Source organism: Streptomyces sp. NPDC015032 (genome assembly GCF_043080425.1).
Taxonomy (GTDB): Bacteria; Actinomycetota; Actinomycetes; order Streptomycetales; family Streptomycetaceae; genus Streptomyces.
On record NZ_JBIBVN010000017.1, the window covers coordinates 1 to 57671 of the forward strand.

50 protein-coding genes and 2 pseudogenes (1 of these 52 running past the window's edge) are annotated in these 57671 nt (G+C 70.8%); 33 read left to right on the plus strand and 19 right to left on the minus strand.

All coding sequences use genetic code 11. The annotated features are described in order from the left end of the window. Positions 1–123: 123 nt before the first annotated feature. Positions 124–741, minus strand: a complete 618-nt coding sequence (locus ACF08M_RS23120; RefSeq protein ID WP_392187156.1) for a TetR/AcrR family transcriptional regulator — start codon at positions 739–741, stop codon at positions 124–126. Positions 742–1136: 395 nt separating this feature from the next. Here ACF08M_RS23120 and uraD point away from each other — a divergent pair, with 395 nt between their 5' ends. The 4 genes from uraD to ACF08M_RS23140 all read left to right on the plus strand — a co-directional run bounded on the left by uraD (position 1137) and on the right by ACF08M_RS23140 (position 4575). Then, positions 1137–1643, plus strand: a complete 507-nt coding sequence (uraD, locus tag ACF08M_RS23125; RefSeq protein ID WP_392187157.1) for a 2-oxo-4-hydroxy-4-carboxy-5-ureidoimidazoline decarboxylase — start codon at positions 1137–1139, stop codon at positions 1641–1643. Positions 1644–1663: 20 nt separating this feature from the next. Next, on the plus strand, positions 1664–2056 hold the full coding sequence (gene uraH, locus ACF08M_RS23130) for a hydroxyisourate hydrolase (RefSeq protein WP_392187158.1): 393 nt from the start codon (positions 1664–1666) through the stop codon (positions 2054–2056). A gap of 6 nt (positions 2057–2062) precedes the next feature. Next, a complete protein-coding gene (gene pucL / locus ACF08M_RS23135) occupies positions 2063–3019 on the plus strand; it encodes a factor-independent urate hydroxylase (RefSeq protein WP_392187159.1) in 957 nt (318 codons plus the stop codon). 158 nt (positions 3020–3177) lie between these two features. Further along, positions 3178–4575 (plus strand): 8-oxoguanine deaminase, encoded by a 1398-nt coding sequence (locus ACF08M_RS23140; protein ID WP_392187160.1) that lies wholly within the window; start codon positions 3178–3180, stop codon positions 4573–4575. A 156-nt stretch (positions 4576–4731) separates the two neighbouring features. On the opposite strand, the gene ACF08M_RS23145 is transcribed toward ACF08M_RS23140, so the two are convergent. The 3 genes from ACF08M_RS23145 to ACF08M_RS23155 form a co-directional block, all read right to left on the minus strand. Continuing rightward, a complete protein-coding gene (locus ACF08M_RS23145) occupies positions 4732–5610 on the minus strand; it encodes a chitosanase (RefSeq protein WP_392187161.1) in 879 nt (292 codons plus the stop codon). Positions 5611–5781: 171 nt separating this feature from the next. Next, positions 5782–6090: an SH3 domain-containing protein gene (locus ACF08M_RS23150; RefSeq protein ID WP_392187162.1), complete on the minus strand. Its 309-nt coding sequence runs from the start codon at positions 6088–6090 to the stop codon at positions 5782–5784. 189 nt (positions 6091–6279) lie between these two features. Beyond that, positions 6280–7119: a chitosanase gene (locus tag ACF08M_RS23155; RefSeq protein ID WP_392187163.1), complete on the minus strand. Its 840-nt coding sequence runs from the start codon at positions 7117–7119 to the stop codon at positions 6280–6282. A gap of 61 nt (positions 7120–7180) precedes the next feature. On the opposite strand from ACF08M_RS23155, the gene ACF08M_RS23160 reads away from it, so the two are divergent. Continuing rightward, positions 7181–7864, plus strand: a complete 684-nt coding sequence (locus ACF08M_RS23160) for an alpha/beta fold hydrolase (RefSeq protein WP_392187164.1) — start codon at positions 7181–7183, stop codon at positions 7862–7864. A 163-nt stretch (positions 7865–8027) separates the two neighbouring features. On the opposite strand, the gene ACF08M_RS23165 is transcribed toward ACF08M_RS23160, so the two are convergent. From ACF08M_RS23165 to ACF08M_RS23190, 6 genes are all read right to left on the minus strand, one after another. After that, the gene (locus ACF08M_RS23165; protein WP_392187165.1) at positions 8028–8642 is read right to left on the minus strand and encodes a TIGR03086 family metal-binding protein; all 615 of its coding nucleotides are present in this window, start codon (positions 8640–8642) and stop codon (positions 8028–8030) included. Positions 8643–8678: 36 nt separating this feature from the next. Beyond that, positions 8679–9740 carry an amidohydrolase family protein gene (locus tag ACF08M_RS23170; RefSeq protein WP_392187166.1) on the minus strand — a complete coding sequence of 354 codons (1062 nt, stop codon included), beginning with the start codon at positions 9738–9740 and terminating at the stop codon, positions 8679–8681. Between the two features lie 289 nt (positions 9741–10029). Next, on the minus strand, positions 10030–11187 hold the full coding sequence (locus ACF08M_RS23175) for a VWA-like domain-containing protein (protein WP_392187274.1): 1158 nt from the start codon (positions 11185–11187) through the stop codon (positions 10030–10032). Between the two features lie 55 nt (positions 11188–11242). Continuing rightward, positions 11243–12409: a sigma 54-interacting transcriptional regulator gene (locus ACF08M_RS23180; RefSeq protein ID WP_392187275.1), complete on the minus strand. Its 1167-nt coding sequence runs from the start codon at positions 12407–12409 to the stop codon at positions 11243–11245. A gap of 104 nt (positions 12410–12513) precedes the next feature. Continuing rightward, entirely contained in the window at positions 12514–14292 is a 1779-nt protein-coding gene (locus tag ACF08M_RS23185) for an ankyrin repeat domain-containing protein (RefSeq protein ID WP_392187167.1), read from the minus strand. Beyond that, positions 14289–15425, minus strand: a complete 1137-nt coding sequence (locus ACF08M_RS23190) for a gala protein (protein ID WP_392187168.1) — start codon at positions 15423–15425, stop codon at positions 14289–14291. Before ACF08M_RS23190 ends, ACF08M_RS23185 begins: the two co-directional genes overlap by 4 nt. A 540-nt stretch (positions 15426–15965) precedes the next feature. Between ACF08M_RS23190 and ACF08M_RS23195 the strand changes: the two genes are divergently transcribed. Together ACF08M_RS23195 and ACF08M_RS23200 are read left to right on the plus strand one after the other, a co-directional pair. Continuing rightward, on the plus strand, positions 15966–16301 hold the full coding sequence (locus tag ACF08M_RS23195; protein WP_392187169.1) for a CU044_2847 family protein: 336 nt from the start codon (positions 15966–15968) through the stop codon (positions 16299–16301). 580 nt (positions 16302–16881) lie between these two features. Then, positions 16882–18390 carry a trypsin-like peptidase domain-containing protein gene (locus ACF08M_RS23200; RefSeq protein WP_392187170.1) on the plus strand — a complete coding sequence of 503 codons (1509 nt, stop codon included), beginning with the start codon at positions 16882–16884 and terminating at the stop codon, positions 18388–18390. A gap of 248 nt (positions 18391–18638) precedes the next feature. Here ACF08M_RS23200 and ACF08M_RS23205 read toward each other — a convergent pair whose 3' ends face one another. Then, positions 18639–18776, minus strand: coding sequence for a hypothetical protein (locus ACF08M_RS23205; RefSeq protein WP_392187171.1), 138 nt, complete (start codon positions 18774–18776; stop codon positions 18639–18641). 414 nt (positions 18777–19190) lie between these two features. On the opposite strand from ACF08M_RS23205, the gene ACF08M_RS23210 reads away from it, so the two are divergent. Continuing rightward, positions 19191–22673, plus strand: a complete 3483-nt coding sequence (locus ACF08M_RS23210) for a DEAD/DEAH box helicase (RefSeq protein ID WP_392187172.1) — start codon at positions 19191–19193, stop codon at positions 22671–22673. A 133-nt stretch (positions 22674–22806) separates the two neighbouring features. On the opposite strand, the gene aceB is transcribed toward ACF08M_RS23210, so the two are convergent. Then, complete coding sequence (gene aceB, locus ACF08M_RS23215; RefSeq protein WP_392187173.1) at positions 22807–24426, minus strand: malate synthase A; 1620 nt, start codon at positions 24424–24426, stop codon at positions 22807–22809. A 234-nt stretch (positions 24427–24660) separates the two neighbouring features. Beyond that, on the minus strand, positions 24661–25266 hold the full coding sequence (locus ACF08M_RS23220) for an NTP transferase domain-containing protein (RefSeq protein WP_392187174.1): 606 nt from the start codon (positions 25264–25266) through the stop codon (positions 24661–24663). Between the two features lie 257 nt (positions 25267–25523). Between ACF08M_RS23220 and ACF08M_RS23225 the strand changes: the two genes are divergently transcribed. Further along, positions 25524–25826 carry a DUF5955 family protein gene (locus ACF08M_RS23225; RefSeq protein ID WP_392187175.1) on the plus strand — a complete coding sequence of 101 codons (303 nt, stop codon included), beginning with the start codon at positions 25524–25526 and terminating at the stop codon, positions 25824–25826. Between the two features lie 18 nt (positions 25827–25844). On the opposite strand, the gene ACF08M_RS23230 is transcribed toward ACF08M_RS23225, so the two are convergent. Both ACF08M_RS23230 and ACF08M_RS23235 read right to left on the minus strand, forming a co-directional pair. Next, positions 25845–26489: a response regulator gene (locus tag ACF08M_RS23230; protein WP_392187176.1), complete on the minus strand. Its 645-nt coding sequence runs from the start codon at positions 26487–26489 to the stop codon at positions 25845–25847. Next, positions 26486–27700 carry a sensor histidine kinase gene (locus ACF08M_RS23235; protein WP_392187177.1) on the minus strand — a complete coding sequence of 405 codons (1215 nt, stop codon included), beginning with the start codon at positions 27698–27700 and terminating at the stop codon, positions 26486–26488. Before ACF08M_RS23235 ends, ACF08M_RS23230 begins: the two co-directional genes overlap by 4 nt. Before the next feature lie 110 nt (positions 27701–27810). On the opposite strand from ACF08M_RS23235, the gene ACF08M_RS23240 reads away from it, so the two are divergent. Both ACF08M_RS23240 and ACF08M_RS23245 read left to right on the plus strand, forming a co-directional pair. Then, complete coding sequence (locus ACF08M_RS23240; protein WP_392187178.1) at positions 27811–28902, plus strand: ABC transporter permease; 1092 nt, start codon at positions 27811–27813, stop codon at positions 28900–28902. Further along, positions 28899–29579: an ABC transporter ATP-binding protein gene (locus tag ACF08M_RS23245; RefSeq protein ID WP_392187179.1), complete on the plus strand. Its 681-nt coding sequence runs from the start codon at positions 28899–28901 to the stop codon at positions 29577–29579. Before ACF08M_RS23240 ends, ACF08M_RS23245 begins: the two co-directional genes overlap by 4 nt. A gap of 44 nt (positions 29580–29623) precedes the next feature. Here the strand turns inward: ACF08M_RS23245 and ACF08M_RS23250 are convergent, their stop codons facing one another. Further along, positions 29624–30424 (minus strand): IclR family transcriptional regulator, encoded by an 801-nt coding sequence (locus tag ACF08M_RS23250; RefSeq protein ID WP_392187180.1) that lies wholly within the window; start codon positions 30422–30424, stop codon positions 29624–29626. A 342-nt stretch (positions 30425–30766) separates the two neighbouring features. Here ACF08M_RS23250 and allB point away from each other — a divergent pair, with 342 nt between their 5' ends. The 3 genes from allB (at position 30767) to ACF08M_RS23265 (ending at position 33663) form a co-directional block, all read left to right on the plus strand. Further along, positions 30767–32116, plus strand: a complete 1350-nt coding sequence (gene allB, locus ACF08M_RS23255; protein WP_392187181.1) for an allantoinase AllB — start codon at positions 30767–30769, stop codon at positions 32114–32116. Then, complete coding sequence (gene alc / locus ACF08M_RS23260) at positions 32113–33228, plus strand: allantoicase (protein WP_392187182.1); 1116 nt, start codon at positions 32113–32115, stop codon at positions 33226–33228. The genes allB and alc overlap by 4 nt, the downstream gene beginning before the upstream one ends. Before the next feature lie 105 nt (positions 33229–33333). Further along, entirely contained in the window at positions 33334–33663 is a 330-nt protein-coding gene (locus ACF08M_RS23265; RefSeq protein ID WP_392187183.1) for a putative quinol monooxygenase, read from the plus strand. 57 nt (positions 33664–33720) lie between these two features. On the opposite strand, the pseudogene ACF08M_RS23270 reads toward ACF08M_RS23265, so the two are convergent. Then, a pseudogene (locus ACF08M_RS23270) lies at positions 33721–33952 on the minus strand (SDR family oxidoreductase); the annotation flags it as partial. Positions 33953–33961: 9 nt separating this feature from the next. On the opposite strand from ACF08M_RS23270, the pseudogene ACF08M_RS23275 reads away from it, so the two are divergent. From ACF08M_RS23275 to ACF08M_RS23295, 5 genes and pseudogenes are all read left to right on the plus strand, one after another. Beyond that, a pseudogene (locus ACF08M_RS23275) lies at positions 33962–34099 on the plus strand (EamA family transporter); the annotation flags it as partial. Between the two features lie 159 nt (positions 34100–34258). Next, positions 34259–35476, plus strand: coding sequence for a sensor histidine kinase (locus ACF08M_RS23280; RefSeq protein ID WP_392187184.1), 1218 nt, complete (start codon positions 34259–34261; stop codon positions 35474–35476). A gap of 178 nt (positions 35477–35654) precedes the next feature. After that, positions 35655–36386: a response regulator gene (locus ACF08M_RS23285; protein ID WP_392187185.1), complete on the plus strand. Its 732-nt coding sequence runs from the start codon at positions 35655–35657 to the stop codon at positions 36384–36386. Positions 36387–36436: 50 nt separating this feature from the next. Next, positions 36437–37627 (plus strand): cytochrome P450, encoded by a 1191-nt coding sequence (locus tag ACF08M_RS23290; RefSeq protein WP_392187186.1) that lies wholly within the window; start codon positions 36437–36439, stop codon positions 37625–37627. Positions 37628–37643: 16 nt separating this feature from the next. Then, positions 37644–38066, plus strand: a complete 423-nt coding sequence (locus ACF08M_RS23295; RefSeq protein WP_392187187.1) for a PaaI family thioesterase — start codon at positions 37644–37646, stop codon at positions 38064–38066. A 21-nt stretch (positions 38067–38087) separates the two neighbouring features. On the opposite strand, the gene ACF08M_RS23300 is transcribed toward ACF08M_RS23295, so the two are convergent. Next, the gene (locus tag ACF08M_RS23300) at positions 38088–39128 is read right to left on the minus strand and encodes a Gfo/Idh/MocA family oxidoreductase (protein WP_392187188.1); all 1041 of its coding nucleotides are present in this window, start codon (positions 39126–39128) and stop codon (positions 38088–38090) included. A 137-nt stretch (positions 39129–39265) separates the two neighbouring features. Here ACF08M_RS23300 and ACF08M_RS23305 point away from each other — a divergent pair, with 137 nt between their 5' ends. The 7 genes from ACF08M_RS23305 to ACF08M_RS23335 all read left to right on the plus strand — a co-directional run bounded on the left by ACF08M_RS23305 (position 39266) and on the right by ACF08M_RS23335 (position 45275). Beyond that, positions 39266–40024, plus strand: a complete 759-nt coding sequence (locus tag ACF08M_RS23305) for a GntR family transcriptional regulator (protein ID WP_392187189.1) — start codon at positions 39266–39268, stop codon at positions 40022–40024. Positions 40025–40117: 93 nt separating this feature from the next. Continuing rightward, positions 40118–40288 carry a hypothetical protein gene (locus tag ACF08M_RS23310; RefSeq protein ID WP_392187190.1) on the plus strand — a complete coding sequence of 57 codons (171 nt, stop codon included), beginning with the start codon at positions 40118–40120 and terminating at the stop codon, positions 40286–40288. A 198-nt stretch (positions 40289–40486) separates the two neighbouring features. Next, positions 40487–41470 carry a sugar ABC transporter substrate-binding protein gene (locus ACF08M_RS23315; RefSeq protein WP_392187191.1) on the plus strand — a complete coding sequence of 328 codons (984 nt, stop codon included), beginning with the start codon at positions 40487–40489 and terminating at the stop codon, positions 41468–41470. After that, a complete protein-coding gene (locus ACF08M_RS23320) occupies positions 41467–42519 on the plus strand; it encodes an ABC transporter permease (RefSeq protein ID WP_392187192.1) in 1053 nt (350 codons plus the stop codon). Before ACF08M_RS23315 ends, ACF08M_RS23320 begins: the two co-directional genes overlap by 4 nt. After that, positions 42516–43376, plus strand: coding sequence for an ATP-binding cassette domain-containing protein (locus ACF08M_RS23325; protein WP_392187193.1), 861 nt, complete (start codon positions 42516–42518; stop codon positions 43374–43376). Before ACF08M_RS23320 ends, ACF08M_RS23325 begins: the two co-directional genes overlap by 4 nt. 130 nt (positions 43377–43506) lie before the next feature. Beyond that, positions 43507–44670 carry an ROK family glucokinase gene (locus tag ACF08M_RS23330; RefSeq protein WP_392187194.1) on the plus strand — a complete coding sequence of 388 codons (1164 nt, stop codon included), beginning with the start codon at positions 43507–43509 and terminating at the stop codon, positions 44668–44670. A gap of 14 nt (positions 44671–44684) precedes the next feature. Then, the gene (locus ACF08M_RS23335; RefSeq protein ID WP_392187195.1) at positions 44685–45275 is read left to right on the plus strand and encodes a hypothetical protein; all 591 of its coding nucleotides are present in this window, start codon (positions 44685–44687) and stop codon (positions 45273–45275) included. Positions 45276–45405: 130 nt separating this feature from the next. On the opposite strand, the gene ACF08M_RS23340 is transcribed toward ACF08M_RS23335, so the two are convergent. Continuing rightward, the gene (locus tag ACF08M_RS23340) at positions 45406–46353 is read right to left on the minus strand and encodes a methionyl-tRNA formyltransferase (RefSeq protein WP_392187196.1); all 948 of its coding nucleotides are present in this window, start codon (positions 46351–46353) and stop codon (positions 45406–45408) included. Positions 46354–46602: 249 nt separating this feature from the next. On the opposite strand from ACF08M_RS23340, the gene ACF08M_RS23345 reads away from it, so the two are divergent. The 7 genes from ACF08M_RS23345 to ACF08M_RS23375 form a co-directional block, all read left to right on the plus strand. Then, the gene (locus ACF08M_RS23345; protein ID WP_392187197.1) at positions 46603–47958 is read left to right on the plus strand and encodes a lysine N(6)-hydroxylase/L-ornithine N(5)-oxygenase family protein; all 1356 of its coding nucleotides are present in this window, start codon (positions 46603–46605) and stop codon (positions 47956–47958) included. 170 nt (positions 47959–48128) lie between these two features. Continuing rightward, entirely contained in the window at positions 48129–49202 is a 1074-nt protein-coding gene (locus tag ACF08M_RS23350) for a FecCD family ABC transporter permease (RefSeq protein ID WP_392187198.1), read from the plus strand. Continuing rightward, positions 49199–50260: a FecCD family ABC transporter permease gene (locus tag ACF08M_RS23355; protein WP_392187199.1), complete on the plus strand. Its 1062-nt coding sequence runs from the start codon at positions 49199–49201 to the stop codon at positions 50258–50260. The genes ACF08M_RS23350 and ACF08M_RS23355 overlap by 4 nt, the downstream gene beginning before the upstream one ends. Before the next feature lie 39 nt (positions 50261–50299). Next, complete coding sequence (locus tag ACF08M_RS23360) at positions 50300–51142, plus strand: ABC transporter ATP-binding protein (RefSeq protein ID WP_392187200.1); 843 nt, start codon at positions 50300–50302, stop codon at positions 51140–51142. 337 nt (positions 51143–51479) lie between these two features. Continuing rightward, complete coding sequence (locus ACF08M_RS23365) at positions 51480–52529, plus strand: iron-siderophore ABC transporter substrate-binding protein (RefSeq protein WP_392187201.1); 1050 nt, start codon at positions 51480–51482, stop codon at positions 52527–52529. A 46-nt stretch (positions 52530–52575) separates the two neighbouring features. Next, the gene (locus ACF08M_RS23370) at positions 52576–54363 is read left to right on the plus strand and encodes an ABC transporter ATP-binding protein (RefSeq protein WP_392187202.1); all 1788 of its coding nucleotides are present in this window, start codon (positions 52576–52578) and stop codon (positions 54361–54363) included. A gap of 57 nt (positions 54364–54420) precedes the next feature. Further along, positions 54421–57671 carry the beginning of an amino acid adenylation domain-containing protein gene (locus ACF08M_RS23375; protein ID WP_392187203.1) on the plus strand. The gene runs 7678 nt beyond the window's last position, so 3251 of the gene's 10929 nt are visible here — the first part of the coding sequence; the start codon lies at positions 54421–54423; its stop codon lies off the right edge, out of view.

Genomic DNA, 57671 nt, shown 5'->3' on the forward strand with positions numbered 1-57671 from the left:
GGACCCTAGACAAGTCCCATCGTCCCAGGTCAGATGCGCTCCTCGCTTATTTGATCAAGCGTCGGACACTCGCAGTCGCGAAAGTGCGAGGCTAAATCGCGGAGGGTGACCGGCCGTTGTGTTCTATTTGGCCACCACCAGATCGAGGAGGTCGTCCACCATTCCCTCGATCCGCTCCCGGTCCGCCGCGAACGGCACCGCCATCGCCATCGCGGCCAGCCCGTGCACCGACGCCCACAGCAGGACGGTCACTCGCTCGGGGCCGGTCGTTCCCCCGCGCTCGTCGTGGCAGGCCGCCACCGCATCGGCCCACACGGCATGCACCGTCCACAGCGGATGCGATGCCGCCTCGTCCCGCGACACCTCGATCCGCTCGATCCCGAACAGCAGCCGGTACACCCGGGGGTTGTCCAGTGCGAAGCCGCAGTACCGCTGCGCCAGTGCCCGCAGGGCGGCATGCGCTCCGGCCTCCCGCTCGCCCGCCCAGGCTTCCCTCAACTCGGCGGCCAGCCGCGTGTACGCCCGCTGCGTCACCATCGCCACCAACTCCGCACGGTCCTTGAAGTGCAGGTAGACGCTGGGCGCCGAGATCCCGACCTCCCGCGCCACCGCACGCAGCGACAGATCCCGCTCCCGGCCCGACTCCATCAGCATCCGCGCCGCAGCCCGGACGATCTCCTCCTTCAACGCAGCGCCCTCGCCCCACCGGCTCTGCGTACGACGCGTGAACCCCTCACCCATCCCGAACTCCTCCTGATCTCATGGCCGCTCACCCGCCCAGTGTGACCGGAACCAACCGGCACCCCATCACACACTGCAATCACCCACCGGACAGGGGTGACCGACCTCGCGCGAACCGGGTCGGGCGCAGGAGCGGAACGGGCGGAACAGCCTCTCAGCTTGTCCTGCCTTCCAAGCGTGGGTCCGAGCCGGTCATTCGTAAGATCGGCGGGCCCGGTGAGCCAAGGCCGTGGAGGGCCGCGCAAGGCCGTCGTCCCGGGCATCGGGCGACGGCCTTTTGTCTTCGCGTAATTTCAACAAAGTGTTGACGTGGTGTGGTGGAGGGCGTTAGCTGTCCGCAGCCCGACCGACGCGCGGCGCGGCGACGCCCAGCGAAAACAGCCACGGAGGCTCCCGTGACTTCGAGCTCCACGCCGGGCCTGGCCCGGTTCAACACCCTGGCGGACGACGAGGCCACCGCCGCGTTGCACGAGGTGTGTGCCAGTGCGGCATGGGGAAGAGCGATCCTCTCCCGACGCCCGTACGCCACCGCGGAGGCACTCCTCTGCGCCGGTGACGCCGCCACGGCCGCGCTGACCCCGGAGGACCTGGCCGACGCGATGGCCGGTCACCCGCCGATCGGCCGTCCGGAGCCCGGCGACCCGGCCTCCTCCCGCGAACAGCTGGGGATGGCCGACGCCTCCGGGGAACTCAAGGCCGAGATGCTCGAACTGAACCTGGCCTACCAGGAGCGGTTCGGGCACGTCTTCCTGATCTGCGCCACCGGGGCCACCGGTGAGCAGATGCGCGACGCGGTGAAGTCCCGGATCGGGAACTCGCCCGAGCAGGAGTGCGGGATCGTGCGCACCGAACTGGGCAAGATCAATCGAATCCGGCTCACCCGCCTCGTACAGGACCTATGAGAACAAGGAGCGTGACGGTCTTGAGCACCGACACCACCGCATCGGTGTCCACTCACATCCTGGACACCAGTACCGGCCGCCCCGCCGCAGCCGTCACCGTCTCCCTGGCCGCCCGCGGCGACGGCGACGCGCAGTATGTGATGCTCGGCGGATCCGTGACCGACGCGGACGGGCGCTGCAAAGATCTGCCGGCCCTGCCGGAAGGCACCACCCACGTGCGGCTCGTCTTCGACACCGAGTCGTACTTCACCAGCCAGAAGCAAGCCGAGGCGCAGCAGGACGCCCCCCGCGCAAGGGACAGCGGCGCGTTCTTCCCGGAGGTGGCGGTCGCGTTCGCCGTCACCCCGGGCGAGCACTACCACGTACCGCTGCTGCTCAACCCGTTCGGCTACTCCGTTTACCGAGGGAGCTAGCAGACAATGACCGTCCATTCCCACCAGGCCCGCCCTGTGATCCTCGGCCAGAACCAGTACGGCAAGGCGGAGAACCGCGTCGTCAGGATCACCCGGGACGGCGACACCCACCACATCAAGGATCTGAACGTCTCGGTCGCCCTTTCCGGCGACATGGACGACGTCCACTACTCCGGCTCCAACGCCCATGTCCTGCCGACCGACACGACCAAGAACACGGTGTACGCGTTCGCCAAGGAATACGGTATCGAGTCGGCCGAACAGTTCGGCATCCACCTCGCCCGCCACTTCGTGACATCGCAGGAGGCGATCAGGACGGCCCGGATCCGGATCGAGGAGTACGCCTGGGAGCGCATTGCCACCTCGGACGCCGACTCGCAGTTCACCGGCGCCGACGAGGTCAAGCACTCCTTCGTGCGCAAGGGCCAGGAGACGCGTACCACCCAGATCACCTTCGACGGCGAGAAGTGGCAGATCATCTCGGGGCTCAAGGACCTCGTGGTGATGAACTCCACCAACTCCGAGTTCCGGGGCTATGTCAAGGACGAGTACACGACGCTCAAGGAGACGTACGACCGCATCCTCGCGACCGAGGTCTCCGCCAAGTGGCGGTACAACTGGACCAGCGACGACGCGCGGATGCCGAACTGGGAGAAGTCCTACGGGCAGGCACGCAAGCACATGCTCCATGCCTTCGCCGAGACGTACTCCCTGTCCCTGCAGCAGACCCTTTACCAGATGGGTTCGCGCATCATCAACAGCCGAAGCGAGATCGACGAGATCCGCTTCTCGCTGCCGAACAAGCATCACTTCCTGGTGGACCTGGAGCCGTTCGGTCTCAAGAACGACACCGATGACGGCGCTGTCTACTTCGCGGCGGACCGACCGTACGGCCTGATCGAGGCCACCGTGATACGGGACGGTGTCGAGCCGCAGATCCCGGTCGACATGACCAACCTCTGACGCCGTGCCGGGCTCCGGCATCAGGGCCGGAGCGCTCGTAGCGGTCCTGCTCAACCTGTTCTTCCCTCATCTCGGCACCCACGGCGGCCCGGCTGTGGCACTCAAATCCTCCCAGGGCCCTGCCGTGCCCGCATCACCGGAAAGGAAGAGGACGCACCATGGCAGCATCGGCAGCTCCTGAGTACGTGGAACGCATCGTCATCGAGAACTGCTCGATCGCGACCGTCGACGCCGACGACACCGAGTACGCCTCGGGGCATGTCGTCGTCGCGGGCAATCGCATCGAATCCGTCGGTGCCGGCCGGGCACGCCGGGGCCTGGAGAACGTCGTACGCCGCATCGACGGCACCGGGCATCTGGCCACCCCCGGCCTGATCAACACGCACCACCACTTCTACCAATGGATCACCCGGGGCCTCGCCACCGACCACAACCTGTTCGACTGGCTGGTCGCGCTGTACCCGACCTGGGCGCGCATCGACGAGCCGATGGTCCGAGCCGCCGCACAGGGCTCCCTCGCCATGATGGCCCGCGGCGGCGTCACCACCGCCATGGACCACCACTACGTCTACCCGCGGGGATCCGGCGACCTGTCCGGTGCGATCATCGGAGCCGCCCGCGACATGGGCGTACGGTTCACCCTCGCCCGCGGTTCCATGGACCGCAGCGCGAAGGACGGCGGGCTGCCGCCGGACTTCGCCGTGGAGACCCTCGACGGCGCACTCGCCGGCACCGAGGCGACCATCGACGCACACCACGACGCCTCCTTCGACTCGATGACCCAGGTCGCCGCCGCGCCCTGCTCCCCGTTCTCCATCTCCAACGAACTCCTGAGGCAGGGTGCTCAGTTGGCCCGCCGCAAGGGAGTGCGCATGCACACCCATGGCTCGGAGACCGTCGAGGAGGAGAAGTTCTGCCACGAGCTGTTCGGGATGGGCCCGACCGACTACTTCGAGTCGACCGGCTGGCTCGGCGACGATGTGTGGATGGCGCACTGCGTCCATATGAACGACTCCGACATCGCGGCCTTCGCCCGTACCGGAACGGGCGTCGCGCACTGCCCCTCCTCCAATGCCCGGCTCGCCGCGGGCATCGCCCGGGTGCCCGACATGCTCGCCGCGGGCGTCCCGGTCGGCCTCGGCGTCGACGGCACCGCCTCCAACGAGTCCGGCGAACTCCACACCGAACTCCGCAACGCCCTCCTCATCAACCGCCTCGGCGCCCACCGCGAAAAGGCCCTGAATGCCCGTCAGGCCCTGCGTCTGGGCACGTACGGCGGCGCACAGGTGCTCGGCCGGGCCGACCAGATCGGCTCCCTGGAGCCCGGCAAACTCGCCGACCTGGTGCTCTGGAAGCTGGACACCCTCGCCCATGCCTCCATCGCCGACCCGGTGACCGCACTCGTCTTCGGCGCCGCGGCCCCCGTCACCCTCTCCCTCGTCAACGGCGAGCCGGTCGTCGAGGACAGCCACCTCATCACCGCGGACGAGGACACCATCGCCCGCGTCACCCGCGACGAGGCCCGCCGCCTCGCGCGGATCGCCGCCGGAGCCTGACGCTCCGGGACACCGCCGATACCGGCTGGCCGAGGGGGACGGCCCTCGGCCGGCCGCCGTGGACCCGAACGGGGTCCGCGGCAACCGGGGCGGGGGCGCGTACGACGCCCCTCGCGGGTGCTGCCGTACGCGCCACAGCCGTGAACCAGGGATGCGTCAGCCGATGTGGTAGCTGTCGCCGTACACCTTCCAGTCGAGCGGCGGATTCAGGTTCAGATTGCCCTTCTTCAGGAAGACCCGCTGGGCGGTGTCCACCCGGCTGGTGTCGGAGTGGGCCTCCTCCTGCTGCATCGCCCAGACCCGGGCATCGAGGAAGGCGTTGAGATACGTGACCTCGTTGCCGCCCTGCGACGGGGGCTTCGCCTTGGTGAGGGCCCTCTTGCGGATGGAGCTGAAGCTGGTGCTGTCGCCGCCGTCACCGTGCATGACGATGGCGTCGTAGTACGCGAACTGGCCCAGCGTGCCGATGCCGTCGGCCTTGCCCTGCTTGACGGCCGGGTCGAAGTACACCCGGTCCCGCTCGTCGTTCTGCGCCTGCTGGAACGCAGGGTCGGACGCGGCCTTCCCCCAGTCCTTGGTGAAGTTCGGGTCGAGACCGCTGTGCGAGGGGGTGCCGTTGACCTTCCGCAGCGCGGGGAGGTACTTCGCGAGGACGTTGCCGGGCTTGCGCTCGGTGTACAGCTCGACGAGGTCGAGCATGTCGCCGGTGCCGGAGCAGAAACCGATGATGCCCGCGGTGTAGCCGCGGTCGTCGTCGATGTCCTCGATGTACTTGTACTGGGACTTCCAGTTGAGGGAGGAGTTCTCGGCGCTGGAGACCAACTGCATGGCGATCTCCTTCTTGGCCGGATCGTCGAGCCCGGTCGCGGCGGCGGCCTGCTGGGCGACCGCCGTCCGCTGGGGTACCGCCTGGTGCGAGGGGGCACCGGCGTAGGCGCTGACGGGTATCGCCGTGAGGGCCAGTCCGACCGTGATGACCGCGATGCGCACGGAGCGGGTGTTGCGACGTGCGGTGCGCTTATGGGGGGTGTGCACCAGTCCTCCAAAGGGAGTTCGTCAGTTCCATCATCTGTTAGGAAGCTTTCCTATCAGGTGGAGCGGGCGGCGTACACCCCTACGGCACAGGGGAGTTGAGAACATTCCGTCGGAACGCGGGAGGGCCCCGCACCGCGCGGCAGGCGTGGTGCGGGGCGAGATGTCCGGGTCTCAGCAGTTCAGGTACGCCACGTGGATCCAGACGCCCGTGGGACCGCCCCACAGGTCACCCATGACCCAGTTGCCCTGCTTGCCACGGTTGTTGAGGTTCTGACCCTTGTTCACCTGGCCGAGGACCGGGTATTCGTTGCCCGGTCCGCCGCGGAAGTTCACCCCGTTGTCGTTGACGGTGCAGACTGCGGCCGGTGCCTTCGCGGCCGGTGCGGCCGCGGGGCTCTGCACGGCCTGGGCGGCGGGGCTCACGGCCAGCCCGATACCGGCAATCAGCACCAACGCGGCCGGCATCATCTTCTTCATCATGCGGTTCTCTCCTCCGTTTTCCGGCCCACATCCTTGTGTGCCGTTCGTCGGCCTCAACGGCGCTGCCGACCACCGGGTCACGGGTCCGGATCACCCTCTGCGCAGGAGTGAAAGCGCAGGTCATGCCGCGTACGCACCGGCGTGCGCAGTCAACGGCACATACGCCTCCCGCGCCTGTCGATCACAGGTTTAACGGGCGTCGATCCGGTAGCTGTCGCCGTACACCCGCCATCGCAGCGGCGTCTCCAGCCCGAGCCTGCCCTCCTTCACGAACGCCCGCTGGGCCGTCTCGACACGGCTGGTGTCGGAGTGTGCGGCCTCCTTCCGCATCGCCGCGACACGGGCGTCGAGAAAGGCGTTCAGATAGGCCGTCTCGTCCCCGCCGCGCGCCGGGGAAGCAGCCGCGGAGAGCGCCTGGCGCCGGATCGTGCGGAAGCCGGCCAGGCCGTCCGAGTCGCCGTACCCGTGCATCACATACGCGTCGTAGTAGACGAACTGCCCCAGGGCGCCGAGTCCGTCCGCCTCGGCGCGGGCGACCGCGGGGTCGAAGTACGACCGGTCGCGCTCGGCGTCCTGTGCCGACCGGAAGGCGGGGTCGGTGGCGGCCTCGGCCCAGGCCTCGGTGAACGGGCGGCCGAGACCGTCGTGCGCGTCACTGCCCCGCACGGCCCGCAGGGCGGGCACGAACCGTGCCAGCGGGTTGCCCGGACGTGCCTTCACGTACCGTTCGACGACCTTCAGCAGGTCGCCGGTGCCGGAGCAGAAGCCGATGATGCCCGCGGTGTAGCCGCGGTCGTCGTCGATGTCCTCGATGTACTTGTACTGGGACTTCCAGTCGAGGGAGGAGTTCTCGGCGCTGGAGACCAACTGCATGGCGATCTCCTTCTTCGCCGGATCGTCGAGTCCGACGTCCGATCCCCCGTCTGCGGACCCGCCCGCCGAACATCCGGAGAGCACGGATACAGCCATGACGGCGGCGGCGACCGCGGCGGTGAAGGCGACGGGCAGCGGGCGCGGAACGATCTTCATGCCTCAACCCTGCCAGGCCGCGCGGAATGGTCCTCACCGATTCGGCTGTAGCGTCATGGGTATGGAAGATCAGTCTGTTGTGGATGTCGGGGATGTGCGGCTGGCGTATCGGACCTGGGGCGACCCCTTCGGTTCGCCGGTGGTCCTGCTGCACGGCCTCGGCGGCTCAGCCGCGAGCTGGGAGGCGGCCGGGAGGCTGCTCGGCGAGGAGTGGCGGGTGTACGCCCTCGACCTGCGGGGCCACGGTGAGAGCGACTGGCCGGACGAGTACTCCTTCGAGCTGATGCGGGACGACGTACTCGGCTTCCTCGACGAGTGTGAACTCGACCGGGTGGGCCTGGTCGGCCACTCGATGGGCGGCGTCGTCGCCCATCTGCTCGCCCAGGAGCACGCGGACCGGGTGGAGCGGCTGGTCCTGGTGGAGACCCCGCCGCCGTTCCCGAGCGAGCCGAAGCCGGCCGCCGAGCCGGAGGGGCCGGTGGACTACGACTGGGCCGTCGTCGCCCCCGTCCGGGCCCAGGTGGCCGACCCCGATCCGGAGTGGGCGGCGGGACTCGGCGAGATCGTCGCGCCGACGCTGATGATCGCCGGCGGCCCGGAGTCCAGCATGCCCCAGGGACGTCTGCAGGACATGGCCTCGCTGATCCCCGACTGCCGGCTGATCACGATCGCGGGCGGTCATCGGGTGCACGAGGTCCACCCCGACCAGGTGGTCCAGCAGATCACGGAGTTCTTCACCAGCTGACGGGCCGCGGCGGCCGGGCGCCGTCGTGTGGGTCCTCCGCCGTCGGCCGGGCCGCGCCCGGCCGCCGCGTCAGAGCCACCGCCCCCGGGTCCCCGGCCTCGGACGCGCCCCCGGCGGCGCGGCGGCCCGTCGGCCTCGGCGGCCGGCCTCTGCCGCCCGCCCGTCAGTCGCCCGGCTGCCAGTCCGGGCGGCGGCCGCTCATGGCGACGGCCCGGTCGACCAGCGGGGCGTCTGCCGCCACCGGAACCGGCGGACCGAAGATGCTCTCGGACCGGGGGACGGCGTCGCTGGGGGTCAGCATGGCCAGCGATACACGAAGGCTCCCCTCGTCCGGCTCGTACTTCTGGCCGGTGGACCGGGCCAGATCCCAGCCGTGGATCACCAACTCGTCCAGCACGACCACCGCGGCCACCTCGCCCGGCAGATCGACGCCGCCCGCCCTGGTCATCCCCTGCCGGGCGGCGGGGGCGCGCCAGGCCGTCACCAGTTCGTCCAGCAGCGTCGGCAACGCCTCGCGCCAGCCCTCGGCGAGGACCGGAAGCGCGGCGTCCGGGGCGGTGTCGGTCGTCGGCCCGAAATCCTTGCGTGCCGCGTCGCGGAAGGCTGTGGTCAGCCCGACCACATGGGCGAGCAGCTCCCGTACCGTGTAGTCGGGACAGGGCGTCGGGCCGGCCAGCTGCTGCTCATGGATGCCGGGAAGCAGGCCGGCGATCTGCCGGGCCGCGGGCTCCAGGTCGACTGCGGGAATCGTCGGGGTCGTCTCCGTGTGCTTGTTCATGCAGTGCAGACTGCTCCGGCGCCCCGAACTCATCGCTCATCGCACGACGCGCCCCCGGAGCACGATCCGGCTCGGACGATCCAGCACGGCAGGGTCCAGGGTCGGGTCGGCGGCGTACGCGACGACGTCGGCGGGTGCGCCGTCCACGAGGCCCGGCAGCCCCAGCCAGGCCCTCGCCGTCCAGGAAGCAGCGCCGAGTGCCGCCTCGGCCGGCAGACCGGCCCGTACGAGCCAGGTCATCTCGCCCGCGACCGTCCCGCACGGGAAGGAGTCCGTCCCCGCGAGCACCGTCACCCCCGCTTCGTGGGCCGCGCGCACATTGCCGAACATGGTGTCCCAGCCGGCCAGCCAGAGGTCGCGGCGCACGCCCGGCTCCCGCGCCCGCATCGCGTCCGCCGTCGCGCCGAAGACGCTCAGCGTCGGGACGAACGCCGTGCCCTGCGCCGCCATCCGGTCCACCAGTGCGGGGTCCAGATGCATACCGTGCTCCAGACTGTCGGCGCCCGCCAGTACGGCATTGCGGGTGCCCTCGGCGGTCTGGCAGTGCACCGCGACCTTGCCGCCGGCCGCGTGCACCGCTTCCACCACCGAGGTCAGCAGGGCGAGCGGTACGGCGGGTTCGTCGGCGGCCCAGTCGCCGATGACCTTGCACCACCCGGACGAAGCGGCCGCCTCCTCCACGGCCGCCCGCACCAGCTCGGCCTCGGTCACGTCCCGCCCGAAGCCGGGGAAGAACCGGCCGGGCGTGGCCAGCCAGCGCCCTGCCGAGGTCACGCGCGGCAGCCCGGGATCCTTCTCCACCCACGCGGGCATCCGCTGCGAGGTCCCCGGGGTGCGCACCGCGAGCACCCCGGCGTCCCGGTGCTCGCCCAACTGCCTGCGCAGCAGCTCCTCGTCGAAGGGCGTGCCGGGCTCCGGCGCACCGGGGTGCGTATGCACGTCGACGAGTCCGGGCAGCAGCCAGCCGCCGTCGATGATCGTCTCCGCGTCCCGGCCCGCGAGCCCGCCCGGCGGAGGGCCCGCGCGGAGCACCTCGCCGTCGATCCAGAACAACCGCTCCTCGCGCTCCGGCAGTACGACCCCACGTATGCACAGCATCAGCCGACCGTACGTCACCTTGCGCACCACACACCGACGGATCACCCAAGTCCGGTCGGCTGCGCACACCGGCACATTGCGGAAGGTTCCGCTCCACCCCCTTGTCGCCGGCCCCCGCGCCATGCGATACAAGTCTGGACCATTGTCCGCTGGATGGAAGGCACGATCGGGAAGCGTGCGCGCCAGGGCCTGGCCGCCCGATCAGAGGCCACCCGGCAGGCTCTGAGCCCACGCGCGGGCCATCGGCACCGGGGAAGGGAGCGGTACCGGCGCGACGTTCCGGACGGGCTCAGCCGGTGACGCGTACGGTCTCCACCCAGCTCGGGGGCTGCGGGGCGTCCGGGCCGATGAGCGCCGCGACCAGCCGGCACGAGGGGGCCTCGTCCGGCCAGGGCGTATAGCCGTCGGTGAGAACGACGACGATGTTCGGACGGTCCCGGGCCGCGAGGGCGGCGGCGATGCCCACCCGCATGTCCGTGCCACCGCCTCCGCCGAGGGTGATCTGCCCGGCGGCCGTCACCCGGGACACGCTCTGCACATCGGCGTCGCAGGCCAGCACGGTGACGCGGTTGCCGCGGATGCCCACCTCCCGCAGCACCCCGGTGACCTCAGCCAGTGCCGAGGCGAGCTCGTCGTCGCCCATCGATCCCGAGGTGTCGATGACGACGGCGACCCGCGGCAGCGGACGGCGCAGGCTGGGCAGCACGACGCCCCGGAGCGCCGCGCTGCGGCGGGACGGGCGACGGTAGGTGTAGTCGATTGCACCGGCGGCCCAGGCGGCGGCCTCACGGACCGCGCCCGCGAGCGCCTGCCGCCAGTCGACCGTGGGCTCCAGGACCTGATCCGCCCAGCGTGCCCAGCCCGCAGGGAGGGTGCCCCGGCTGCGCCGGTGCGCATGCATGGCCTCCGCGGTGTGGCGCCGCAGCGCCTCGGCCTCCACCGGGCCCAGGCTGCCCGGCCCGTCCGATCCGGTCAGCTCCCAGGGCATCGGTTGTCCATGGGCGCCGGAGCCGCAGTCGTGCGGGGGAGGGCCCGGCGGCACACCGGGAAGGTACGCCTCGAAGAGCTGCCCGGTCGGCAGGCCGAAGAGCCGTGGTTCCATCCGTCCGGCCGGCAGCGGCAGACCGTCGGCGATGAGGTCGTCGTTGATCTCGCAGTCCTGCGCGACATTGACACGGTGCGGGTCGCGCTGGTCGGCGGCGGGCAGCCGTTCGGCGCGCCCGTGGTGGTCGCGCAGCAGATGCGCGACCTCGTGCACCCAGACCCCCGCGAGTTCCGCGACCGGGGTCGCATCGACGAAGGCGGGCGACACGTAGCAGCGCCAGCGCCGGTCCACACCCATCGTCGGCACCTCGGTGCCGGCCACCACCGACAGCGCGTACAGGGCCGAGGCCAGATAGGGCCGGTCGGTCGCCGCCCGGTAGCGGGCGGCGAGCAGCTTGGTCATGTCCAACTGGGGCCGCTTCGGGGCGGTTTCCGGTTCCGGCACCGACGTGCCCGCCTCAGCCGCTCTGCGCAAGGGCGCCGGACAGCTGCAGCAGTTCCACAAAGGCGTCGATGCCCTCCGGCACCGGCCAGTCGGTATCCCGCATCGTCGCCAGATCCACCGCCGCCCTGGCCGCCACGTCCGGCACGCCCGCGTCGACGGCCTTCGCCAGCACCGCCCAGCCCGCCTCCCAGCGACGCCTGGTGAGATCGCCCTGGACGGCCGCGACGACCGCGATGAGGAAGGCCAGTTGCCGGTCGCCGCGTTCGGGCAGGGCGAACGCATCGGGGTTCGCCAGTACCCGGTCGGGGTCGGGCAGGTCGAGGTTCTCCAGGTACGAGAGCAGCTCGATGCCCGCGCCGTCCCCCACGGCCCCGGTCAGCGCGGCGGCCACCGCCTCCCGTCCGGCGCCCGTCGCGTACCCGGTGGCGAGCAGCCGCAGCGCCATGTCCCAGGTCCGCGGGGACGGCCAGGCCCGGCCCCGGCTCTCCGCGTCGGCCGGAATGTGGTGGACGAGCCCCGGCCGCGCGGTCAGAAAGCCGGAGACCGCACCGCGGGCCCGCGCCGCCGCCCCCGGAACCCTGGCGGCGTCGACGACCGGCACGGCAACCTCGGGCCACGTACCGGCCATGCCGCGCGCGACGGTACGCGGATCGTGCGTCCACTGGAGGTGCACGAACCGGTTGGCGAGCGGTGGGCTGAGGTGCCAGCCGTCCGCCGCGCTCGACGGCGGATTCGCCGCCGCCACGATGCGTACGGACTCCGGCAACGTCAGGCTGCCCACGCGGCGTTCGAGCACGACGCGCAACAGCGCCGCCTGCACGGCCGGGGGAGCGGAGGACAACTCGTCGAAGAACAACAGCCCCTGGCCGGTGCGCGCGAGCCGGACCGCCCAGTCCGGCGGGGCCATCGGCACCCCGGTCACGGCCGGGTCGTCACCGACGACCGGCAGCCCCGCGAAGTCGGAGGGCTCGTGCACGCTGGCGATGACCGTTTCCAGACCGAGGCCGAGCCCGGCGGCGAGCTGCTCCATGCCGGCCGACTTGCCGATGCCCGGCTCACCCCAGAGCAGCACCGGCTGATTCGCCGTCACCGCCAGTGCCAGAGCCTCCAGTTGAGGGTTGGCGGCAGCTTCGGTCCGCGATGTCCGCAGCCTGCGGTTCAGCTCGTCGGCGGCGTGCAGCGGTCCCGGTACGGCTGCCGGCGGCGGGGGTACGGGAGGCTGTCCCGGTACGGCGGGAGGCTGCGGCGCGGGCGCCCGTCCCGGTGTGCCGGGGGCGATGGTGCTCACCCGTCCTCATCCTCCTCGTACTCGTGGTATTCGTGGTACTCGTCGTCTCTTTCCTGTTCCCACTCGTCCCACCACTCGGCCCCGATGTCCGGATGCTCCTTCTCCACCCGTTCCCTGAGGAAGTCCAGGTCCGTCCGCCGGTACCTGCGGATCACCTGGCCCAGCGAGAGTTCCATCGGGTCGAGGACATCGATCCGCGCCCCGGCGTCGAGCAGCGCCGTCACAAGTTCCGCCGAACCGCCGTCGCCGACCGCCACACCGAGCGGGGTGCGCTCCCGGTGGTCCAGGGCCTCCAGATCGAGACCGGCCGCCAGGAGCCGGGGCAGCAGGGGCTCGTGGTCGAGGAGGTGCAGCACATGGAGCAGGCTGCGCCGCCCGCCGTCCCTTATCCGGGGGTCGACGCCCGCGTCCAGGAGTTCCAGGACCCCCGGTGTGTCCCCGTGCTGGGCGCGCAGAAACAGATCCCGCTGCTGCGCCCGCAGGGCCTTGGGCAGCCGGCCGGTGCCGGTGGTGCTGGAGTGTTCCACGGCGAAGCAGCCGGTGACCGCGCCGCCGAACGCCCGCAGGGCGTGCTCGCGCTGTCGTTCCTCCGGGCTGTGCGGGGAGTCGAGCCTCCCGTCGCGGAAGACGACCTCGTGCCATTCACCACGGCACCTGACCCGTACCGGCGCGGGTGGTGTCACTCCCGGCGGACCCGCCGCCGCGCCGAGGCCGGGGAAGAGGGCCCCGGCGACCAGCGGATGCAGGTGCGCGGGAGACACGGCGCCGGTCCGCAGCAGATCGAGGTCCGGCAGCCGCTGCCGGAGCGACCGGGGAAGGAGGGGAGCGGCCGCGGCCGCCTCCCGCTCGACGAGTCCGATCCGCAGCCCGCCGCCGCTGTCCGTGAACTCCAGCAGGACGCAGGCCCGCCAGTCGTCGCCGATCTGGACGTGCGATGCACCGTACAGCTCCGCGAACCGCCCGGCCTCCGACTTCAGCCGGGGAACATCGAGCGCCAGCCGGGCCAGAATCGACTCCGGCGTCGCCCGGTACCACGACGGTGTTCTCGGTGAGTTCGCAGCGAGGTCGATGCCGACCGCGGCCAGGGACTGGGCCACCTGACCCCGCTCGTACAGCAGGGTCACCCACTCGGCACGGGTCACCGGGTCACCGTCGCCCGGGTCCGTGCCGGGCAGTTCGTCCGAACCGAGCGGGGTGCCGTCGGCGCGGAGGAACGGCAGCCGGTCCGCACCGCCGACGCGTGCGCGCAGTTCGTCGGTACGGCGCGCGTCCCACAGGTACCGGCAGACCCGCCAGTCCGTGACGCCCAGATGGAAGGTGCCGGGTGCCGCGCCGCGTCGCACCGCCCCGAACCGGAGCGAGATCCGCTGCGGTCCGTCGACCATGGGCGGAGTACGCAGGTAGAGATACGGGGCCGTGTCCCCGGACACGTCCGCGGCGACGCCGTAGCCGGCCAGGACCACGGACAGGTCGGTGGCGAGCGTCGAGCGCCCGCCCAGTACACGCGGCAGATGCCAGCGCACCAGGTCGGGCACCAGATGGCGGAGGTCGGACTCCAGCGCTCGGGCCACGTCCCGCCCGTATCGCGCGGAGACCTCCGACAGGTCGAACGCCACATCGAACCGGGCTGCCGCGCAGGCACCCCGCCAGTCCCCGGCCGCGCGCCGTTCGGCGGACGTCTCGATCATCCACCGGGGCACCGCGTAACGGTGGACCTGCCGTCGGCTCGCCCTCTCCTCCGGATCGAGGAACCCCGCCACTACGTCCGGGCTCACCGGTAGACGCTCCTGACCGCACGCAGGTCCGCGTGGGTGCCGCGGTCCGGGCGCAGTCGCGCCGCGAAGGACCGCTTCACCTTGCGGGGGAGTCCGGGGCCCAGCCCCATGTACTCCAGGGGCGAGTCGGCGTCGACAGCGGCGAGCAGGGTCTTCGCGCCCCGTCCGGTGAGCCCGGTGTGGCGCAGCTCCAGCCGGCGCAGCGGACTGCCGCGCAGCGCACCGGCCAGTGCTTGGGCCCCGATGTCACCGGTGGCATTGGACGGGGCCCCGAGGCTGCGCTCCGAGGGCGGCCGGCCGAGATCGAGCCCTTCGATCCCGTCGAGCGCGTCGGCCAGGGCGCGCGCCCCGGCGGGCCCGATCCCGTTGCCGCCGAGGCCGAGCCGGACCGGACGGGCGGGGTCGGCGGCTGCCGCGAGCACGGCGGCCCCCGCGTCACCGAGGTGGTTGGACGGAAGGTACAGCTCCCGCACTCCCGCCTCCCGGATCAGTGCGGCCAGCAGGGGGGCGGCCTCGGCGCCGAGGCCGTTGCCTCCGAGGAACAGCCGCTCTACGGGCCGGGGCCGCTCGGCGAGCACGGCCAGCAGTGCGCCGAGTCCGTCGGTGGTGAGCCCGGTGTTCACCAGATCGAGGGTGCGCAGCACGGTGTTGTGACGGAGCATCGGGACGAGCGCCCGGACACCGGCGTCACCCACGGGATTGCGTTTCAGCCACAGCGCCCTGACGGTGTCGTCCTCGCTCAGCGCTCCGGCGAGCGCGGTGACTCCGCCGGCTCCGATGCGATTGCAGCCGAGATAGACCGTCCGCAGTCCGTGGTCGCCCCGGCCCAGTGCCTCGGCGACGGCCCGCGCCCCCTCGTCGCCCAGCGAGTTGGTGCCGAGCAGTACATGTGTGGCGTGCGGGGAGCGGGCGGCGGCGGGCATCACCCGGGCCGCGCCCGCTGCCCCGAGCCCCTGCTTGCAGAGATCGACCCGACCGTCCGCCCGTAGCGCGCCGAGCGCGAAGGTCTCGTCGGTCTCGACGGGATGTGGCGCTGCCAGCCGCTCCAGCAGCGGATCCAGCAGGGCCGCGTCGGCGAGCGGAATGTCCGGGTGCTCGATCGCGGGACAGCGCACGGGCATCGGCTGCAACATCACTACTCCCCAGGTCCCCCGCCGGTACCCGGCCGGCAGAGGGCGACCGCGTCCTCCGCCCGCTCGGGACGAACCGACGCCATCGACTCTCTTCCATGAAAAGGTGGCAAGACCGGTCGGATTCGAACCGACGTCCTCCAGCTTGATGCTAGGGCGCGACGACCTCTGCGCTACAGCCTTGCCATGGGGGATCCTAGCCGCAACAGCATCAAATTCGCACACCAGTGCCGTTATTGAGGAATGGTCTGTACCTCGCGACGAGTTGGTCCAGACCATTTGGTTTCCCCTGTGTTCCATGGCGCCACGGAATCCCGCTTCCCCTCAGGACCGCCTCACCGGTCCCTGCCTCAAGGGAGAACCATGTTCGAGCACCACCGGCACCGGACACCCCGGCAACCACTACTCGCCGAACGACAAGGGCAACCTGACCCTGCTGCTCGCCGAGTTCCGCAAGGCGAACCGTGCGCGGGATCCGTTACGCTCTCAAGCTTTCGAGTGCTGGAGGACGCAGTGAGTGAACGCACTGTCCACACGGTTGAGGTGCCCCTGCGTGACGGTGGCGAAGAGACCATACGGGTACAGATCCGCGAAGTGGACGAATCCCTGGTGCGGGTGGGTCGCGGTGGCCGTTCCATGGCGCGGGCCCAGCGATCGTTCGGCGAGATGCTGGACACGGTACGGCCCGTCGCGGAGAGCTTCGTCGGACGGTTCCGGGGACTGGCCAACGCGCCTGATGAGATCACTCTGGAGTTCGGGGTGTCGCTGTCGGCCGAGGCCGATGTGGTCATCGCGAGCACCGCCACTGCGGCGAACTTCTCTGTGACCCTCACATGGAACAGGAGTGACGATCCTGAGACAACGGTCAGTAACCCGTGAGAAGTTGAGCTGGTCGGGATGGGTGGGCCGTGGTGAGACGGAGGCCATATGACGGGGGCGGGGACGGAACCGCAGGAACCTGACGAGGCGTTGGTCTCGTCGGTCGTCCGGATCAAGAGACAGGACGGTGAGCCCTGGGCGTGTTCTGTTCGGTTGTGCCGCCGCCGGCGAAGATGAGCAGGCCGATGAGCGTGATGAGGCCCTTGGTGGCGACGTCGGTCGGTGCGTGTTCAGATCCGGGAGGTGGACGAGTCACTCGTCCGCGTGGGCCGGGCAGGCCGCGCCGTAGCGAGGGTCGAACGGTCGTTCGGGCAGATGTTGGACGCCGTACGCCCCGTGGCGGGGAGCTTTGTGGGGCGGTTCCAGGGCTTGCGAACGCGCCGGACGAGATCACGCTGGAGTACGGGATGTCGTTGTCGGCTGAGGCGGACGTGGTGATTGCCAGCAGGCGACAGCCGCCAATTTCTCCGTAAGCCTGACCTGGAACAGGGGGGATGCGGGAGACTTCAACGGAGACACGTTGCAGGGCGGTTGGTTCGGCCAGGACACGCAACGGGGACTCGACAGCGCGGAGGTCACGGTGACGGGGATTCAGGAGCGGGACGCCGAGGAGGCGGAGCCGGCACTGGTCTCGGCGGTTGTCCGAGTCAAGGGACCGGACGGTGCGATCGGCGGCGCAGGCTTCCTCATCGCTCCAGACCTGGTGCTGACCTGCGCACATGTGGTGTCGGACGCGCTGGACCGGCTCCGGGACGCCACGGTTGAGGCCGGCACCGAGGTAACGGTCGACGTGCCGCTGGCCGGGAACGCCGACGGCGTCGACGGGGGCGACCACGGTGCCGAGGTCCAGCGCTGGATCCCGATCAGGCCCGATCAGACCGGTGATATCGCTGTGCTGCGATTACGGAACCGGATTCCCGGAGCCCGTCCGCTTCCCATGATCGACCCGCAGCGCGGTGTATGGGACCACGACGCGCGTGCGGTGGGCTTCACCGACGACCACCCGGATGGAATCTGGCAGAGCGGCAGGTTCCGTGGGCCCACGCGCCAGGGCTGGATCCAGCTCTCGCGTGCCAACGGTGAGGCCGTGTATGTCAAGGGAGGCTTCAGTGGAAGTCCTGTCTGGGACAACGAACTGGGTGCCGCCGTCGGGATGATGGTGGCGGCGCAGCCGGTGCGCGAGGCTCAACAGGCATTCATCCTGCGGGTGAGAACGCTGCTGAAGGAAGCTCCCGAACTCGAGCCGTTCGTGAGGCCGGCCCCGCCCTCTGGCCATGGCACCAAGCGGCGGGGACTCGTGCTGGCCCTGATCGCTGCCGGGGTCCTGGTTGTCTCCCTCGCTGCCCACGTCGGCACCCAGCCGCATGGCGATCACAGCGGCCCCAAGGACACCGCAGGAACAAGCCCGGGCCCGGTCCCCGCGGCCTCAGCGGACGGCTCCGCCGCGAGCCGTCCCAGCGGCACCACTTCAGCTGGAACTCCCACAGCGCCCCCCGTGGCCGGGGGCGGACCCGCGCATGGCGGCAACTCATCGAGCGGTGGCGCAGACGGCGGCTCATCCGGCAACGACACCTCCGGCGGCTCGTCCGGCGGCTCATCCGGGAGTGCGTCGGGCGGCAACACCACCGGCAGCAAGACCAGCGGCGGGTCGGGTGACGCGGGCGGCTCCGGCGGAAGCAACAGTTCCAGCGGTTCCGGTGGGGTATCCGGCGCGACCCCGCCGAAACCGCCCGCGCCCAGTGGCCACTTCCAGCTCAGGAACGTCGGCTATGGAAAGTGCCTGGCCGTGAACTTCGGCGGCGTCGTGTTCGCCACCTGCGCGGACAGCCCGGCGACCAACTGGACCGCAAAGGCCGGTTCGAGCGGTTCCTACACGCTGTACAACGAGTCCGTCGGCAAGTGCCTGGCTGTCAACTACAACCAGCTGTACATGGCCGACTGCGGCTCCACCGACCAGAGCTGGCGCACGGGCACCAGCAGCACCGTCGTGAACCTGTCCGGCAGCCGGTGTCTCGATGAGAGTTCCAGCTGGCCGGTCCTGGCGTCCTGCGAGCCGTCGAAGTCGACCCAGCACTGGGCGAAGGTGTGACCGCCGTTCTTGCCAGTTGCCCGTCGTGCGGTTCCTGGTGACGGGCCGTCTGGGCGGCCCGAGTGGGCTTCTCACCGTGTCAGGAGCCCAGGATCTGCTGTGCGGCGGCGGTGACCGGACCCCGAGGCCGTCCCAGCCACCGGCGCACCAGACGATTACTCATCCGATGCGCCCATTTCGCGGACACATCCCAGCCGGGGCTGTAGCACTACCCCGACCAGTCGGAAGGTGCAGGGTGTGGCTGTGTGTCAGTTGATGTAGACGGCGCGGCCGAGGTAGGCGGTCACCCCGCTGGACCTGCCGCCGGGCGGGATCGCCTCGATGACCGGTCCGGTGCAGTTGGTGTTCTGGTACTCGAGCACGTATGCGTCGGTCTGGTTCGTCACGTGGAACTCGTCGCGGTTGCCGAGCGGGACTGGGATCCGTCGGCCCGTCTCTCCTGGTCAACGGTATGCACGCGCCGAGATCGTTTACTGGACGAACCGAGCAGTTCCCCCAGGCGTGCGCAGCCCGCAGCCGACCGGTGAGGAAGGTGAAGTACGCATCGCGCGACTTGTCCCTCGACGAGCATGTAATCCGGGCCATCCAGGGCGCTTTGCCCGTTCGGACAGCGGCCCCGACGACTCGAGGCAATGCTTGGTCCGGCTCGATTCCTGACGGTCGTCCGGCTCCCCGTTCGCCGCCGGCGGCACAGCGGACACCGACCTGAGGTCGCATATGCGCCAACGCGCACTCCGCACCGCGCACGGAGCTGGCTAGGGTGATCGTTCCTGGCGGACCGGAACGAGGGGGCGGGCCGTATGGCGGCGAGCAGTGAGCGAAGGCGCAGGGCGGACATCGTGCGCTACTGGCGGGCGGTGGAGATGTTCAGCCCGCAGAAGGTGGAGAAGACCTCGCCGCCGAAAGGCATGTACCCCGTGGAATCCGGGAGCCCGCTGCCGTGGGAAGAGGGGCATCCCGTACGGCGGCGGAACCCGGGCCGGAACATGGTCAGACAGCACACCGTCTACTGCGGCGTGTACCCGGTCGCGTCCGTCCGCGATGTCCTGCTCGATGTCTTCGGCGGCAGCGAGGAGGACCACGACGGCCGCGTGGACGGTGACAGTGCCCTGCTGGCCTTCGAGGTCACGGACGAGGGGTTGTTGGTCCAGGACTCCCTCACCTTCTCCGCATGCGCCTGGGCGACGGGGCGCAGCCGTAAACCCGGCCCCGGGGCTCAGGGCTGGCTCGACGGTTTCGAGGCGGAAGCCGACGCGTGCGAAGGCGTTGTGCTGGGTGTCGGCGACGGCAAGGTGACGATCGCGGACACGGCTCCAGGGCGGCGGCAGCGGCCTTTCGCGGGGTTGCTGTGCGAGATCACGGTCGGCGCGGTCGGCGGTGCCTTGGACGCCGCGCTCGGACCGGTGCTCGGTGACCTGGCGGTCGGTGCCCTCTCCGGCGCCGTCGACGCAGTGGCCGACAGCGGTGCCAGGCGCTCCGCCGCGCGCTCCGCCAGGCGCGAGGACGACGCGTCGCTGGACGACAGCCCGTTGGACGAGGGCAACGCAGCTGATACGGCGGACGGCGACGATGCTCCGCCGCAGCTCGGCGAGAAGCCGCTGACCGTACGGGACCTTTCGGCCGTTACCCGGTGGGTCGCAGAACAGTTCGGCGTCACCGACGATCTGCGGCCGGAGACGATTCGGGTCCAGTGCAGATCCGTGTCCCGGCGGAAGGCCGGCCGGTCGGGCGGGTCGGACTTCCTCAACAGCTTCATCGCGGCGGACCTCGGCTTCGTCGCGGGCAGCCTCGGCAAGGACGAGCCGGGGCCCGCGCTACGGGACTACCTGACCGCCTCGACCGCGCTGCGCGGCCGTACGCGCATCGACCTCAAGCACGAACCCGGAGCGGTACTCGACGGCGTTCAGCCGTCCCATTTCCCGCTCGGGCGTTGGCCTGCGAAGACCGAGCACCCGCTGGTGCTGAGCCAGCAGTTCGCCGTGAACCGGATCGTGAAGCAGCTCGCCGAAACCGACGGCCTGTACGCGGTGAACGGCCCGCCCGGTACGGGCAAGACCACACAGTTGCGGGACCTCATCGCCGCCGTCCTGGTCATGCGGGCAGAGCGACTGTCCGAACTACGGCGGCCCGAGGACGCGTTCACCGGCCAGGCGCACCGCTGGAGCACCGGCACCTACCAGCGGTCCGTGGCATCGCTCGAACCAGAGCTGACGGGTTACGAGATGGTGATCGCGTCCGCCAACAACGGCGCCGTCGAGAACGTCTCCAACGAGATCCCCGCGCTCGAATCCGTCGCAGCGGAGTGGCGGGAGGAAGCGTCCTTCTTCCCGGAACAGGGACGGCTTCTCCTCGACGGCGTACCGGCGTGGGGAACCCTCGCCGCAAAGCTCGGCAACAAGGGGAACCGTTCGGACTTCCGCAACAAGTACTGGTTCGGCCCGCCGCGCGAGGAGCGGGCCGAGCGTGGCGAAGGCATGCGGGACCTCCTGAAGGCGGCTGCTTCGCGCGGCAGCGACCTGATGTCGTGGCGGGAGTGCGCAGCTCGCTTCCGGGACGCACGGCAGACGGTGCAGGCCCTGCAGGACGAGCGACAGCGAGCGTATGAGGCACTCCTGGACTTCAACGGTTCGCACGCGGCCGTCACCACCGCCCAGGAGGCGGTTCTCGGCGCCGAGCAGGACCTGGAAGCACTTCGGCAACCGGCCGCGGAGGCCCGTGCGGCTCGTGGCAGGGCGCAGCGGGACCTCGCAGGCCCTGCGGGCCGAAGGGCGGAGCACCGCCGGCACCGTCCCGGCCTGACCGCGGGCATCTTCACCCTCGGCGCGGCGCAGCGCGACTGGCAGGCGGAGGACCAGCTGCTGGCTGAGGTGGAGCAGACAGCTCGGGCCGCGTACGAGGCACACACGCAGGCGGCCGCCGCGTACGACCGGGCCGAGGCGGCCGGCAGAGGTGCCCTGGATGAAGCCGGGCGCGCGCTCGATGCGGCGCAAGGACACCATGCACAACTCCTGGCAACCCTGGAGGCAGCCCTTGAGCGCTGGGGCACCTGCATTCCGGGCCAGGAAGAGCGCGGCGAGAGAACGGAGGAGGATGCGAGGGAGCTCTCCTCGCCCTGGTCCGACCCGGAGTTCACCCGGGCCCGCACGCAACTCTTTCTCGCCGCGATGGATCTGCACCGTGCGTTCATCGAAGGCGCGGCCGACCGGATGCGCAAGAATCTCGACGCCGCGATGGACGTCCTGTGCGGCGACGCTCCCAAGACCCTGAAGCCGGAAGTGGTGCTGGCGGCCTGGCAGAGCCTCTTCCTCGCTCTGCCGGTCGTCTCCACCACCTTCGCCTCGCTGGACCGGATGTTCACGGGGCTGGGGCCCCGGTCGCTGGGCTGGATGCTGATCGACGAGGCCGGCCAGGCGACCGCGCAGATGCCGGTGGGTGCGCTGTGGCGGGCGCGCAGAGGCGTCATCGTGGGTGACCCGCTGCAGCTGGAGCCGGTGGTCACGCTGCCGCACACGGGGCAGCAGGCACTTCGCCGTACCTTCGGTGTGGCTGAGGAGTGGGAACCGTCCCGCACCTCGGCGCAGCGCGTCGCGGACCGGTTGAACAGCTACGGCACATGGCTTCCAGCCCCCCAGGGTTCCGAGGACGACCGGGTCTGGGTGGGGTCGCCGCTGCGCGTCCACCGGCGCTGCGACGACCCGATGTTCACGATCAGCAACGAGATCGCCTACGACGGGCTCATGGTGCACGGGGTGCACCGGGACGACGACTACGCGGTGGCCCGGCGCGGCGTGTGGTGGCCGGTGAGCGGAGGGCGCGCACCGCAGGGCAAGTGGTCGCCGGACGAGGGGGATTGCGCGAATGTCATCGTGCACCGGCTGGTCGACCAGGGCCTGGACCCCGAGCGCGAGCTCTTCGTCATCAGCCCGTTCCGGGATGTCGTGGCCGGACTCCGGCGCAGCCTGTGCCGGGTCGTCCCCCGCGACAGGGTGGGCACCGTCCATACGACCCAGGGGAAGGAAGCCGATGTGGTGCTGCTGGTCCTCGGCGCGGGCGGGGACAAAGCAGGCCCGCGAGCCTGGGCGGCCTCCGCCCCGAACCTGCTGAACGTCGCGGTGAGTCGCGCTCGTCGGCGGCTGTTCGTCGTGGGTGACCACGAAGCATGGCGTGGACACCAGCACTTCGACGTACTCGCACGTCAGCTGCCGTGCATCTCGGAGGCCGAGCAGGCGGCCATGCGGGAACTCGCCCCGACGGTGCTCGCCGAAGGGTGCCGCTGCGGATAGGCAAGAGCGCAGTCCACCCGGGCGGCACACTTACCACTCGCGCTTCCGGCGGGCAGGTGCGCTGGTGGATCTGGGCCGGTCACCGGGCCAACGCCACGCTCGCGGCGGCGCTCGGGCCCGAGCGGTACAGGGCTCAGCCCAGCTGCTCGTACGCCGGCAGGGTCAGGAAGTCCGCGTAGTCCTGGTCCAGGGAGACCTGGAGCAGGAGGTCGTGGGCCTGCTGCCACCTGCCGGACGCGAACGCCTCGTCGCCGATCTCGGCGCGAATCGCGGCGAGTTCCTCGGCGGCGACCTTACGGGCCAGGTCCGCCGTGGCGTGTTCGCCGTTCTCGAAGACCACGTCCGCGTTGATCCACTGCCAGATCTGCGAGCGCGAGATCTCCGCGGTGGCCGCGTCCTCCATCAGGTTGAAGATGGCGACCGCGCCCATGCCGCGCAGCCACGCCTCGATGTAGCGGATGCCGACCGCGACGGCGCCCAGCAGGCCCTCGTACGTGGGCTTGGCGTCGAGGGTGTCGATGGCGATCAGGTCACCCGCGGCCACCGAGACGTCCTCGCGCAGGCGTTCCTTCTGGTTCGGCCTCTCACCGAGGACCGCGTCGAAGGAGGCCATGGCGACCGGGACCAGGTCCGGGTGGGCGACCCAGGAGCCGTCGAAGCCGTCGCGGGCCTCGCGGTCCTTGTCGGCCTTGACCTTCTCGAAGGCGGCCTTGTTGACCTCGGCGTCGCGGCGGGACGGGATGAAGGCCGCCATGCCGCCGATGGCGTGCGCACCGCGCTTGTGGCAGGTGCGGACGAGGAGTTCGGTGTACGCACGCATGAACGGGGCCGTCATCGTCACCGCGTTGCGGTCCGGGAGGACGAACTTGGTCCCGCCGTCCCGGAAGTTCTTGACGATCGAGAAGAGGTAGTCCCAACGGCCCGCGTTCAGCCCGGAGGCGTGGTCGCGGAGCTCGTAGAGGATCTCCTCCATCTCGTAGGCGGCGGTGATCGTCTCGATGAGAACGGTCGCGCGGATTGTGCCCTGCGGGATGCCGACGTAGTCCTGGGCGAAGACGAAGATGTCGTTCCAGAGGCGGGCCTCCAGGTGCGACTCCGTCTTCGGGAGGTAGAAGTACGGGCCCTTGCCGAGGTCGATGAGGCGCTGGGCGTTGTGGAAGAAGTAGAGGCCGAAGTCGACCAGTGCGCCCGGCACCGGAGCGCCGTCGAGCTGGAGGTGACGCTCGTTCAGGTGCCAGCCGCGGGGACGGGTGACGACCGTGGCGAGTTCGTCGGCCGGCTTCAGGGCGTACGACTTGCCGGACCGCGGGTCCGTGAAGTCGATGGCGCGGCTGTACGCGTCGATCAGATTGAGCTGGCCGAGGACGACGTTCTCCCACGTGGGGGCGGACGCGTCCTCGAAGTCGGCGAGCCAGACCCTCGCACCCGAGTTCAGGGCGTTGATGGTCATCTTGCGGTCGGTCGGACCGGTGATCTCCACCCGGCGGTCGTTCAGTGCGGCCGGGGCCGGTGCGACCTGCCAGGAGTCGTCCGCGCGGATCGCCGCCGTCTCGGGCAGGAAGTCCAGCGTGGAGGTGCGGGCGATCTCGGCGCGGCGCTCGCCCCGGCGGGCGAGCAGCTCGTCACGGCGGGGCGTGAACTGCCGGTGCATCTCGGCCACGAACGCGAGAGCCGCATGGTTGAGGACCTCGTCCTGCCGGGGCAGGGGCTCGGCAGCGACGATGGCCAGCGGGGACGGCGCTGGTGCGGACATGAGCGGTCACTCCTTCAGCGGGCGGTGCGGGCGGGCGTCTCACAGCCGCCGGGCCTCCTGAAACGGCACGGCGTGCCAGGGCTCCGGGATACGGCCGTGGTCACCGTCAGAGATGCAGAGACTTCTGGCCAGTGGATAGTAGTTTCCTCATGATGGAAGTTCAATGGTTTGTTGATGTCGGGACTCCCCGGGTCGACATAAGCGGAACGGTGTCGGCGCGGCGTGCCGGTCCACTCACTCGAGGTGCTTCAGGTCCTCCACCGTGTCGATGTCGTACGCCTGAGCGACATCGGAACACTCGACGAGCGTGATCGCATCGCGATGCGCCCGCAGATACGCCCGAGCGCCCTGGTCGCCGAGGGCTCCGGCCGCGATGTCCGCCCACCGTCCGGCCCCGAACAGCACCGGATGGCCGCGCTCACCGTGGTAGGAGGCGGCCACGAGGCTCGTCCGGGAGCGGTACGCCGAGCGCACCCTCGCCACCGCGTCCGCTCCGATGCCCGGCTGGTCGACGAGGAGGACGAGCGCCGCGTCCGCCCCCGTACCGGTCAGCGCTCCCAGCCCCGCCCGCAGCGACGAGCCCATGCCCTCGGTCCACCCGGGGTTGACGGTCACCGTGCAGCCGGCGAGGCGTGCGCGGGCGCGTACCTCCTCGGCCGCGGCGCCCAGGACCACATGCACACGGTCGCAGCCGCCCTCCCGCAGGACGTGTACCGCGTGCTCCACCAGCGGCCGGCCGCGGTGTTCGAGCAGCGCCTTGGGCCGGCCTCCGAGCCGCCGTCCGCCGCCCGCGGCGAGCAGCAGCCCGGTGACCACCGGGGTCCGTGTTTTCCGAGTCATGCGGACTGGATACCCCGGGCGCACCCGCTTCGCGCAAGCGGACCGTAGTGAGGCGGTCACGGATGGGCGGGTGACCCCGTCCACTGAGCGCCCCTGCGCATCACCCGTACGGGACCCCCGAATTCCGTCCGCGGAGTGGCGCCCGACACCTGCCATGGCGTTAACTTGCGGGCATACCCGGACACTTGACCACGGTCGGGGATCCGGTCGGAACACGGGCACAAGGACGTGCGAGGGGGAGTGCTTTGTTGCGAAGCGTGGGGCAGACGCGGGCGACCAGCAGCGATGAGGATCCGAGGGTCGCGGAGTTGCGTACGGCCGTCTCCCGGCTCCGCCGTGAGCTGGCGGGGCATCCCGGGAAATTCCCGGACCGGGGGATCGCCGAGGACGAGCTGGCCGCGCTGGACGCGATGGCGGTCAGCGGCGCACCCGAGATTCCCCGGCTGCGCCGTTCACTGCTGCTGATCGCCGGGGCGATCGGCTCGGTCAGCGCACTGGCCTCCGCGCTCAGGGACGTACGCGTCGCCGTGGATCTCTTCGGCGAGCCGCCGCGCCCCTGACGTACGGACGACCGGGGATCAGCGGCGGATCAGCCGCCGGGCCGTCGCCGTCGCGACCGCCGAGGTACGGGAGTCCACGCCCAGCTTCGCGTAGATGTGCACCAGATGGGACTTCACCGTCGCCTGGCTGAGAAAGAGCCTCTTGCTGATCTGCAGGTTCGACAGGCCCTCGCCGACCAGTTGCAGGACTTCCAGCTCGCGCTTGGTCAGGGCCTGCGCCGGGGTCCGCATGCGGTCCATCAGCCGGTGCGCGACGGCCGGGGCGAGTGCCGAGCGGCCGGTCGCGGCCGTGCGGACCGCCGCCGCCAGCTCTTCCGGCGGGGCGTCCTTCAGCAGATAGCCGGCGGCGCCCGCTTCGACCGCGGCCAGGATGTCCGCGTCCGAGTCGTACGTGGTGAGGATCAGGACACGGGGCGCGCCCGCCTCTGCCGTGATGGCCGCGGTGGCCTGGGAGCCGTGCATTCCCGCGCCGAACTGCAGGTCCATGAGGACGACGTCGAACTCGCCGGTCGCGGCGAGCGCGACGGCCCGTTCGGCGGTGGCCGCCTCGGCGACCACGCGGAAGTCGGGTTCGGCGTCGAGAACGGCCCGCAGCCCCGCCCGCACCACCGGGTGGTCGTCGGCGAGCAGCAGTCTGATCGGAGTGGGGTCGGGGGGTGTCATGCGGCGTCCTGTCCTGGCCGGCCGTCGGGGAGGGGGAGTGGGAGGGTGAGGGCGACGGCCGTGCCCTGACCGGGCGCGGACTCGACACTGAGCGTGCCGCCCAGCGAACGGGCCCGGGAACGCATCGCGGGCAGCCCGAAGCCACCGGTACCGGTGTCCGCCGCGACCGGTCCGCCGTCGCCCGGGGCGAAACCGAGACCGTCGTCGACGACGTCCAGAGACACCGACGTGTCCATGAAGCTGAGTGTGATCTCCGCTCGCCGCGCCTCCGCGTGCCGCACCGTGTTGGCCAGCGCCGACTGGGCGATGCGCAGCAGCGCCACCTCGTACGGGGTGGGCAGCTCCATCGGTGAGCCGCTGACCGCGAACCGCACGGTGAGGCCGGGCCCCGTGGTGCGGGCCGAGAGGCGTTCCAGGGCGGCCGCCAGGGATCCGTTCTCCAGGTCGGGCGGGGACAGGGCGCGTACGAAGCGACGGGCCTCGGCGAGGTTGTCCTGCGCGGCCTCGCGGGCCCGGCGCACGTGCGCGGTGGCGGGAGCGTCGGCGGGCAGCGTGCGTTCGGCGGCGCGCAGCAGCAGGTGGATGCTGGACAGGCCCTGTGCCAGGGTGTCGTGGATCTCGCGGGCCAGCCGCTCACGTTCGGCGAGCGTGCCGGCCGTGCGTTCCGCCTCGGCCAGCTCCGCCCGGGTCGACATCAGCTCCTCGATGAGCTCGCGGCGCCGTTCGCTCTCCCGGAACAGCGCCTCGTACCCGAGGACCGTCGCGACCGAGACCGCCGCGCCGAGCAGCGGGCCGATGAAGGCACCGGGCGTGACGGCCTGGCCGTGCAGCACGAAGCCGGCGATGGCGACGGCGGCGGTGACCGCGACGGCCGGCAGGGCCCAGCGCGTCGGCAGCAGATGCAGTTGCAGGAAATAGAGCGGGAAGGCCACCCACAGGGCGTCGGACGACAGGACGAGCAGCACCAGCCAGACGGTGCCCAGCAGCACCAGCCACAGGGCGGCGGCGCGGGTGTGCGGCTGTACGGCGGGGGCGAGCGCGCCCGCCGCGTACACCCCCGCCATCACACAGGTGGCGATGACGACGGCGGTGGCGCGCGAGGTGCCGTCGCCGACGGCCTGCACCGCCGTGAGCGCGAGCAGCCCCACCAACAGCGCGTGCAGACAGATCCGCAGCGCGGCGGCGACCGGGGGATGGGCACGGGAATCCATAATTCGTCCAGCGTAGACGGACGGCGTCCGCTGCCGGTCAATCGAAAGGTTGATGTCGGGCCCCACCGCCGAGCGATGTTTCCGCAGGCCCGAGGGCCCAGGCTGGAAGCATGTTCGTCGCATGGAGAGATCTCCGGTTCGCCAAGGGCCGGTTCGCGCTCATGGGCTCGGTCGTGGTGCTGATCACGCTGCTCGTGGGCCTGTTGTCCGGTCTTACGGCCGGTCTGGCCCGGGAGAACACCTCGGCCGTCACGGGGCTGAACGCCGACCACCTCGCGTTCGCCGCCCCGCCCGACGGCCAGTCGGTGTCCTTCACCAATTCGACCGTCGAGGAGAGTGCCTGGCGGAGCTGGGCGAAGCGGCCCGGAGTGCGGGACGCGGAGCCGCTCGGCATCCGTACGCTCAACGCCGCCGCTGTCGAGGGGAAGCACACGGCCGCGGTCTCGGCGTTCGGCGTCCAGCCGGACGGGCGCCTGGCCCCCGCCGGCGGCGCGCGGGTCGCCACGGGGAAGGTGGTGCTGTCCGAGCAGGCCGCCGACGACCTGGGCGCCGGAGCGGGGGACCGGCTGCGGCTCGGCGACACCGAGGTCACCGTCGCCGCGGTTGCGGGAGACGCCTCGTACAGCCATACGCCGGTCGTGTGGACCTCGTTCGACGACTGGCAGCGCCTCGGGGCCGACGGCGGCCCGGCGCGGCACGCCACGGTGATCGCCCTGACCACCACCGACGGCGTCGACGTCGCCGCGGGCGACAGGGCGGCGGGCACCAGCACGCTCTCCCTCACGGACTCCCTCACCGCGATCGGCTCCTACCAGGCCGAGAACGGCTCGCTCCAGCTGATGCGCGGTTTCCTCTTCGCCATCTCGGCCCTGGTCATCGGCGCGTTCTTCACCGTCTGGACGATCCAGCGCAGCGGCGACGTCGCCGTCCTCAAGGCACTCGGCGCCTCCACCCCGTATCTGCTGCGCGATGCACTCGGGCAGGCCGTCGTGATGCTCGCCATCGGTACGGGGGTGGGCACCGTGCTGGCCTCGGGTCTCGGTGCGTTGATCAGCGGCAGTGCCGTGCCGTTCGTCCTCGACGCGGCGACCGTCCTGGTCCCGGCGGCCGTGATGATCGTTCTCGGCGCCGCCGGGGCGGCCCTGTCCATCCGGCGGATCACCGCCGTCGATCCGCTCACCGCACTCGGGAGTGCCCGATGACCCTCACCCTTGCCGACATCACCCTCACCTATCCCGACGGCGACGGCCGGCTCACCGCACTGGACCGGGTCTCGCTGGAGGTGCCCGCCGGTTCGCTCACCGCGGTCGTCGGGCCGTCCGGTTCCGGCAAGTCCAGCCTGCTGGCGGTGGCCGCGACCCTGGTCACCCCCGACGAGGGCCGGGTCGTCGTCGCCGGTACGGACATCGCGGGGCTCGGCCGCGCGGAGAAGGCCGAGCTGCGGCGAGAACGCATCGGCATCGTCTTCCAGCAGCCCAACCTGCTGCCGTCCCTCACCGCGGCCGAACAGCTTCAGGTGATGACCCATCTGTCGGGCGGTGCGGTGCGCGGCGCCCGCGGCCGGGCGCTGGAGCTGCTGGAAGCGGTCGGCCTCGCGGACAAGGCCGACCGCAGGCCCCACCAGCTGTCGGGCGGACAACGCCAGCGGGTCAACATCGCGCGGGCGCTGATGAGTGATCCGGCGGTGCTGCTCGTCGACGAACCGACCAGCGCACTCGACCACGAGCGCGGGGCCGCCGTCCTCGACCTGCTGGTCGCACTGACCCGGCAGCGGTCGACGGCGACGGTGATGGTGACGCACGACCGGGCCCATCTGGACCGCACGGACCACACCGTCACGATGGACGACGGCCGTCTGACGGTCACCGCACCGGCCTGAGAGCCTGCCCCGGCGTGAGCCCCTTCACACGGGCCCACGCCGGCTCAGCCGGCGGAACCGCTGCCGGCCAGCGCGTCGGACAGATCCTTCGCGGCCTGCTGCAGGATCGGTACGAACCGCTCCGTCGCCGCCTCGGTCACCCGGCCCGCCGGGCCCGAGATCGAAATCGCGGCCGAGGTGGGCGAGTCGGGTACGGAGACCGCCAGACAGCGCACCCCGACCTCCTGCTCGTTGTCGTCGACCGCGTAACCGACCCTGCGGACCTGCTCCAGGGCGTCGAGGAAGTCGTCCGGGGTGGTGATCGTCTTCTCGGTGGCGGCCGGCATTCCGGTACGGGCGAGCAGTGCCCGTACCTCCTCCGGGGGCGTGTGCGCCAGCAGGGCCTTGCCGACGCCCGTGGAGTGGGGGAGCACCCGGCGGCCCACCTCGGTGAACATGCGCATCGAGTGCTTGGACGGCACCTGCGCCACATACACGACCTCGTCGCCGTCGAGCAGCGCCATGTTCGCGGTCTCGCCGGTCTCCTCGACCAGGCGCGCGAGGTACGGGCGGGCCCAGGTGCCGAGCAGCCGGGAGGCGGACTCGCCGAGCCGGATCAGCCGCGGGCCGAGCGCATAGCGGCGGTTCGGCTGCTGGCGTACGTACCCGCAGACCACCAGCGTGCGCATCAGCCGGTGGATGGTCGGCAGCGGAAGCCCGCTGCTCGCGGAGAGTTCGCTCAGCCCGACCTCGCCCCCGGCATCCGCCATCCGCTCCAGCAGATCGAAGGCGCGCTCAAGGGACTGCACACCACCGCTGGAGGCGGCGGGCTTGGAGTCGGATGTGCTGGCGTGGGACGGCGGCACGTCAACGGTCCTTTCGAGGCGTAAGGGCAAGTCAGCAGGGTACCGGGCGCTTCCCGATCGGCCCACTGCTCAGGGTGCGGCGTCCTGGCCGGTCAGAGCCCCTTTGTCCCGGTGCCAGCAGTCGGCGGACCGGTTCCGTGGTGCCGTACTGGTCCCCTGTTACGTTCCGCTCACCGGAATTGATCTTTTACTTTGTGGAAAAAATCCAGGCGCGGTTGCGGGTGGTCCAGCGGCTGCCCGGCGAGGAGAGTGGGGTCTTGACGGACCCGAATCCCGAGTGAAGACTCCTTCAACAGTTCGTTGAATTTGCCAGCGGTCGAAAGTGCGACGTGAGGAGCACGGGTGTCCGGTGCGGACGTGAAACTGCTACTGCGTTCGACGCGTGTCGTCACCCCGGACGGGACGCGCCCCGCAGCGGTCGCGGTCGCCGCCGGGAGAATCGACGCGGTCCTGCCGTACGGCACTGAGGTGCCGCCCGGCGCCCGGCTGGAGGACTTCGGTGACGACGTCCTGCTGCCCGGACTCGTCGACACCCATGTCCATGTGAACGACCCCGGCCGCACCGCGTGGGAAGGCTTCCGCACCGCCACCCGCGCGGCGGCGGCAGGCGGCGTCACCACCCTGCTCGACATGCCGCTCAACTCCCTGCCGCCGACCACCACCGTCGACCACCTGCGCACCAAGCAGCGGGCGGCGGCCCCCGAGGCGCACATCGACACCGGGTTCTGGGGCGGGGCGATCCCGTCCAACGTCCAGGATCTGCGCCCACTGCACGAGGCCGGGGTCTTCGGTTTCAAGTGCTTCCTCTCGCCCTCCGGCGTCGACGAGTTCCCGGAGCTCGACCAGGAGCAACTGGCCCGGTCCATGGCCGAGATCGCCGGCTTCGGCGGGCTGCTGATCGTGCATGCCGAGGACCCGCGCCATCTGGCCTCCGCACCCCAGTGCCGCGGGCCCGCGTACGCCGACTTCCTCGCCTCCCGGCCCCGGGACGCCGAGAACACCGCGATCGAGGGGCTCATCGCGCACGCCGGCCGGCTGAACGCCCGGGTCCATGTGCTGCACCTGTCGTCCGGCGACGCGCTGCCGGTGATCGCCGCCGCCAAGCGCGAGGGCGTACGGGTCACCGCCGAGTCCTGTCCGCACTTCCTCACCCTCACCGCCGAGGAAGTCCCGGACGGCGCCACGGAGTTCAAGTGCTGCCCGCCGATCCGGGAGGCCGCCAACCAGGACGCGCTGTGGGACGGCCTGGCCGACGGGACGATCGACTGCATCGTCTCCGACCATTCGCCGTGCACCGCCGACCTCAAGACGCCGGACTTCGCCACCGCCTGGGGCGGCATCTCCTCCCTCCAGCTGGGCCTTTCCGTCATCTGGACCGAGGCCCGCAGGCGCGGCCACTCGCTCGACGACGTCGTCCGCTGGATGTCGGCCGCCCCCGCCGCACTGGCCGGGCTGACCCGCAAGGGTGCCATCGAGGCCGGCCGTGACGCCGACTTCGCCGTCCTCGCCCCCGACGAGACCTTCACCGTCGACCCCGCCGAACTCTTCCACCGCAACCAGGTCACCGCCTACGCCGGCCGGACCCTGTACGGCGTCGTGAAGTCGACCTGGCTCCGCGGGCAGCGGATCGCGGCGGACGGCGCCGTCGGTGAACCCACCGGCCGCCTCCTCGAAAGGAACCACCGACCATGACGGCGACAGCCCGCTTCACCGGCGATGCGAACCCGTACGGCGGCGGCGACCCGTACGCCGACTACCGCACCGCCGATCTCTCTTTCACCGACCTCGTCGACCTCGCTGACCGGCGCCTCGGCGCGGGTGTGATCGCCGCCAACGACGAGTTCTTCGCCGAGCGCGAGAACCTGCTGAGGCCGGGACCCGCCGAGTTCGACCCCGGGCACTTCGGCCACAAGGGCAAGGTCATGGACGGCTGGGAGACCCGTCGCCGTCGCGGTGCGGGCGCCGACCGGCCGCACCCGGCGGACGAGGACCACGACTGGGCGCTGATTCGCCTCGGCGCACCCGGAGTCGTACGCGGCATCGTCGTCGACACCGCCCACTTCCGCGGCAACTACCCGCAGGCGGTCTCCGTCGAGGCGGCCTGCGTCCCCGGCTCCCCCTCGGCCGGGGAACTCCTCGCGCCCGAGGTGACATGGACGACGCTGGTACCGCGTACGGCCGTCGGTGGACATGCGGCCAATGGATTCGCCGTCGCGGTCGAACAGCGCGTCACCCATCTGCGGGTCAACCAGCACCCCGACGGGGGGATGGCCCGGCTCCGGGTGCATGGCGAGGTCGCCCCCGACCCGGTCTGGCTTGCCGCGCTCGGCACCTTCGATCTGGTCGCCCTGGAGAACGGCGGCATGGTCGAGGACGCCTCCGACCGCTTCTACTCCCCGGCCACCAACACCATCCAGCCGGGCAGGTCCCGCAAGATGGACGACGGCTGGGAGACCCGGCGCCGACGCGACAAGGGAAACGACTGGATCCGCTACCGCCTCGTGGAACAGGCGGAGATCCGGGCCGTCGAGATCGACACCGCGTACCTGAAGGGCAACTCGGCGGGCTGGGCAAGCCTTTCCGCCCGAGACGGGGACGGCGGCGACTGGAACGAGGTGCTGCCCCGGACCCGGCTGCAGCCCGACACGAACCACCGCTTCGTCCTGCCGGACGCCGTGCGGGCCACGCACGTCCGGATCGACATCTTCCCGGACGGCGGCATCTCGCGGCTGCGACTGTTCGGATCACCGACCGATGAGGGGGCCACGCGACTGGCCGCGCGCCACCGTGAGCTCGGCGGATAGCTTTCCCGCCCGTCCGAGTGCCGGCCGGGCCGGTGCCCGACCCGTCCGGCACCGTCCGGGTGTGCCCGATGAGTCCGTGTCCGGGGCTTGTGGGACCCTGGACGCATGATCTTCATCGCCGTCAAATTCACCGTTCGCAGCGCCGAGCGTGACAACTGGCTGCCGGCCGTCGAACCCTTCACGCTCGCGACCCGGAAGGAGCCGGGCAACGTGTTCTTCGAGTGGTCGTACAGCGTCGAGAACCCCGACGAGTTCGTCCTGCTGGAGGCCTTCGCCTCCCCCGAGGCCGGCGAGGCCCATGTGAAGTCGGAGCACTTCGCGGCGGCGATGGACCTGATGGCGGATCTCGTCGCCGAGACCCCGCAGATCATCAACGTCGAGGTACCGGGCGAGGGCTGGTCCCGGATGGCGGAGGTCACCCCGCGCTCGCTCTGACGCCCGCGCCGTGCCGTGCAGATGCCACCACCGATGAACTCACGCTCGCGGAACAGGTCAGGCCGTGTGACCGCCGTCCACCGCCACCTCCGTACCCGTGATGAACGCCGCCTCGTCACTCGCCGGGCAGGCGGATCAGGGAAGCCACTTCTTCCGGCGTGCCGAACCGGTCCAGCGCGGTCGTGGAGCGCTGTCCGGCGGCGAACGGACCGTCGGCCGGGTCGAGGTCCGTGTCCACGGGGCCGGGCTGGACCAGGCTGACCGTGATGCCGCGCGGACCGGGTTCGCGGATGCGCGTGTGCTGCGGATGGCCCGCATCAAGTCGGTCCAGGGGGCGGACTCGCTGTCGCTGACGGCGATCCGGCTCGGCAGCGCGGTCGCCGTCTTCGCGGTGCTCGCCACCGAGCCCGGCACCGGTCACGCGCCGTGGACGGTGCTCGGCGTCCTCATGGCGAGAGCCTCGCGGGCGCCGTCCCACCACCGCGTCAGCCGCCGGACTGAGAGCTTCGGCCGAAAGTCTCGCGTTGCGCGACTTTGGTCGCTCGCCGCGCCCCGGATGGCCGGGGCGACTGCCCGACCTGGCTAGTTTTGTCGTATGACGCGTATGGAGTACCGCTGGCTGCTTCCCTCGGCGATGGCCGACCCCGAGCTGCCCGGCGACCAGGGCGGCCGCTCGCGACGCACCGTGCGGGACTGGGTCGTCGACCTCACCGCCTTCCTCTGCGTGGCCGGAACCGGCCTGCTCGTCGCGTCGTCGATCGACGCGGACCACACCACGCCCGAAGGCGTCGTCTTCGTCGACTGCCTGGTGGGCGCCGCGGCCTGCTGCGCGCTGTGGGTGCGCCGGCGCTGGCCGGTCGGTGTCGCGGTGGGTCTGATCCTGCTCTCCACCATCGAGCCGGTCGCTGCCGGAGCCATGCTCGTGGGCCTGTTCAGCGTGGCCGTGCACCGTCCGTTCCGGCCGGCGGCGGCCATCGGGGCGCTCGCCCTGGTCGCCGCGCCGGTGCAGCCGTATCTGCGCCCCGATCCGAACGGCTCGTTCCTCGGGTCGACGTTCGTCGGTGCGCTGCTGTCCCTGCTGGTGCTCAGCTGGGGCATGGTCGTACGGTTCAGGCGCCAGCTCGTCGTCACACTGCGCGAGCGGGCCCGCCGGGCCGAGACCGAGGCGGAGCTCCGGGCCGAGCAGGCCCAGCGGCTGGCCCGCGAGGCCATCGCCCGGGAGATGCACGACGTGCTGGCCCACCGGCTCACCCTTCTCAGCGTCCACGCGGGCGCCCTCGAATTCCGCCCCGACGCACCCCCGGCCGAGGTGGCGCGCGCCGCCGGGGTCATCCGGGACAGCGCACACGAGGCGCTCCAGGACCTCCGGGAGATCATCGGAGTCCTGCGCAGCCCAGGTGAGAGCGACGGCAACCGGCCGCAGCCCACTCTGGCCACCCTGGAGTCGTTGATCGCCGAGTCCCGGCTGGCCGGCATGGCAGTCGCTCTCGACAACCGCATCGCCGATCCCGCCGAGGCCCCCGCGGCCACCGGCCGCACCGTCTATCGCATTGCGCAGGAGGGGCTGACCAACGCCCGTAAACACGCACCCGGGGCCGAGGTCACGGTCAAGGTCGCCGGCAGACCCGGCGACGGCCTCACCATCGAGGTGCTCAATCCGGCGCCGACCGAACCGTTCGAGCTGGTTCCCGGCTCGGGCCAGGGGCTCATCGGCCTCACCGAGCGCGCCACTCTGGCGGGCGGCCGCCTCGACCACGGGGCGGAACCGGGCGGCGGTTTCGGCATCCGGGCCTGGCTGCCATGGCCACTGTGACGGCCACGGACGGCCATGGTCTTCGGGCGCGCCACGGTCTTCGGGCCCGTCACGGTCCTCGGGCCCGCCACGGATCCGCGGCCCGTCCCGGTCCGTCCGCCGGGACCGATGGGCGTTCACGGGCGGGCGCGACGGTCCCCGGCGCACCGGGTCTCCGGCCCTGGTTACGGTGGTCGTCATGACCACCCCGACCGCCAAGGACCCCGTGGCGCAGCCCGTCCGACTGCTCATCGTCGACGACGACCCGCTCGTGCGGGCCGGGCTCGCGCTCATGCTCGGCGGCGCCGACGACATCGACATCGTGGGGGAGGGAGCCGACGGCGTCGACGCGGTGGAACTCGTCGACCGGCTCCGCCCCGATGTGGTGCTGATGGACATCCGGATGCCGACCATGGACGGGCTGACCGCGACCGAGGCCCTGCGTGCCCGCCCCCACGCTCCCGAGGTCATCGTCCTGACGACCTTCCACGCCGACGAGCAGGTGGTGCGGGCCATCCGCGCCGGAGCGGCCGGATTTGTCCTGAAGGACACCCCTCCGGCGCATATCGTCGACTCGGTGCGGCGGGTGGCGGCCGGCGATCCGGTGCTCTCGCCGGCGGTGACCCGCCAGCTCATGGCCCGCGCCGCGGGGACCCGTCCGGGGAACGGCGTCGAGGAGCGGGCCGGCCGGGCACGACGGCGGATCGCCGCACTGGCCGAGCGGGAACGCGATGTCGCCGTCGCCGTCGCACAGGGCTGTTCCAACGCCGAGATCGCCGCGGCGCTCTATCTCAGCGTGGCGACCGTGAAGACGCATGTGTCCCGGATCCTGGCCAAGTTCGACTTCAACAACCGTGTCCAGATCGCGCTGTTGGTGCATGACGCGGGCCTGCTCGACGACGGCGGTTCGGAAACCGGCGGCATAGGCTGAGCCGGTCGGCCCGAGAGGACCGAGCCGTTCAGACCTGGAGGGGCGATCCCATGTCCGATGCCAGTGACCGTGTCGATGTCGATCTGCGCGGGGTCGAGGACTTCACCGCGAACCCCTATCCGTACTACGCGAAGCTGCGGGCCGCGGGTCCCGTGCACACCGTACGCACCGACGACATCGAGCGGGCCTGGCTCGTGGTCGGGTACGACGAGGCCCGCGCGGCCCTCGCCGATCAGCGGCTCGGCAAGGACTGGCGCGGGCTGCCCGGCGCGCCGGTCGAGAGTTCCCCGATCTTCGCCAACATGCTGGAGCTCGACGCGCCCCACCACACCCGGCTGCGCAAACTCGTCGCCCGGGAGTTCACCGCCCGCCGGGTCGAGGCCCTGCGTCCGCGTGTCCAGCAGATCACCGACGAACTCCTCGACGCGATGGTGCCGTTGGGGCGCGCCGATCTCGTCGACGCGCTGGCCTTTCCCCTGCCCATGACCGTCATCTGCGAACTGATCGGTGTGCCGGACCTGGACCGTGATGTGTTCCGCCGGCTGTCGAACGGCGTCATCTATCCGGCCACACCGCAGGAGGAGGCCGAGACGGTGGCCGCCATGGGCCGGTATCTCGGCGAACTCATCGAGGACAAACAGCGCTCACCCGGGGACGACCTGATGAGCGCGCTGGTCAGGACGCGGGACGAGGAGGGGGACGGACTGTCGGCCGATGAACTCGTAGGCATGGCGTTCCTGCTGCTCGTCGCCGGCCACGAGACCACGGTCAACCTGATCTCCAACGGGGTACGCGCACTGCTCGGACACCCGGACCAACTGGCCGCTCTCCGCGCCGACCCCGGCCTGATGGACGGCGCGGTCGAGGAGATGCTGCGCTACGAGGGCCCGGTGGAGACCGCCACGTTCCGATTCCCCCGCGAAGAGATCGAGATCGGGGACCGGGTCATCCCGGCGGGCGAGCCGGTTCTGGTCTCCCTGGCGGGGGCCGGCCACGACCACGGCCGTTACCCCCGGCCGGACACCTTCGACATCCGCCGCGACGCCCAGGGACACCTGGCCTTCGGGCACGGCAGCCACTTCTGCATGGGTGCCCCGCTGGCCCGGATGGAGGGCCGGATCGCGATCCGTACGCTGCTGGAGCGGTGCCCCGGCCTCGTACTGGACGCGGACGAGGGCGAGTTCGACTGGATCCCGGGACTGCTGATCCGGGGGGTGCGCCGGCTGCCCGTCCGCTGGTGAGGTAAAAACCTTTGTCATGACCGGACTTGACTTGCAGATGGCGCAGAAGGTCCTCGACAGCCAGCCGTTCAGCGGGCTCGTCGGGGCGCGGATCACCGCCTTCGGGGGCGGCGCGGCCACCCTCGAAGTGGACATCCGGCAGGAACTCCAGCAGCAGAACGGCTTTCTGCACGGTGGAGTCCTGGCCTATGCGGCCGACAACTCGATCACCTTCGCCGCCGGGACGACGCTCGGCCCGGCCGTTCTGACCGGTGGCTTCTCCATCCAGTACGTGCGGCCCGCCACCGGCCGCACACTCATCGCCCACGCCGATGTCGTGCACACCGGCCGACGCCAGGCCGTGGTCCGCTGCGAGCTGTTCGCCGCGGGGGAGGACGGAGCCAAGACGCTCTGCGCGGTCGCGCAGGGCACCGTACTGTCCGCCACGTCCTCCTCCTGAACCGTCCGGCCCCGCCGCCGGTCACGAGGCGGTGCGGGCCGATTCCGCCGGACGGGCGGCGCCTGCGGCGATCTCCGCGATCTCCACGGGGCGCCGCTCCCGGCGGGACACCTCGCACGCCTCCGCCACCAGCAGCGCGTACCACGCCTCCCGGCCGTCGCACGGATTGGGCAGCTCGCCCCGCACCACCCGTACGAACGCGTCCAGTTCCGCCTCGTACGCCGGAGCGAACCGTTCCAGGAAGCCCGGCCAGGGGCTGCGCGGTGCGGCGGGACCCCGTGGCTCGGCCGAGGTGACCGGCGTACGGTCGTCCAGGCCGACCGTGATCTGGCCGAGCTCGCCCGCCAGTTCCATCCGTACGTCGTAGCCGGCGCCGTTGCAGCGGGTGGCCGTCGCCGTGGCCAGGGTGCCGTCGTCGAGGGTCAGCAGCGCCGCCGCCGTGTCGACGTCGCCGGCCGCCCGGAACATCTCGGGCCCGGCATCCGATCCGGTGGCGTACACCTCGGTCACCTCACGGCCCGTCACCCAGCGCAGCATGTCGAAGTCATGGACGAGACAGTCCCGGTACAGCCCCCCGGAGAGCGGCAGATACGCGGCGGGCGGCGGCGCCGGGTCCATCGTCATCGCCCGCACGGTGTGCAGCCGGCCCAGCGCCCCCGCCCGTACGGCGGCGCGGGCCGCCCCGTACCCGGCGTCGAACCTGCGCATGAAGCCCAGCTGGAGGACGCTTCCGGCCCGCTCGACCTCGCGCAGCGCGCTCAGCGTCCCCAGCAGGTCCAGGGCGATCGGCTTCTCGCAGAACGCGGGCAGTCCCGCCCGTGCGGCCCGCCCGATCAGCTCCGCGTGCGCCGACGTGGCCGAGGCGATCACCACGGCGTCCACCCCCGAGCCGAACACCTCGGCGGCGCTGTCCGCGGCCGTCGCGCCGATGCGGCCGGCGACCCCGGCCGCCCGCGCCCGGTCGGTGTCCGCCACCACCAGATCGTCCACCTCGGGATGGCGGGCCAGCACGGCCGCGTGGAAGGAACCGATCCGGCCGGTGCCGATGAGTCCGATGCGCATGGACCCAACGTGCCGTCCGTCGGCTGCGCTGTCAACCATATGTCCTGACAAGGTGCCGCTTGTTCCGTAGTCATGCTGTCCGGACAACAGAACGACCTGACTACCGGAGCATCCGACGTGAGGGATACCCTCCACGCGTGCCCAAACCCACCACCGACCCCGTCGCGCTCGAACTCGGTGTGGACCGCACCAGCCCGGTTCCCCTCTATTACCAGCTGGCCCAGCAACTGGAAGCGGCCATCGAACAGGGCCGGCTCGCCCCCGGCAGCCTCCTGGGCAACGAGATCGAGCTCGCGGCCCGGCTCGGCCTGTCCCGGCCCACCGTCCGCCAGGCCATCCAGTCACTGGTCGACAAGGGCCTGATGGTCCGCCGCCGCGGCGTCGGCACCCAGGTGGTGCACAGCCGGGTCCGCCGCCCGCTCGAACTGAGCAGCCTGTACGACGACCTGGAGGCGGCGGGCGGGCACCCCACGACCCGTGTGCTGCGCAACACCGTCGAGCCCGCCGGTGCCGAGGCCGCCGATGCCCTCGGCATCACGGAGGGCACCGACGTCCATCTCGTCGAGCGGCTGCGGTACGCGCACGACGAGCCGCTGGCGCTGCTGCGCAACCAGCTGCCCCTCGGGATCGTCGACCTGGACACCCGGCGGCTGGAGACGACCGGCCTGTACCGGATGATGCGCGGCGCGGGCATCGCCCTGCACAGCGCCCGTCAGACCGTCGGAGCCCGGCTAGCCACCGCCGAGGAGGCGGCCGGACTCGCCGAGACGGAAGGGGCCGCCCTGCTGACGATGGAGCGCACCACCTTCGACGACACCGGGCGCGCGGTCGAGTTCGGCTCCCACATCTACCGGGCCTCGCGCTACTCCTTCGATTTCCAGCTGCTCGTGCGGTGACGACGGCCGCACGGACCCGTTGACGTCTCGTACGTCCGCCCCTATAACTCCCCCAGCCGCACTCGGGCGGCCGGAGAGAAGGCGGACCCACGGATGCGTACCTCTCGCAGGACGGCGGCCCTGACCGCCACGGCCGCCATCGGCAGCGGCCCCGCCCTCGACGGAAACGTCGTCGCCGGCGGAGAGCCGGTGCTCACGGCACCGGCCATCGGCACCGCCGACGACGTACCGCGGCCGGAGGATTACACCGCGCGCGGCACCTGACGTCCGTCGCGCGCGGCGCCGTGGACACCCGGCGCCCATGTGGGTGCGTCGCCCCTGCCGGGCGGCGCCGTCGGCGACTCGGGGATACTTGGCCAGCCGGGCAGGGCGCGAATCGTCCCCGGCCCCACCAAAGAGCACCAGCGAGCAGCACAAGAAGGGCACGGCGTCGTGGCAAGGGTTCGGACAGGGGTACGTGCGATGGGCGCCGTGCTTGCGGCGGTGCTGGGGGTCTCCCTCGTGGGCTGCAGCAGCACCGGTGGCAAGCGGGCGGAGGAGCGCGCGGCCCGGGCTGCCGCCGAGGGCCGGTCCGCGGTGAACACGCCCCGATGGACCTTTGCCATGGTCACCCACTCGGGCGACGGCGACACCTTCTGGGACATCGTCCAGCGGGGCGCCGAGCAGGCGGCCGTCAAGGACAACATCAAGTTCCTGTACTCGCACAACGACGAGGCGCAGCAGCAGGCCCAGCTCGTCCAGGCGGCCATCGACCAGAAGGTCGACGGGCTGATCGTCACGCTCGCCAAGCCCGACGCGATGAAGGACGTCGTCGCCAAGGCCACCAAGGCCGGCATCCCCGTGATCACGGTGAACTCGGGCTCCGCGGAGTCCAAGCAGTTCGGCGCGCTCACCCACATCGGCCAGGACGAGTCCATCGCGGGCGAGGCGGTCGGCGACGAGCTCAACGCACGCGGCCGCAAGAAGGCCCTGTGCATCCTGCACGAGCAGGGCAACGTCGGCCACGAGCAGCGCTGCGCCGGGGCGAAGAAGACCTTCGACGGGCAGATGCAGAACCTGTACGTCGAAGGCACCAACATGCCCGATGTCCAGGCGTCCATCGAGGCCAAGCTCCAGGCCGACAAGAACATCGACGCGGTCGTCACGCTCGGCGCGCCGTTCGCGGACGCCGCCGTCAAGGCGAAGCAGACCGCGGGCAGCAAGGCCGAGGTCGACACCTTCGACCTGAACGCCAAGGTCGCCACGGCCCTCCAGGACGAGACCCTCGGCTTCGCGGTCGACCAGCAGCCCTACCTCCAGGGATACGAGGCCGTGGACCTGCTCTGGCTCCACCGCTACAACGGCAATGTCCTCGGCGGCGGGCGTCCGGTCCTCACCGGCCCGCAGATCATCACTTCGAAGGACGCCGCCGAGCTGGCGGAATACACGAAGCGGGGGACCCGATGAGCACCGTCACCGGCCCACCCGCCGTGGCCGCGGCCGATGAGCGGCTGCTGCGGACCTCACCGCTGCGCAGACTGCTCGGCCGCCCCGAGCTCGGCTCGGTGGTCGGCGCGGCGGCCGTATTCCTCTTCTTCTCGATCGTCGCCGACAGCTTCCTGCGCACCTCCAGCCTCGGCACGGTGCTCTACGCGGCCTCCACCATCGGGATCATGGCCGCACCGGTGGCGCTGCTGATGATCGGCGGCGAGTTCGACCTCTCCGCCGGTGTGCTGGTCACCAGCTCCGCGCTGATCTCGTCGATGTTCAGCTACCAGATGACGGCCAACGTCTGGGTCGGCGTCTTCGTGTCGCTGCTGGTCACGCTCGCCGTCGGGGCGTTCAACGGTTTCATGCTGACCCGGACCAAACTGCCGAGCTTCATCATCACGCTCGGCACGTTCCTCATGCTGACCGGCCTCAACCTGGGCTTCACCAAGCTGATCAGCGGGACGGTGTCGACGAAGTCCATCGGCGACATGGAGGGCTTCGACTCGGCCCGCCGGGTCTTCGCCTCGCAGTGGACCATCGGCGGCGTCGAGTTCAAGGTCACCATCCTGTGGTGGGCCGTGCTCGTGGCGGTCGCCACCTGGATCCTGCTGCGCACCCGCTTCGGCAACTGGATCTTCGCGGTCGGCGGCGAGGCGGACGCGGCCCGCGCGGTCGGCGTCCCGGTGATCCGTACCAAGATCGGGCTCTACCTCGGGGTCGCCTTCGCCGCCTGGGTCTCCGGGCAGCATCTGCTGTTCTCGTACGACGTGGTGCAGTCCGGCGAGGGCGTCGGCAACGAGCTGATCTACATCATCGCGGCCGTCATCGGCGGCTGCCTGATCACCGGCGGCTACGGCTCCGCGATCGGCTCCGCGGTCGGTGCCTTCATCTTCGGCATGACCAGCAAGGGCATCGTGTACGCGGAGTGGAACCCGGACTGGTTCAAGTTCTTCCTCGGAGCCATGCTGCTCCTGGCCACCCTGCTCAACGCATGGGTACGCAAGCGCGCGGAGGCGACGAAATGACGGCCCCCCAGGCACCGGCCGACCAGGAGGCGTCCCACCCGGCGCTCGTCGAGCTCGACCACGTCAGCAAGTTCTACGGCAACATCAAGGCACTCCAGGACGTCTCGCTGGAGGTCCACGCGGGGGAGATCTCCTGTGTCCTCGGCGACAACGGCGCCGGCAAGTCCACCCTCATCAAGATCATCGCCGGGCTGCACCGGCACGACGCGGGCAGCTTGCTCATCGATGGCGAGGAGACCACCCTCGTCAACCCGCGCGACGCCCTCGACCGCGGCATCGCCACCGTCTACCAGGACCTTGCCGTCGTCCCCCTGATGCCGGTCTGGCGGAACTTCTTCCTCGGCTCCGAGCCGACCACCGGCGCGGGCCCCTTCAAGCGCCTCGACGTACGGCTGATGCGCGAGACGACCCGCTCCGAGCTGCTGCGCATGGGCATCGACCTGCGCGATGTCGACCAGCCGATCGGCACGCTCTCCGGCGGCGAGCGCCAGTGCGTCGCCATCGCGCGGGCGGTCTACTTCGGCGCCAAGGTCCTCGTCCTGGACGAGCCGACCGCCGCGCTCGGCGTCAAGCAGTCCGGAGTCGTCCTCAAGTACGTCGCGGCCGCCCGTGACGCCGGCCTCGGCGTGGTCCTCATCACGCACAACCCGCACCACGCGTATCTGGTCGGTGACCGGTTCGTCCTGCTCAAGCGGGGCGCCATGTCCGGCAGCCACACCCGGGCGGGTGTCACCCTGGACGAGCTGACCCGCCAGATGGCGGGCGGCAGCGAGCTGGAGGAGCTCGGCCACGAGCTGGAGCGGGCCCCGGGACCGGCCCATCTGGGCGGCCGCCGGGTCGACGACGACCCGCGGTGACCCCGGGCCCGCGCGGGCCCCGGCCAACGGGTCCGCCGACCGCGGTGCCCCGGCAGTGGCAGAATCGAGCCAGACGGGCGCCGTCCGCCGCCGGGAGCACCGCCCCGGCCCCCCAGACCCCGCAGGAACGATGAGCACGTACCGCGACTTCACCCACCGCGGCTCCGCCCGCGCCACCGTCCTGCGGACCGTGGGCACCCGGGAGCGGCGCTCGCACCTCACGGCGCCGCGGGTGCCGACCGTCGGCATCGACATCGGGGGTACGAAGGTGATGGCGGGTGTCGTCGACGCCGACGGCAACATCCTGGAGCAGCTGCGCACCGAGACGCCGGACAAGTCCAAGAGCCCCAAGGTCGTCGAGGACACCATCGTCGAGCTGGTCCTGGACCTCTCCGACCGGCACGATGTGCACGCCGTCGGCATCGGGGCGGCCGGCTGGGTCGACGCGGACCGCTCCAAGGTGCTGTTCGCCCCGCACCTCGCCTGGCGCGACGAACCGCTGCGCGACGCCCTCGCCTCCCGCCTCGTCGTCCCCGTCATGGTCGACAACGACGCCAACACCGCCGCCTGGGCGGAGTGGCGCTTCGGCGCGGGCCGCGGCGAGGACCACCTCGTCATGATCACGCTCGGCACCGGCATCGGCGGCGCGATCCTGGAGGACGGACAGGTCAAGCGCGGCAAGTACGGGGTCGCAGGTGAGTTCGGCCACATGCAGGTGGTGCCCGGCGGGCACCGCTGCCCGTGCGGGAACCGCGGCTGCTGGGAGCAGTACAGCTCCGGCAACGCCCTCGTCCGCGAGGCCAAGGAGCTGGCCGCGGCCGACTCCCCGGTGGCGCACGGCATCATCGAGCGGGTCAAGGGGAACATCCCCGACATCACCGGGCCGCTCATCACCGAACTGGCCCGCGAGGGCGACGCGATGTGCGTCGAGCTCCTCCAGGACATCGGCCAGTGGCTCGGCGTCGGCATCGCCAATCTGGCCGCCGCCCTCGACCCCTCCTGCTTCGTCATCGGAGGCGGCGTCAGCGCCGCCGACGACCTGCTGATCGGCCCCGCCAGGGACGCCTTCAGGCGTCACCTCACCGGCCGCGGCTACCGCCCCGAGGCCCGGATCGCGAAGGCACAGCTCGGCCCGGAGGCAGGTATGGTCGGCGCCGCCGACCTGGCCAGGCTGGTGGCCCGCAGATTCCGCCGTGCCAACCGTCGCCGCGTCGAGCGGTACGAGCGGTACGCACAGATCTACGACCAGGCCGCGAGCACCATCCGTAGCACGCGCAACACTCGCACCTCCTAGGGACCTCCACAGACATGACCGCAGCCGAGCACCCCGTCCTGCCGCGCCAGTCCTCGCCGCCCGACGACGACAGGCCGCCGCAGGACCGGCGCCGGATGATCCGCCGTCGTCTGATCACGGCGACCATCATCGTGCTGCTCATCGGCATTCCGGCCGGCTACCTGCTGATCTCCGCGGGCCAGAGCCGCCGCTCCGGCCAGAACAAGGAGGCCGAGGCCGCCGTGCAGGGGCTCCGGGAGGGCTGGCCGTCCCGGCTGCAGCGCCGGATCTTCGAGCTCCCGATGCCCGGCAACTCCCTGGACGTGCAGTACTACGAGACCAACAACTGGAAGACCAGCCGCCTGTACGTCAAGTTCCGCACCACGTCCGCCGGGCTCGACCGGTTCCTGAGCCGGCTGGGCAGCGGCCGCGCCGAGCTGGAGACGGGCAAGGTCACCATCGGCGTCCGTGACCAGGAGGTCTCGGGCTGGAGCTTCAACCCCGGGGTCGAGTGGGCGGGCACCACACACACCAACAAGGACCCGCGGCCCACCCAGGACATCACCGTGAACATGACCGATCCGATGAACCCTGTCGTCTACGTGGTATCCGCGGCGACTCCCTGACCGGAAGCCGGCGGGCCGCTCACCGGCCCGCACCGCGCCCCACGTCCTTCCTCTCCCTCCCGGTGCCCGGCCGCTGCACGGAGTCGGTGGACGGGCACGGGGACCACGGGACCGCGGTGGTGCCGGTGCGTCAGGGGCGGTCGGTCAGGTAGCCGCCCATGGAGGTGAAGTACTCCGTCGCGGGCATCTCCCGGCCTTCCTCGGTTCGTATACGTGTGAGGGCCAGGCCGTGGTTGCGGCCGGTGCGGGCGTCGGCGCCGGCGACGATCACCACGCCGTCGCCCTCGCGGTAGAAGATGCGGCCGGGCGTACCGCCGTAACGGTTCTGGGACACGACCGCGGCGAGGACTTCGAGACGCTTGCCCTTGTGGAAGGTGAAGGCACTGGGGTACGGCTCGGACTGGGCGCGGACCAGACGTTCGAGGTCTTCCGCCGGCCAGGTCCAGTCGATGCGGATGTCCTCGGTGGACCGCTTGTGGAAGAAGCTTGCCCGGGAGCGGTCCTGCTTGGTGAACTCCGTCCGCCCGGCGGCGATGAGGTCGAGGGCGCCGATGGTGACCGGGGCGATGAGGCCGACGGTCTTGTGGAAGAGGTCGGTGGCGGTGTCCGCCGGTCCGACCGGGACCGCCTCCTGCCGGACGATGTCGCCGGCGTCGAGTTCGTCGTCCATCATGTGCGCGGTGACGCCCACTTCGGGCTCGCCGTTGATCAGGGCCCAGATCAGCGGGGAGAAGCCGGCGTACTTCGGCAGCAGCGAGTCGTGGACGTTCAGCGTGCCGTGGCGCGGGAGGCCGAAGATTCGCGGGGGGATCCACGTCCGCCAGTTGTTGGCCACGATGATGTCCGGGGCCGCTTCCTCCAGGCGTTCGAACAGCTCGTCGTCGTCGGGGCGGTTGCGGATCAGAACCGGGACGCCGTGCTCTTCGGCGAGGTCGGCGACGGAATCACTCCAGATCTTCTCGTACGCGTGCTCGCTCTTGGGGTGCGTCACGACCAGTACCACGTCGTGCTCGGAGTCCAGGAGGGCTTGCAGGGTCCGGTGCCCCCAGGTCTGGTAACCGAACATGACGACCCGCATGGGGTTCCTCCTCAGGGCAGGGTGAGACCGACGGCAAGTAAAGCAAGGCTTACCTTAGTTTGCAAGAGAGTGATTTCGGGCCTGGGTTGACGGGGTGTCAATAGTCGTGCGCCCGATTTGCCCGGTCGACAGCATCGAGTGATTAGCTTAGGCTCGCCTAAGTTAAATTGGGCGGCTCCGTCGATGTGCCCACTCTTTCGTACCTTCCCCCACGCCTGACAGGCGGCTTTCCCGCACGATGGGAGTGACATGTCACAGGGTCTTCCTGGCGACGCACCACTGGTCCACGACCTCATTGGCATCGGCTTCGGCCCCTCCAATGTGGCCATGGCGATCGCGCTCCGCGAGCACAACACACACGTCGGCAGGCAGGAGCCGGTCACCGCTCACTTCTTCGAGCAGCAGCCGAGCTTCGGCTGGCACCGCGGCATGCTGATCGACGACGCCACCATGCAGGTGTCCTTCCTCAAGGACCTGGTGACGCTCCGGAACCCGGCCAGCGAGTTCAGCTTCCTCTGTTATTTGCAGAGCAAGGACCGGCTGATCGACTTCATCAACCACAAGAACCTCTTCCCGCTGCGGGTGGAATTCCACGACTACTTCGAGTGGGCGGCGGCCCAGGTCGGCGACATGGTCTCCTACGGCCACGAGGTCGTCTCCGTCACGCCCTTCGTCCACGACGGTGCCGTGGAGTACCTGGACGTGACCGTCCGGTCGGGGGAGGGGCTCGAAGTCCACCGGGCCCGCAACCTCGTCATCGGTACCGGGCTGCGCCCCCTCATGCCGGAGGGCGTGGAGCGCGGCGACCGTGTCTGGCACAACTCCGATCTGTTGCGCAAGGTCGGTGGACTGGAGGGCACTTCGCCCTCGCGGTTCGTCGTCGTGGGCGCCGGACAGAGTGCCGCGGAGAACGTTGCCTACCTGCACCGCCGCTTCCCCCGGGCCGAGGTCTGCGCGGTCTTCTCCCGCTACGGCTACAGCCCCGCCGACGACAGCAGCTTCGCCAACCGGATCTTCGACCCCGGGGCGGTCGATGATTACTTCGCGGCGCCCGAGAGCGTCAAGAGCCGGTTGATGGCCTATCACGGAAACACCAACTACTCCGTGGTGGACATCGACTTGATCGACGACCTGTACCGGCAGATGTACCAGGAGAAGGTCCTCGGCACCGAACGGCTGCGCTTCCTGAACGTGTCCCGGGTCACCGACGTCGAGGAGACGCCCGACGGCGTGCGTGCCACCGTGAAGTCCCTCGTCACGGGCGAGAAGACGCACGTGGACGCCGATGTCGTGGTGTTCGCCACCGGCTACAGCCCCGCCGATCCTCTCGGCCTCCTCGGCGAGGTCGCCGACCGCTGCCTGCGCGACGACGAGGGCCGCGTCCGCGTCGAGCGCGACTACCGCATGGCGACGGACCCCGGTCTGCGCTGCGGAATCTACCTGCAGGGCGGCACGGAACACACGCACGGCATCACGACGGCCCTGCTGTCCAACACCGCGATACGGGTCGGCGAGATCCTGGACTCGCTGCTCGACCGGGGTGCCGGGCCCACCTCCGACGAGGTCCGGCCGGTCGCCGACGGCACCGGCAGCACCGTCCGCTAGTCCGTCCACGGGTTCGGCACCCAGCGCGCCCCGGCCATGGCACCGGTCGAGCTGAGCGAGGACCCGCTCCGCAGCGCTCTGCAAGGGGACCAGGGCGCGAGCGACGGTGCGGGCACCCCCGTCCTGGGGGTGAGGCCCCACCGGCCATGTGTCCCCGGTGGATCAGAGGGATGGCGTACGTCGACATGTGTACGACCGCAGTTGAGCGCCCCGCGCCCGGGGGCACCACAGGGGCCCGGCCGCGGCGTCTGGTGGGTCTGGGCCTGCTGGTGGTGGTCCTCGTGATCGCCGCGGCGGTGTCGCTGGCCGTCGGCGCACGGGCGTTGAGCCCTGCCGAGGTCTGGCACGGGCTGTTCGCGGTGCCCGACTCCGACCAGCGGCTCACAGAGATCAGGCTCATCGTGCAGACCGTGCGGGTGCCCCGGACGGTCCTCGCGATCGTGGCGGGCATCGCTCTGGGGGTCGGCGGTGCGCTGATCCAGGGGTACACACGCAACCCCATCGCCGACGCGGGCCTGCTGGGGGTGAACTCCGGCGCCTCGTTCGCCGTGGTGTCGGTGATCGCCGTATTCGGGTTCACCGACCCGTTCCAGTACGTCTGGTTCGCCTTTGCGGGGGCGGCGGTCGCCGGCGTCGTCGTCTTCGGGCTGGCGAGCATCGGCCGGGGTGCGGGCAACCCGTTGACGCTCGCCCTGGCAGGGCAAGGGATCACGGTGTTCCTCGCGGCGATGACCACGGCGGTCGCGCTGTCCGACCAGAAGTCGCTGAACGCACTGCGGTTCTGGAACGCGGGCTCCGTGGCAGGTGTCGGATTCGACGTCATCTGGCCGGTGACCGCGTTCATAGCGGTCGGACTGGTGCCGGCGCTGATCACCCTGCCGGCCCTCAACCTGCTCAACCTGGGCGACGACGTGGCGCGGGGGCTGGGAGTGAACATCGCGCTGACCCGGACCACGGGCATCGTCGCCATCACCCTGCTGGCGGGCGCGGCCACGGCGGCGTGCGGCCCCATCGCGTTTCTCGGGCTCATGGTGGCCCATGTGGCCCGGTACCTGACCGGACCGGACTACCGCTGGCTGGTGCCGTACGCAGGTCTGCTCGGATCCGTCGTCCTGCTGGTCTGCGACATCGTGGGGCGTTTGGTGGTGCGGCCCGGCGAGTTGGACGCGGGTGTCGTGGTGGCCCTCCTCGGGGCCCCGTTCTTCGCGGTTCTGGTGTGGCGAGGAAAGTTCAAGAACACATGAACGGGACAGACGTGAACCCATCGGTGGCGCCGGGCGTGCGGCTCGGCCACGTGTCGTTCGTATGGCGGCCCTGGCTCGTCCTGGTCACGCTGCTGCTGTTGGCGGCGACCTTCCTGGTGTTCTGCCTCTCCATCGGTGTCGGGGACTTCCCCATCGGCCTGTCCCGGGTGATCGCCACGATCCTCGGCCGGGGCGAACAGGTCGACGAGTTCGTGGTCATGGATCTGCGGATGCCACGTGCCCTGGCCGGTCTCGTCGTGGGGATCGCGCTGGGGATGTCCGGGGCGATCACGCAGTCCGTCGCACGCAATCCGCTCGCCAGCCCGGACATCCTGGGCATCACCGGGGGAGCCGGTGCGGTCGCGGTGTTCCTGGTGACGGTGTCGGGCGGGGCGGCCGCGGCGGTCGTCGGCTCGGTGGGCCTGTCCGCGGCGGCGCTCGCGGGCGGTCTCGGTACGGGTCTGCTGGTGTACCTCCTGGCATGGCGGCGCGGGATCGACGGCTTCCGGCTCATCCTCATCGGTATTTCGGTGAGCGCCTTGACGGAGGCGATCACGACATGGCTGCTGGTCTCGGCCGACATCAGGGACGTCGCCAGGGCGCAGGTGTGGCTGGTGGGTTCGTTGGACGGCCGGTCGTGGGACGAGGTCCGGGTGGCGTTCTGGTGCACGCTCGTCCTCGTCGTCGTCGTGGCCGGTGCCGCGTTCCAGTTCAAGCCGATGCACCTCGGCGACGAGGTCGCCGCCGGCCTGGGCGTCCGGTACTCGAGGGTGCGGGCGATCCTGCTGTTGTGCGCGGTCCTGCTGGCCGCTGTGGCGGTGAGTGCGGCGGGCCCCGTTCCGTTCGTCGCTCTGGTGGCGCCGCAGGTGGCGATGCGTCTGGCGAAGTACCCGACGCCGCCGATGGTGGCCTCCGGCCTGGTGGGAGCGTTGCTGTTGATCGGGTCGGACCTGGTCGCGCGCACGGCGCTGCCGATCACTCTCCCGGTCGGTGTGGTCACCGCCGCGATCGGCGGCCCGTTCCTCGTCTATCTGCTGGTGCGGGCCAATCTCCGGTAGACGGTAGAAAAGTAAGGCAAACCCAAACAAGGGGGGCTTGTGGTCGCTCAGTTCATCACCGGGACCGAATCCGGGACCGAGGACGTCTCGCGGTTGGCAGCCAGGGGAGTCACGGTCGGGTACGGCGGCCGGACAGTGATCGACGATCTCGACGTGGTGATCCCCCCAGGGGTGATCACCACGATCATCGGCCCCAACGGCTGTGGGAAATCAACCCTGTTGCGCACCCTGACGCGGCTGCTCAAGCCGGCCAGGGGGACGGTCGTGCTGGACGGCGAGGACATCGTCGGGCTCCGGACCAGGGACGTGGCGAAGAAGCTCGGTCTGCTGCCGCAGGCGCCGGTCGCGCCGGAGGGGCTGACGGTGGCCGACCTGGTCGCCAGGGGGCGCCATCCGCACCAGAGCTGGCTGCGGCAGTGGTCGTCGGACGACGCCGGCGTCGTGGCGCGCGCACTGGCCATGACCGGGGTGTCCGAGTTGGCCGACCGGCCGGTCGACTCGCTGTCCGGTGGACAGCGACAGCGCGTCTGGATCTCGATGACCCTGGCCCAGGGCACCGACCTGCTGCTGCTGGACGAGCCGACCACCTACCTGGACCTGGCGCACGCGATCGACGTGCTCGACCTGGTGGACGACCTGCACGAATCGGGATGCACCGTGGTCATGGTGCTGCACGACCTCAATCTGGCCACGCGCTACAGCGACAACCTCATCGTGATGCGGGCGGGATCGATCCTGGCCCAGGGGCACCCGCGTGACGTGATCACCGCCGAGTTGCTGCACGAGGCGTTCGGGCTGCACGCCACGGTGATCGACGACCCTGTGGGCGATCGGCCGCTCATCGTGCCGATCGGCCGTACGCACGTCCGGCTCGATCCGTAGGCCGTGGCGGCCGGGGTGACGAGGTGATGCCGGCCGGTGGCCGAGCGGTTCTCGAAGTGATCCGGGTCCGGGCGGACTTCGGTGCGCGGCAGCCGTGCGCGATGCCGACGGTGCTCCGCGAATTCTTCCGGCCGGCCACGGCGGGTGTCGAATTCCGTGCCCGTACACCCGCGGCGGATTGCCGGGCATGCGCCGGGCGGGCGCGGGTTCGAGGCCAACTCGTGCCCAGCGAGGGAAAGTTCAATAAGTTAGGCTAGGCTGACCTTACTTACGTAGGATACGGTTGGCCGCCCTGGCACGGGGGCGCAGTGGACAGCGCGAAAACAAGGGATTCCGAATGCTTCTCCATCGAACGACGCCTGTGAAGCCGTGGCGGCGGCTGGCGGCGATCCTGTCCGCCGCGACCCTCGGCGTCGGCCTCCTGGCGGGATGCGGTTCCGACTCGGCGGACAAGAAGAGCGGCGACGCCCCGGCCGCCGCCGACGGTGCGTTCCCGGTCACCGTGGAGCACGCATTCGGATCCACGAAGATCACCAAGGCTCCCCGGCGGGTCGTCTCCGTGGGCTACACGGACGACCAGGCCATCCTGGCGCTCGGCATCAAGCCGGTCGGCATGGTCGACCAGTATCCGAACCCGGCGGGCAAGTCCCCCGACATCAACACCCAGTGGCCCTGGGTGAAGGACAAGTGGGGCGACACCCGCCCCGAAGTCATCATGAAGAACGGCGACTCGGGCCCCAACTACGAGAAGATCGCCTCCCTGCGGCCGGACCTGATCATCGCGGTCTACTCCGAGATCGACCGGGCCGCCTACGAGAAGCTCTCCAGGATCGCCCCGACGGTGGGCCGCACCAAGGATGAGAAGGAGCCCTTCAGCGCGCCGTGGCAGGACAACGCGGTGCACATCGCCAAGGCACTCGGCAAGGAGGACGAGGGTGCCGGGCTGGTGCAGGGCATCCAGGACAAGCTCGACGCGGCCGGCAAGGCACACCCGGAGTTCGCGAACCAGACCGCCGTCGCGCTGTCCTGGTACAAGGATTCGCTCGCCCCGTTCACCACCACCGACGTGCGCGGACGACTGGTGACGGGCATCGGCTACAAGGGTGCGACGAAGATCGACGAGATCGCGGACGGCAAGTTCTTCACCGTGCTGTCCCCCGAGCGCATCGACCTGGTCGACGTCGACCGCATCTTCGTCATCAACGACAAGGCGGACACGGAAGCGCTGAAGAAGTTCGAGCTGTTCAACAACCTGTCCGCCGTCAAGAACGGCAAGGTGTCGTACCTGCTGGACAGCGAGGGCCCGGCGGTCGGCGCGGCCATGTCCCAGGGCACCCTGTTGTCCTTGCCGTACGCGATCGACGAACTCGTCAAGTCGGTCGGCTAGAGATGGCGATCGAACTGTCCCGTCCCCGGCGAGATCTGGTCTCGATGTGAGTGCCACCGACGCCCGCAGCGCCCCGGCGACCCTCCGCACGGCGACCGGAGGCGAGGCCGCCGGATGGGTCGCCGCGCACTGCCGCCGGACCCCGTGGCTGACGCTCTCCACCGTCCTCACCACAGTGGCCGGGGCGGCGCTCCAGGTGCTCCCGGTCCTTCTGCTGGGCCGGGTGGTCGACGAGGTGGTCAAGGGCGAGTCGCGTTCGGTGCTGGTGACGGTCGGGGTGTTGATGGGGGCCGCCGCGCTGCTCGGCGCGGCGGCCACCGCGGTGTCGACGTACCTGATCGGGCGGCTGGGAGCGGATCTGCTCGCACGGCTGCGGGAAGGCGCCGTCCGTGCGGTGCTGGGGATGCCGAGCGCACGCATCGAGCAGGTCGGTCGGGGTGACGTGCTGTCCCGGGTCGGTGACGATGTGGCCGTGCTGTCCAAGGGCATCCGGACGGCCATCCCCACGGTGTTCTCGGCCGGAGTGCTGGTCGCCATCGCCACCGTCGGCATGTTCGGACTGGACTGGCGGCTCGGCCTGGCCGGCGCCGGCGCGCTGCCCGCGTACGCGCTGGCCCTGCGCTGGTATCTGCCCCGGTCCGCACCGCTCTACCAGAAGCAGCGGGTGGCCCAGGCCGACCGTGCGCAGGCGCTGATCAGTGGTCTGAACGGGATCGACACGGTCCGGGCCTACCGCCTCGAGGGCGCCGTCCGTGAGCAGGTCACCCGCGAGTCGTGGCGGGTGCGTGATCTCGGCGTCGAGGTGTTCCGGTTCTTCGGCCGGTTCGTCGGCAGGGAGAACCGCGCCGAGTTCATCGGGCTGGTCCTGATTCTTGTGGTGGGGTACGCCCTGTTGGAGAACGGTGCCGCCAGTCTGGGTGAGGTGTCGGCGGCCCCGCTGATGTTCCACCGGCTGTTCACGCCGCTGGGCGCCATCATGTTCACCTTCGACGAGGCGCAGAAGTCGGGCGCGAGCCTCACCCGCCTGGTCGGGGTGGCGGGGGAGCCCGCGGAGGACCGGTTGGTGGGCGACGTGTCCGTCGCACCGGCGGACGCCGGGCCACATCCGGTGACGGTGGAGGGACTGACCTTCGGCTATCCCGACACCGAGGAGCCGGTCCTGCGGGACGTGAACCTGTCCATTCCGGCCGGCGGTTCGCTCGCTCTGGTGGGGGCGACGGGTGCGGGCAAGTCGACCCTGGCCGCGCTGATCGCGGGCATCGGGACGCCGCAGGCCGGGTCGGTGCGCATCGGGCCGCACGACCTCGCCGGTCTGGACGAGGCCGGGGCGCGGGCCCTGGTGAGCATCCTGACGCAGGAGACGTATGTGTTCTCGGGTGCGCTCGCCGACGACCTGCGGCTCGCCGCGCCCGGGGCGAGCGACGCCCAGTTGAGGGACGCGTTGCGCACGGTCGGCGCAGACGGGTGGCTGGAGCTGCTGCCCGACGGGCTGAACACCCTGGTCGGCGAGGGCGGTGAGCGCCTGGACGTCACCAAGGTCGCCCAGATCGCCCTGGCCCGGCTGGTGTTGAGCCGCTCACCGGTGGTGGTGCTCGACGAGTCGACCGCGGAGGCGGGCAGCGAGGGTGCCGCCGAGCTGGAGCGGGCCGTGCTGGCCGCCTGCTCGGGCCGGACCACGCTGTTCGTGGCGCACCGGCTGACCCAGGCGATGGCGGCGGACCGGATCGCCGTACTGGACGCGGGACGCGTGGTGGAGGAAGGGACGCACGGGGAGTTGGTGGCTCTGGGCGGCCAGTACGCGCGCCTCTGGCGTGCCTGGCGAGAAGGTAGTTAGGTAAACCTTAGTTAGGTTAGGCTGGCCTGCATACCTCGGAAGGATGCTGAGTCTTCGATGATGGAACCGAGCGCTCCTCGCGTACTGCTTTCTCCCACCCGCCTGGCCGATGTACGCAGGCGAACCGGTGACTACGGTGACCGGACCATCGCCGAGGCGTGCGCCATCGGGCTGTCGTACTGGGCGACCGGCCTCGGTCCCGACGGCCTGGACCTCACTCCCGGCACGCTCTTCGCCGACGTCCTCGGATGGGTCGACAACGGCGGTACCGGGGGCGGCGGTTGGCAGGCGGGTGCGGACGGCCGGAGCATCACCGTCCCCGACGGCATCGCGCCGGCCGACGCGCAGCTCGCGCTGGACGACCTGGCCGACTTCCCGGACCGGCCCATCGGCACCATCGGCCCGTCCAGCGCGGCGGCGAGGATGGAGGCCCTGGCCGAGTGGAACGACACCCGGGCCGACCGGGTCCGCCCGACCATCATGGAGATGTTCCGTGAGCAGGCGCGCACCAGGCCGGACGCCGTCGCCATCGTCGACGAGCACCGGTCGCTGACCTACCGTGAGGCAGCCGAACGCTCCGGTCAGCTGGCCCATCATCTGATCGAACGCGGCCTCACCTCCGAGCAGGTCGTCGGTATTTCGCTGGGCCGCTCGGCCGACATGGTCATCGGGCTCCTCGCCGTGCTCCAGGCGAAGTGTGCGTTCGTGCCGCTCGATCCGCAGTGGCCCGCCGCGCGCCGGGCCGTCGTCATCGAGGACGCCCGGGTCGTGCTGCAGCTCAACGACTCCGGCGAGCACGGTGCGGGTGAACCGGACGCCGTAGCCGTCGACATCGGCAATTGGAGGTTCGGTGCCCACTCGGCCGAGGGACCCGAGGCAACCGTCCCCGGCGCGGCCCTGGCCTATGTGATCTTCACGTCCGGTTCGACCGGACGTCCCAAGGGTGCCATGATCCGGCACGAGGCGATCAGCGAGCGCCTGCTGTGGCAGGCCGGCGAGATCCTGGGCTTCGGCCACGACGACGCCTCGCTGTTCAAGGCGCCGTTGTCCTTCGACATCTCCATCAACGAGATCTTCCTGCCGCTGGTGTCCGGCGGCAGGCTGGTGATCCTGCGGCCCGGCGGCGAACGCGACCCGCACCACCTGCTGAGCGTGATCGCCGAGCAGCGCGTCACCTTCACCTACCTGGTGTCGTCCATGCTGGACGTACTGCTGGAGATCGCGGGCGACTCCGGCCGCCTGGACAGCCTGCGGCACGTGTGGTGCGGCGGCGAGGTACTGACCCCGGAGCTGTACGAACGGTTCCGCACCCGGCTCGACATCCCCCTGTACCACGGCTACGGCCCGGCCGAGACGACCATCGGTGTCTCCCACGTCATCTACCGGGGCGCGGCCGAACGCCTGTCGACATCGATCGGCAGGGCCAACCCCAATACCCAGCTGTACGTGCTGGACGACGAACTGCGCCCGGTCCCGGTCGGGGTCGGCGGCGAACTGTACGCGGGAGGACTCCTCCTGGGCCGCGGATACGTCAACGCGCCCGGCCTGACCGCGTCCCGGTTCGTGGCGAACCCCTTCGCCCATGACGGGTCCCGGCTGTACCGCACCGGTGACCTGGCGCGGTTCGCGCCGGACGGGTCGCTGGACTTCCTCGGCCGCGCCGACAACCAGATCAAGATCCGCGGCATGCGGCTGGAGATCGAGGACGTCGAGGCCGGCCTCGCCGAACACCCCGGGGTACGGCACACCTGCGTCGTCGCGAAGAAGAACGCGGTGGGCGGCACCTATCTGGTGGGGTACGTGATCCCGGCCGCCGGCCACGAGGAGCTGCGGGCGGACGAGGTCGGGGCGTGGGCGGCCCTGCACATGGTGGAGTACATGGTGCCCGCCCACCTCGTCGTGATGAGGGAGTTCCCGCTCACCGCGAACGGCAAGCTCGACCGGGGCGCCCTGCCGGAGCCCGTGATCGGCACAGGCGACACAGTGGAGCCCGCCACCGACAACGAACGGGTGGTGTGCGCGGCCGTCGCGGCGGTGCTGCGGCTGGAGAAGGCCGGTGTCGACCAGGACTTCTTCCGGCTCGGCGGAGACAGCATTCTGGCGATCTCACTGCTGAGCGCGCTGCGGGACGCGGGCCTGTACGTCACCGCACGGCAGATCTTCACCCACAGCGTTCTCGGGGCACTGGCCGCGGTGGCGAGCCGCGAAGACGTCTCCACCGTGGACCACGGCGATGCCGCGACCGGTTCTGTGGTGGGATCGCCCATCGTGCAGTGGCTCGGTGAGACCACGGACGCGATCGACGGCTTCGTCCAGTCGGTCGTACTGAACACCCCGGCGGACCTGACCGCCGACGCCCTCGACGCGATCCTTGCCGCCGTGCTCGGGCGGCACGACATGCTGCGCGCCAGGCTGGTGCGCGGCGACCGCTGGAGCTTCGACATCCCCGAGGCCGGCCGGGCCGCGGCCGGGTGGCAGGAGAGCGACCGGCCGCTGACGGAGTGCGTCGCGCTCGCCACCGACGGGCTCGACCCGGAGAACGGCGTGATGCTGCGCGCCGTGTGGCGCCGTGCGGCGCGGCAACTGGTCCTGGTCGCCCACCACGTCGTGATCGACGGAGTGTCCTGGCGGATCCTGATGGACGACCTGGCCACGGCGTGGCGCCGGTTCGCCTCGGGCGGCCCGGTCGAACTGCCCCCCGTGGGCACCTCGTTCAGGCGCTGGACGCAGTTGCTGGGACGCGCGGCATTCGACACGGACCGTACCCACTTCCAGCGCCCCCTGCCGGGAGCGGACGCACCGTTGGGCAGACGTGCCCCGACCGAGGCCGACACCGTCGCCCGGGAGCGGACGCGGACCGTCTCCGTGGGCCCCGAGGACACCGCCGCGCTGCTCGGCGCGATCCCCGCGAAGTTCCACGCGGGCATCAACGACGTCCTGCTGACCGCGCTCGCCGTCACTCTCGCCCGGTTCCGCCGCGACCGGGGACAGGACCAGACGTTCGCCCACATCGAACTGGAGGGGCACGGCCGCGAGGGACGCCATGTGGCGGACACGGCCGGCTTTGAACCGGAACTCTCGCGTACCGTGGGCTGGTTCACCACCCTGTTTCCGGTGACCGTGGACCCCGGCGCGACAGCCGACTTCACCGCACCCGCGTACCTGGCCGCCGCCCTCAAGGCGGTCAAGGAGGACCTCGCCGCCGTGCCCGGCAACGGCGTCTCCTACGGCGCCCTGCGCTACCTGAGCGACACCGGGCTGACCGCGCCCGCACCGCAGGTGCTGTTCAACTACCTGGGCCGCTTCGA

Bases quoted from the DNA above. Each gene is read 5' to 3' on its own strand.
- ACF08M_RS23315 (WP_392187191.1), top strand. From the start codon at position 40,487: ATGGGCGCCGTGCTTGCGGCGGTGCTGGGGGTCTCCCTCGTGGGCTGC.
- ACF08M_RS23280 (WP_392187184.1), top strand. From the start codon at position 34,259: ATGACGCGTATGGAGTACCGCTGGCTGCTTCCCTCGGCGATGGCCGAC.
- ACF08M_RS23230 (WP_392187176.1), bottom strand. From the start codon at position 26,489: ATGACACCCCCCGACCCCACTCCGATCAGACTGCTGCTCGCCGACGAC.
- ACF08M_RS23320 (WP_392187192.1), top strand. From the start codon at position 41,467: ATGAGCACCGTCACCGGCCCACCCGCCGTGGCCGCGGCCGATGAGCGG.
- ACF08M_RS23170 (WP_392187166.1), bottom strand. From the start codon at position 9,740: ATGCTGTGCATACGTGGGGTCGTACTGCCGGAGCGCGAGGAGCGGTTG.
- ACF08M_RS23340 (WP_392187196.1), bottom strand. From the start codon at position 46,353: ATGCGGGTCGTCATGTTCGGTTACCAGACCTGGGGGCACCGGACCCTG.
- ACF08M_RS23175 (WP_392187274.1), bottom strand. From the start codon at position 11,187: ATGACCAAGCTGCTCGCCGCCCGCTACCGGGCGGCGACCGACCGGCCC.
- aceB (WP_392187173.1), bottom strand. From the start codon at position 24,426: ATGTCCGCACCAGCGCCGTCCCCGCTGGCCATCGTCGCTGCCGAGCCC.
- ACF08M_RS23285 (WP_392187185.1), top strand. From the start codon at position 35,655: ATGACCACCCCGACCGCCAAGGACCCCGTGGCGCAGCCCGTCCGACTG.
- ACF08M_RS23325 (WP_392187193.1), top strand. From the start codon at position 42,516: ATGACGGCCCCCCAGGCACCGGCCGACCAGGAGGCGTCCCACCCGGCG.
- ACF08M_RS23330 (WP_392187194.1), top strand. From the start codon at position 43,507: ATGAGCACGTACCGCGACTTCACCCACCGCGGCTCCGCCCGCGCCACC.
- ACF08M_RS23155 (WP_392187163.1), bottom strand. From the start codon at position 7,119: ATGAAGATCGTTCCGCGCCCGCTGCCCGTCGCCTTCACCGCCGCGGTC.
- ACF08M_RS23265 (WP_392187183.1), top strand. From the start codon at position 33,334: ATGATCTTCATCGCCGTCAAATTCACCGTTCGCAGCGCCGAGCGTGAC.
- ACF08M_RS23240 (WP_392187178.1), top strand. From the start codon at position 27,811: ATGTTCGTCGCATGGAGAGATCTCCGGTTCGCCAAGGGCCGGTTCGCG.
- ACF08M_RS23310 (WP_392187190.1), top strand. From the start codon at position 40,118: ATGCGTACCTCTCGCAGGACGGCGGCCCTGACCGCCACGGCCGCCATC.
- ACF08M_RS23350 (WP_392187198.1), top strand. From the start codon at position 48,129: ATGGCGTACGTCGACATGTGTACGACCGCAGTTGAGCGCCCCGCGCCC.
- ACF08M_RS23220 (WP_392187174.1), bottom strand. From the start codon at position 25,266: ATGACTCGGAAAACACGGACCCCGGTGGTCACCGGGCTGCTGCTCGCC.
- ACF08M_RS23165 (WP_392187165.1), bottom strand. From the start codon at position 8,642: ATGAACAAGCACACGGAGACGACCCCGACGATTCCCGCAGTCGACCTG.
- ACF08M_RS23120 (WP_392187156.1), bottom strand. From the start codon at position 741: ATGGGTGAGGGGTTCACGCGTCGTACGCAGAGCCGGTGGGGCGAGGGC.
- pucL (WP_392187159.1), top strand. From the start codon at position 2,063: ATGACCGTCCATTCCCACCAGGCCCGCCCTGTGATCCTCGGCCAGAAC.
- ACF08M_RS23355 (WP_392187199.1), top strand. From the start codon at position 49,199: ATGAACGGGACAGACGTGAACCCATCGGTGGCGCCGGGCGTGCGGCTC.
- ACF08M_RS23210 (WP_392187172.1), top strand. From the start codon at position 19,191: ATGGCGGCGAGCAGTGAGCGAAGGCGCAGGGCGGACATCGTGCGCTAC.
- ACF08M_RS23190 (WP_392187168.1), bottom strand. From the start codon at position 15,425: ATGTTGCAGCCGATGCCCGTGCGCTGTCCCGCGATCGAGCACCCGGAC.
- ACF08M_RS23235 (WP_392187177.1), bottom strand. From the start codon at position 27,700: ATGGATTCCCGTGCCCATCCCCCGGTCGCCGCCGCGCTGCGGATCTGT.
- ACF08M_RS23160 (WP_392187164.1), top strand. From the start codon at position 7,181: ATGGAAGATCAGTCTGTTGTGGATGTCGGGGATGTGCGGCTGGCGTAT.
- ACF08M_RS23345 (WP_392187197.1), top strand. From the start codon at position 46,603: ATGTCACAGGGTCTTCCTGGCGACGCACCACTGGTCCACGACCTCATT.
- ACF08M_RS23150 (WP_392187162.1), bottom strand. From the start codon at position 6,090: ATGATGAAGAAGATGATGCCGGCCGCGTTGGTGCTGATTGCCGGTATC.
- ACF08M_RS23335 (WP_392187195.1), top strand. From the start codon at position 44,685: ATGACCGCAGCCGAGCACCCCGTCCTGCCGCGCCAGTCCTCGCCGCCC.
- ACF08M_RS23140 (WP_392187160.1), top strand. From the start codon at position 3,178: ATGGCAGCATCGGCAGCTCCTGAGTACGTGGAACGCATCGTCATCGAG.
- ACF08M_RS23365 (WP_392187201.1), top strand. From the start codon at position 51,480: ATGCTTCTCCATCGAACGACGCCTGTGAAGCCGTGGCGGCGGCTGGCG.
- ACF08M_RS23245 (WP_392187179.1), top strand. From the start codon at position 28,899: ATGACCCTCACCCTTGCCGACATCACCCTCACCTATCCCGACGGCGAC.
- ACF08M_RS23290 (WP_392187186.1), top strand. From the start codon at position 36,437: ATGTCCGATGCCAGTGACCGTGTCGATGTCGATCTGCGCGGGGTCGAG.
- alc (WP_392187182.1), top strand. From the start codon at position 32,113: ATGACGGCGACAGCCCGCTTCACCGGCGATGCGAACCCGTACGGCGGC.
- ACF08M_RS23300 (WP_392187188.1), bottom strand. From the start codon at position 39,128: ATGCGCATCGGACTCATCGGCACCGGCCGGATCGGTTCCTTCCACGCG.
- ACF08M_RS23295 (WP_392187187.1), top strand. From the start codon at position 37,644: ATGACCGGACTTGACTTGCAGATGGCGCAGAAGGTCCTCGACAGCCAG.